Source organism: Imperialibacter sp. EC-SDR9, from assembly GCF_902498805.1.
Lineage (GTDB): Bacteria > Bacteroidota > Bacteroidia > Cytophagales > Cyclobacteriaceae > Imperialibacter.
Window position 1 is genome coordinate 1 of record NZ_LR701587.1, and the last position, 57,671, is coordinate 57,671.

Genomic DNA, 57,671 nt, shown 5'->3' on the forward strand with positions numbered 1-57,671 from the left:
ATACTAAACACACACCATATGAGACTTTGATAAGCCTCCTTGAGGCTTTGACCATTCTGTGCCCCGGGCCCCGAAAAATTCTTTTACCATTAGTCTCGTAATAATCAGTTTGAATGCGATTGCCCTGCTTAATCCGCCGTTTATCTAAACGTTGTGCTTCATGTGCTGCTCGTAGATATAAGAATGAACAATCAAAATATACGTAGGGATGTAGAAATACTGAAAGATGGTCCAATCTGCATGTACCACAACAATGGTATTCTGAACGAGGATTTTTCCTGGTTCAGCGATAACAACTTTGAGGTGTTTGACATGAATTGTCGAACATGGACGAAGAATAACCTGCACAAGAAGATTAAGGAGGTATTATTCTTCCCTGATTACTACGGAGAGAATCTTGACGCATTTCACGATTGCCTTGGTGATATGCTTAACACCAAATACAGAGGCCTAATTCTAATTTTCAGAAGCTTTGACGTCATAGTTGAACAACACCGACCGACGTCTGAGGGAATTCTTGCATCGATTGCACGAACGTCTAGAGAATGGCTAATTGACGGACATAAACTGATCTGCTTGATTCAGTCGAATGATCCTGATTTGAATTTCCCTGAACTTGGTGGGTTAAGCCCAGCCTGGAATGGGGCTGAATGGTTGGATGAAAACAGGCGGTAAAAACGAAAGCACAACACAGGGCTAAAAGTGAATGTGGGCTTCATTAGTTACCGGTCAATTGCTGCCTTGGAATCTCCGCCACAAAAGTTAATTTTATCTTCTGCGTGGCTAAGTACAAACGGTGGTGGAACCTCTTACCAATCCCCACTTGCTTAGCTAGCCGTTGTGAGGAATTCGGATGAAGACACTTGCTTTTATAGCCTTATTGACTCTTGGACTGGTGGACTGTTTCGCCCAAGAAGAGGAAGTCAACATTCCATGGACTCCATCATACAAACTTAAATGGGAGGATTTCCAAGGCCCAAAAAACGGGCCTAGCTGGGCTCTAGCAACGACCTGCGCCAGCATAGAAGTCAAAAGTTCCTACGTGGATGATAGCTTAACGTTCAGAGTAACTAACAATTTTATCACCAAACTTTCCTTTTTTGACCATACAGCTATTGACCGATTCGGTGATAGTCTTTCAGATTTACTAAGCCACGAACAATTGCATTTTGACATAGCTGAATTACATACCCGAATTATGAGGAAATCTTTATTGGAAGTCACTTCATGGGATATGTTTGACTTGGAGCTATATGAGGCCAGAATTGAATCTGTCTACGATCTAAGAAATAAGATGGACAGCTTGTATGACAGGGAGACTGCCAACGGACTACTCAAGACTAACCAGGATGAATGGGGAAATAAGCTTCAATCCTTGCTGCTTGAACTGGAAACGTTTTATGAGTCAAACGAAATAGCTGCTCCCAAGCAATGACCTCCGTTGCATTTGGATGAAATTGGAAACGTCGGCTAATAAAGTCCTCACAACACAAAGACACCATGGGGTTTCAGCTGCAAGGAAATCGCAGTGGAGATTGCAGACCCCGCCACTTTGTGTATTTCATCACCGGCCTACCTTCGCTAAAGCTTCGGTAGGCAAAGCGTGGCTAAGCACAAACGGCGGCGGTAACTCTTACCAATCCCCACGCTGCATAGCCGTTAAGCTCCGTTACGGATGCGCACTCACCCACTCCTCACCCCCCTCAAAAATCTCTTTTTTCCAGATGGGAACAGTTTGTTTCAGGGTGTCAATAATGAATTCGCAGGCCTGGAAGGAGGCCTTGCGGTGGGGGGTTGAAACGGCAATCACTACGGCTGCCTCTCCAATTTCCAAATGCCCTTTGCGATGCACCACCACCGCTTTGATCACGGGCCATTTGGCTTTGGCCTGATCCACAATCTTCTGGATTTCTTTTTCAGCCATGGGGTCGTAGGCTTCGAAGTCGAGGGACAGCACCTGCTTTTCCTGGGTTTTGTTGCGCACTGTGCCAATGAATACGTTCACTGCACCGGCGCCTTCTGCCTGGGCTGCCTCAATGGCTTCGTTGATATTGATGGGTTGGTCTGTAAGTTTGATCATAGTTGAAGAAGTTGGAAGACCGGAGACAGAAGATGGAAGAAAGGAGGAGGAAGTTGGGAGACGGAAGACGGAAGACGGAAGACCGAAGACCGAAGACCGGAGACAGGAGACCGGAGGTGGAAGTAACCAGCAATTTCAAAATCTTCAATTCTGCCATCCTTAAATCTTCAAATCAACAAATTCTCCAAATCATCAGTTGCTCATCCTCCGCTAACCGGTGGCACGAGCACTATCGTATCAGCCGGGCTGAGTACTGCTTCCTTTTCTGCATACTCTTCATTCAGCGCTACCGCCAGCGACGTCAGCTTTTGAAACGCCGGGTACTCTTTGTTCAGCAGCGCCAGCAAATCAGCTACCGTAGCTCCATCATTCATGCTCAGCATGGTCTTCCTGTCGCCAAGTATATCCTTCGCTATGCCAAATGCCTGAATCGTTAATTCCATACAGTAAAGTAAATCAATTTGCGACCTCTTCTCAACACAACAACCAATTATGGGGAATAATCCCCTCTTTCCACCAAACAATTTCTAAATCAGCTTAAACTTTACCAACTTGAATTCGTGTTGTAACACTAACTATGCAGGGAAAACAGTTTTTTGATAATCACGGGAGGCCCATAGAGTATGTGCGGCTGGCTGTTACCGACAGGTGCAACCTGCGCTGCTTTTACTGTATGCCGGAAGAAGGCATCAGGTACCTGCCCAAAAAGGAGCTGCTCACCTACGAAGAAATGCTGCGCCTTGTAGGGATCATGGCCGGGTTTGGGGTGAAAAAGGTGAGGCTTACCGGCGGCGAGCCTTTTGTGCGGAAAGACCTGATGTACTTTATTAAAAAGCTCAATGAAATTCCGGGCATAGAAGGCATTCATATCACTACCAACGGCGTTCTGACACTGCCTCATATTGAAGAGTTCAAGGCGGCGGGTATTAAGTCGGTTAATTTGAGCCTGGATACGCTGGATCGTGAGCGCTTTCACTCTATTACCCGCCGGGACGAGCTGCCAGCAGTGATGGAGACTTTTCATGCGCTGCTCGACCAGGGAATTGAAACCAAGATCAATGTCGTGGTGATGGACGGACAGAACACGGACGATATTGTGCCGCTGGCCATGCTGGCAAAAGCACACAAAGTGGACGTGAGATTCATAGAAGAAATGCCTTTCAACGGCGAGGGCTCGCATTACCCTGTGCTGGTGTGGACGCATGCGAAGATTCACCAGGAGCTGGTCAGGGCATTCCCATCGCTCAGTCGAAGAGTAGACGAAGCCGCCTCAACGTCAGCAACGTATGGCATAGATGGGTTCAAAGGCTCTGTAGGGATCATTGCAGCTTTTACGAGGAGCTTTTGCGGCACCTGCAACCGAATCAGGATGACCGCTCAGGGCACGCTGAAAACCTGCCTGTACGATGACGGTGTGCTTGATTTGAGAGCTTTGCTAAGAAATGGCGCCAATGACGCAGAAATTAGCGCCGCTTTGCTGAAGGCATTTGGGCAAAGAGCAAAAGACGGGTTTGAAGCGGAGGCAAGAAGAGCAAAAGGACATGCCGTGTCGGAAAGCATGTCAACCATAGGTGGTTAAGCCGCCATTTTTGGTGTTATTGCCTGCTAGTACCCGGGGAAGTTTTGGAAAGCTAGTTGGAAGTAAAGGTTGGTTGTAGATTTTTTCAGGAAGAATTGAGTTGGGTGATGGTAAATAGAGATATAGCTACAAGAATACATATTACTATTTTTTTGATGCTGCTGTGCTGCTCAATGATGGCGCAGTCGATAAAAGTGGCAGTGGCCTCCAATCTTTTGCTACCAATGCAGGCCATTGAAAAGAAATTTGAGAGCAAGTACCCCTACGAAGTGGAACTCATTCCAGGAGCTTCCGGCACTCTCACCTCGCAGATCATCAACGGCGCTCCATATGAGATTTTCGTTTCCGCCGACGATAAATACATTGATGAGGTAATTGACAAAGACAAGGCGCATGGTGGGCCACAAATTATTTGCTTTGGGACTGTGTATCTGTGGGTGAAAAGCGGCATTGCCGGAGACGATCCGGCGGCTATTCTCAAACAGGAGAAGGTGAAATCCATCGGTCTGGCACACCCTGACCTGGCGCCATACGGCAAGCTGTCCAGAGATTGGCTGGAAGTGAAGCAGCTGGGGGTGTTAGTGCACGACAAGATCGTGTATGGCACCAGTATCGGTCAGGTAAATCAGTACATTGCGGCCGGTTCTGTCGATGCGGCTTTTACGTCTAACTCTCTTAAGTTCAGTCAGAAGAAAGGCGAGGGCAAGTTTATTAAAATTGAGGAGATTTGGATGGATCCCATACCACAAACGATGCTTATTTTAAAGACTGACGGCCCCGGGCTTTTCGTTGCTACGCTTTTCAAGGATTTTCTTCTGGGCAAAGAGTCCCGCCGGATATTTCAAGATTTTGGTTACGAACTCCCTGTGGCAGAGTAACCATGGAGCAGTTCATGGCCCCCTTGTGGTTGAGCCTGAAATTGGCCGTGTTTACGACGCTAATTCTTGCGTTGGTCGGGGTCGTTTCCGGCTACGTGCTCCACATGTTTTCTTTCAGGGGAAAAAGCCTCATCAGGGCCATTATCGCCCTCCCTTTGGTGTTGCCCCCAACAGTTCTCGGCTACTACCTGCTGGTGGCCATGCAGCCCGATAGCTTCGCTGGCGGCGTATTTGAAAAGCTCTTTGGTGTTCGGATGGTATTTTCTTTCTACGGCATTTTGCTTGGCAGCATTGTTTTTAGCCTTCCGTTCATGGTAAGTCCCATTTTATCGGGGTTAGACGCACTGCCAAAATCGTTAAGGGAGGCGTCGTTTACCCTCGGAAAAACAAGGCTTCAGACCTTTTTTAAGGTGCTTGTTCCCAATATCAAATCGTCGTTGTTCGCAGCGTTCATCATGACCTTTGCCCATACTATTGGCGAATTTGGTGTGGTGCTGATGATTGGCGGCAACATACCCGGCCAAACGAGGGTGGCATCGATTGCTATCTTTCACGAAATGGAGGCCATGAACTACGATGTCGCCAACCAGTACGCCCTGGTGCTGCTGGTTTTTTCACTTGTAATCATTTTCCTTGTTCAGTGGCTTCAAAAGCGGATAGCACTATGGTAGAAGCAGCTTATTCACTGGATTGTACAAAGAAGTACGCCGACAGGGGCCGATCCTTTTCGCTGGAAGCGGAGCTGACACTCAGCAAGGGTTCTTTCACGGCACTGATGGGCCCGAGTGGTGCCGGAAAAACCACCCTGCTGCGGCTGCTGGCCGGTTTAGAAAAGCCAGATAGCGGCGTCATTAGTGCATCGGAATTTGTGTGGTCATCGCCTTCAGCTTTTGTTGCTCCCCATCTCAGGCATATAGGCTACGTATTTCAGGACTATGCGCTATTCCCTCACCTGAATGTGAAAGCGAACATCCAATACGGATTCAGGGAAGAAGTGGACAATACCTGGTTGGAGCAATTGCTGACAGTGTTCAAAATACAAGACCTGATCAACGACCGGCCCGCCTCACTCTCTGGTGGGCAACAACAGCGGGTGGCTTTGGCGAGGGCTTTGGCGGCAAAGCCAGCACTGCTGCTGCTCGATGAACCCATGGCGGCGCTCGACTTCAGCCTTCGGAACGAGATAAGGGGTGAGCTCAAGCAAATGCTTGGCCTGCTCAACACCACAGCAGTGATGGCCACGCACGACCTGCTGGAGGCGACCATTTTGGCCGATCATGTGGTATGGTTGGAAGATGGGAAAGTGGTGAGAGAAGGAGCGCCCAGAGAGGTGCTGAAAGCTGAACTGCTCAGGTTAAAAGAACAAACCAGGGATATCTGATACTTTATCCGCCAATCGACACCGGTTTCGTTTTATTTCTGATTTCGTAAGGTTAACTTTCTGGTGTCATCTTACAAAAATCCGATCATGAACACTCGCCGCAGTTTCCTCAAAAAATCATTTCTAGGCAGTCAGGCATTGGTTTGGGGCGTGCCGGTAGTCTACGGCAGCGTGGCGCCGGAAAAGTACCCGTTTGTCGGCAAATGGCTGGCCGATCCGGAGATGCTTCCGGGTAAAAACGCTGGTTTGAAGGTGCTTGGCGAAAGACCCTGGAATATTGAAACGCCGCCACACCTGCTCGACGACAAGGTGACACCTGCCGATAAAATGTTTGTGCGTAACAATGGCCTGATGCCTGAGGCTATCGACGTGGCGAACTGGTCGCTAACGATCAACGGAGAGTCTGCCAAAACGACGAAATCCTATTCTATCGCTGAGCTTAAAAGCAAATTTAAAACTTACACCTACCAGCTTACTATTGAGTGCGGCGGTAATGGCAGGGCGGAGTTCAACCCACCAGCCAAAGGCAATCAGTGGGAAGTTGGTGCGGTTTCGTGCGCCAAATGGACAGGCGTGAGGCTGAAAGACATTTTGATGGATGTGGGCATAAAAGATGATGCAGTGTATATCGGCTACTACGGCAAGGATGTGCACCTGAGCAAAGATCCTAAGAAAGTAGTGATATCGAGAGGAGTGCCCATTAGCAAAGCACTCGAAGACGAAACCCTTGTGGCCTGGGCGATGAATGGCGAGGATATTCCTTTGGCCAACGGACATCCTTTAAGACTTGTGATGGGTGGCTGGCCCGGTTCGGTTTCGGGCAAGTGGCTTAGCACTATTGCCGTGAGAAACGTGGTGCATGATGGCGAGAAGATGGGGGGCGATAGCTATCGTGTTCCTTGCGAAGCAGTAGCCCCCGGCGAGGTGGTACCCGATGAAAACATGTGCATCATTGAAGGCATGCCTGTGAAGTCGATCATTAGCTATCCGAAGACAGGGGCTCTGATAAAAGTCGGCCAAACGCTGCCCGTGCGGGGTCACGCCTGGGCAGGTGACAAGAGCGTGAAGGAAGTGCACGTATCTGCTGATTTTGGAGCTACCTGGCAAAAAGCAGACCTTGAAGGCCCGGCGAACAGACTGGCCTGGCAGCACTTTAGCGCTGAGTTAGAGCTACCTGCAACAGGCTACTACGAAATATGGGCCAAGGCAACAGATAGTGACGGAAAGAGCCAGCCCATGGTGGTGCCCGGGTGGAACCCCAAGGGCTACCTGAATAATGCGTGCCATAGAATCGCCGTGAAAGTAAGATGATGGAGAAGAAAAATGATTTACTGGAGGTGCTGCAAAAAGCCACTGGTGCTTTAATAGGGATATTAAGCCTGGCCTTAATTCTTTCTTTGGGCGCTGCTTACCTGTTCTTTTTCTACAAGCCATCTCCAAAGCCAATACTTGCTAAGCAAGAAACAGCAACGCCTGTCGCCAAAGTTGAGGCCGTTGCCCCAAATGCCGAAAACGGCACCGTAGATGAAGAGACCGGCTTTATCATCGACACGGGCTGGGAGTTGGCCAAAGCCAACTGCACCAACTGCCATGCGGCCACTCTGGTGACCCAAAACAGGGCTACGAGAGAGGGCTGGGAAGGCATGATACGATGGATGCAGCGGACACAGAAACTGTGGGACTTGGGCGAGAACGAGGCCGCCATTCTTGACTACCTGGCTAAAAACTATGCGCCTGAGAACAAAGGCAGAAGACCCAACCTGACAGACGTGGAATGGTATGAGCTGGAAGGGACTAAATAGCAGACTACAAAAGTTTCGGAGCAGACGTTGCTATGCGACGTCAGAGGTGGTCGGAATGAGCACACATCCTTCTTCCCGCCGCTAAACTTTTGTAGTCTGGCCAATCAACTATGCATTCAGTGTGTGTTCAACGGAAATAGCAGCAGTCAATGATTTAGAGATGGGGCAGTTTTTTTCCGCATCTTTCACGCACTCCGCAAATTTTGAGTCGCTTATTCCTTTCACCTTTGCTTTGAGCGTAAGGTGGGATTTGGTAATGGCTCCATCTTCTAGTGTCACCTGGCATTTAACATCCAGCGTGTCTGGCACAAAACCTGCCTCAGTTAGACTGAAACTCAGCTTCATAGCGAAGCAACCCGAATGAGCCGCAGCTATCAGCTCTTCCGGATTGGTGCCAACTCCCTCTTCAAACCTCGACGAAAAGGAGTACTGAGTTTTATTAAGTACCGTACTTTGTGTGGTGAGGTGCCCTTTGCCTTCTTTTCCACTTCCTTGCCAAACGGCTGTTGCTGATCTTTTCATATGAATGGGATTTTTTGATTGAAAAATGATATTTGTGAGCTAAATCGATGATGAAATGCTCGCATCCAAGTTAGTATTTATTAACTTGACTAGTAACTAAGCCTCGTATTAAGTTAATGAGAAAGCACTTTTTATCGTCAGCGGGTATGCTGCTTATTTTCTGGATGCTCTTTGCTGCGTGTACCAAAGAGCAGGAAACGATTTATAGCGTTCCCGACGAGTTGCAGTCTTTTGTTGACACGCTTGTGTCAGAGGCCGCCCAGCGTGGTGTCAAGCTTGACCTGTCGAACAACCTGATCATTGAATACGGCCTGAACACTGAGGGCATTTTGTGCGGCTCCTGTGTGTTTGTTGGCAAACAGCTGAAGATTGAGATCAATCAGGAAAACAAATGCTGGAGCGATAAGATTACACAGGAAGCTTTGATGTTGCACATGCTGGGCCACTGCGCTTTGCGAAGAATTGATCACGATGATGCCCTGCTACCCAATGGAGATGCGAAAAGCCTGATGAATGGGGAGGTGATTGACCAGTATGCCTGTATTTTTGACCTGAGTGGTGAGAATAATTGCAACAATCTGTACAAGAGAGATTATTATTTGGACGAGTTGTTCAACCAGGATACTCCAGCGCCAGATTGGGGGAAATAGCCGGAATTGAAATGCAGGGAGCAATAAGGCAGCCGCTATTTAGTCATCACCACTCATTCGAACTGATAAACCCGCACATAGTCCACCTCCATCGTCGATGGGAAAATGTTGTCATCCACTCCTTGTAAACCTCCCCAATTGCCACCAACAGCGATGTTCAGCAAAAAGAAGAACGGCTTGTCAAATGGCCAGTTGTCCTGCGTGGGCACGGTGGGTTTGTTGAATGTCAGCTTTATGTTGTCGATATCGTCGAGATAGAATTTGACGTATCGCTCCGTCCAAAGAATACCATAGTTGTGGAACTCCTCTTCAATGGTTTCCAGCTTCATGGGACCAGTGGTAATTTGGGTTCCCTGCACATGGTTATTGGCCTTGCTGTGGATAGTGAAGTGGACTTCATTGGGAGCATAGCTCACATATTCCATGATGTCGATTTCGCCGCAGTCGGGCCAGCCAACCTGACTGATATTGTCGCCCAGCATCCAGATCGCAGGCCAAACGCCCTTGCCTTTCCATTCGGGTATTTTGGCCCTCACCTCCATGCGTCCGTAGGTGAACGTCTCCTTACTCAGCATGCGTGACGATGTATAGTCGCCCACTTTCTGACCGGGTCCTGTCTTTTTGGTGGTAATCTTCAGCAACCCGTCTGAGACAGTAGAGTTTGGGCCGTTGGTATAGTTTTGCCATTCATTGTTGCCCCAGCCATTGGCCCCGGTTTCGAACTTCCATTTCTCCGTGTCCACCGCTTCCCCGTCAAATTCGTCAGACCAGGCCAGGGTGGCTTCGTCCCAGTCGACTTCCGCTACCGGTTCGCCGGGCTCAGGCACCTCTGGTTTTTGCTGTTCATCTTTGCTTTGTTCCTTGCAAGACAGCAGTAGGAAGAGCGCAAAAAATATGGATAGAGATATCTTCATGGCTTTGTATGGTTAGCTGGAAAGAATGGCTTTGGCCTGATATAAAATTAGGCAACTTTGCGGTAAAACTGACGTCAAATACAGCCTTTGTAAAATACTGTGGCCGGTTGCACCTCCAGCTTGTAGGTTTTTTCGTCCACCGACACATCGGGTGCAAACAATTTCTTTGCTTCCTCGAGGCTTTTGGCCTTGAACAAAATGATGCTTTTGTCGGCGATCTTTATACCGGCCGTAATCACTCCCGATTGTTTCAACCGGAACAGGAAAGCAGAATGATCCATAAAGTAGGGCTGCTCCGCCGGAGTTTTGCCAGCCTCCCATTTTTCACCGTTGGAATAGACAGCCGCAAATTCCAAAAGTGGCTCCGGGTCTGAGCTGTTTTGTGCTAACAGACTTTGCGACAGCGCCAGGAGTAGAATAGCAATTAGGAAGCTTGATGTTTTTGTCATACAGAGGGTTTTACAAATGCGTTTCTTTTTGGCTAATTTTTAATGGTTCATTTTTTCAAATGTAGGAAATTTACCTTTTCAATAGTGCGTTGTTATTCATGTAAAGCTGGCCAAGTAAAATTTGCCAGGCACTTTTACAGCACGCACTTTCACTTTACCTTCACGTTTCAAAAAAAATCAGGTTTTGCAGCGACACGTCTCCTTTTCTTTTTCAGCTCCTTATTACACACTCAACAATGTAACGCCTGCTACCAAATACATCTGGGTGGTGTGTCATGGTTATGCGCAACTGGCAGAATTTTTTGTTCAAAAGTTCGATTTTTTGGATCCGAGCAAGCATTTTGTCATTGCACCGCAAGGGCTTAGTCGCCTGTACCTCGATCAGACCTATGGAAGGGTGGGGGCAAGCTGGATGACAAAGGAGGACAGGGAAACTGAGCTGGCCAATCAAAGGGCCTACTTCGATGCGGTTTTTGATCCTATTTTTGAAGACATCGACTTTGATCACTACAAATTGATTTTGTTCGGCTTTTCTCAGGGCGTATCAGCTGTGGCAAGGTTAGCTGCACACAAGAAGTGGCCCTTTCATAAGATGGTGCTGTGGGCAGGTGGGTTCCCAAAAGAACTGACGCCGGGAGATTTCGAATTTGCGTCACCAAAGGCAGAGGTGATTGGCTGCATTGGCCGGCAAGATATTTATTACAGCGAGCAGTTACTTGCTCAGGAAAAGGTAAGGCTCAGGGAGCTATTTGGGAAGAACACCCGAAGCCTGGTGTTTGAGGGGAAACATGAAGTGAACAGAGAGGAATTGATGCGGCTGGCATCAAAATTTTAAAGGGTGGATGCCCGGGGACACCCACCCTTAATTTTTATTGAAAGGCAAATCGCAACGACAGAGCGAATTCATCGCCCCAGAAGCCGCTGTAACCGACAATATTGAAGCCTGGTTTCCAGTCCAAACTCAGGTTGACTGGCGAGCCGGGGATGGTATATTCCATGCCCAGAATAAGGTCAACACCAATTACACTGTGATTGTCATTATCGTCAAACCAGGGGTTCTTATTGCCATCCCAAAAGCCGACGTGTCCACCTGCGCCATAGTACCAGCGAAGACCTGGCTCGTCAAAAGCAATGTCGTGTACTTCGTATAAACCTGTGATGTTAACACCGCCCCAGCGGGATGAAACGAGGCCTTCCAAAGCGCCTTTTTGACTAAGGAAATGCTTTACCGTGAGACCGGCCGATAATCCAGCCCTGAGACCTACGGCTGTTTTGTAATCTGTATTCTGTGCGTTGGCTGCCGAAGCAATAATTAAACTGGTTGTTACTAATAAAAACAGTTTTTTCATAAAATGACTTGTTGTTTTAGTTTGTTGTAACGTTAAAATATTCAATTAGTTATTCGATTAATTATATTTTACGTATCCATTTACCTTTTGATGCTTCATTTGCCCAAATATCAGAGGAGCATCAATCTGAGTGCAAAAATGAAAACAGTTGCGCACAAAATCACTATTGTATTGCTAATTATCTTCGCTGCCTGCGGACGGTGCTACATGCTGAAGTTAGGTTCCGGTAAAAGTGTTTCCAGCCAGCGAAAATTGGTTCTGTTGCATCAGGCTGTCAATGGCATCGCTAACCTCCTTTGAGGCTTCCTCCTGAACGAAATGGCCGACATCAAAAGTTCGGATAGTTGCCCCGGGTAGTGCTTCTTTCCATCTCTCCAGAAACGCCGGTTTAATAAATTGATCTTTTGTGCCCCAAAGGATCAAAACGGATTTACTCTCCAATTTATGTAGCTGCTCGAACTGCTCTTCGTACCAATCGGAAGACCCCAGAAGGGATTGTGCCAGCCATAAAAGCCCCCAACGGGACGCCCTGTTGGGAAACGGTCTGGTATAGTGAAGGTGTATAGCCTTTGTTAGTTTCGATTTGTTGCGGAAAGCTTTTTTCATCAGAATGGATGGGGAAAAATTTGTGTGCAGATAAATGAACTTACCCAGCCTGCTGTTCACCACCTTGTCAACCTTTTGCACATCGGGGTTATCGCTGGTTTTCCAGAGCCAGGTGTTTAGTATCACCAGGTTCCTCACCTTTTCGGGATGCGCCAGGGCAAAAGAAATACCGATAGGCCCGCCGAAGTCATGCACGACAAGGGTGATATTGGTGAGGCCAAGCTTTTCTACAAACAGGGCAAGGTTAGCTGAGTGGGCTTGAGGAGTGCCGTCAAATTTTTCCGGCTTGTCCGACAACCCGAAACCAATATGATCTACGGCAATGCATCGGTACTTTGTGCGCAGTGTTTTTATTTGCTCCCTGTAAAGGAATGACCATGCAGGCGTGCCATGCACAAACAAAAGTACGTCGCCCTGACCTTCATCCACATAGTGCATTGTGCCAGAGGGAAGGTCGATGTATCGGTGTGAAAAGGGGTAGAGGCTTTCGTCAAGCCAAAGAGGAGTTTGCTGCTTCATTGCTGTTTTATTTTCTAGCAAAGGAATCGAGCAGCAAAGGAATGACTCTTGGTATATACCAAGATTTCAGATTTTCACCCGGGCCAGCAGTTTGCTGAAGTTGGTGGCATTAATGCCGAGGTAGGAAGCCAGGTCTTTGTGAGGGATGAGGTTGAGCAATTTTGGACTTCGCTTGACGAAAGCCGTAAACCTTTCCTCAATATCAAAGGCCAGCAGTTCATGGTGGCGCTGGATCAGCCCTGCCAGCACGACTTCCGTGGCTTTTTGCATCATCCGCTCCAAATGGCGGTCTTCGCTTAGTAACGACTGGAGCTGATCGTAGGAAAGCCGCAGTAGTCTACTGGGTGTGATGGTGTCCAGAAAATATTTTGAGGGAGTTTGTGTAAGAAACGACTCAGGGATACCCGAAAAAGAGGGGGCATAAGTGAATGCAATGACGTGTTCATTTCCATCCTTGATATAGTAAGATTTCTGGATGCCCTCCTGAACAAAATAGAGGTACTTCTCAACATGTCCTTCCCAGGTAATTACCTCTTTTCTTTTGAACTCCACCGGCTTCAGGCAATCCTCAAGCTTTTGCATGCTCGCCGAAGGGAGGTCATAGATGGATTTGAGGAATTTCTGCACCTCACTCATATTCAAAGCAGATTAGTCTTAAGAAAGAGGCTTTATGTCCTAACTTCGCTTTCGAAAAAGGATTGATGGGTGTTAAAAGCTTGCGTAAATGAAGGTAACGGTAATTAGAAGCGTTTACAAATCACTGCAAATAATTGTTTTGACCGGGGCATTCAGCAGGCTGGCAGGAGCCGATTTGTGTGCGCAGGGCATTTCTTTCTCTTACCTGGTACCAAAAAATGGTTACGTGTCAGCTCCGGTTAGCCCGTTTTCCGTCAGGGGGCTGGGCTACTATTTTGGCCCTGTGGGAATTGAGACGGGGGGCTCCATCTATTCCATGTCAGGCCTGACGATGGACAACCTACCGTTTGAGGCAGACAAACCGCTGACAGGTCCGCACTTTTCTATGCTGGTGCCTGTGGAACTGGCTTTCAAGGTAGATACCAAAATTGTGACCTGGCGGATCAGGGGAGGAGCTGCTGGCATCTGGCACATCAACCCAAGGCTGAACGAAGGCAATTTCGACAGGGCACTAAGAGATTATGAAGGATGGGACGTTGCCAATACTGATGCCACAATTAAAACTAAGATTGGCCTGGGCTGGATAGCCGGCACCTCTTTTGAATGGCACATAGCCAAAGAATTTTCGGTATCAACCGAGGTCAGCTATTTGTCTGTGGCATCGGCTGCGACGCTCAATGGCAACTATATCGGTGGCGTGCAGGGTGGAAATCTTGAAACCAAAGCCATCAATTTTCCTGATGCCAGGGTGAATCTTGAAGGGTTCGAGATTTCCCTTGGAGTTACTTTGAGAAGGTAGCTCAACCCGGCTTCCTATTTCTCACCTTCTTAAAAGAACCTTCCCGTCAAACTTCCATGCTTTTTCATGCTCATTTGTCTAATATTGTTGACGAAGGAGTACGATATACGATGAAGCGAAAAAAATGGGTGATTGGGGCTGGTGCCATCATTTCTGTGGCCTGCCTGCTTGACGGATGCGTTGGAAATATTGATGAACCTGCTGCTACTTACAAAACTTATTGCGGTGGCTGCCACAACCTGCCAGACCCGGCGCAACTAACCAAAGGTGTGTGGGAAAGGCTTGTACTTCCTGAGATGGGCGCAAGGTTGGGTGTAAAGATAGAGGGATATGACCCTTACCGAAGGGTGGACATGAACGAGAAAATGCTTTTGCAGTCCAACAATGTCTATCCGGAAAAACCGATGATTTCTGACAGCGACTGGGAGGCCGTAACGAAATACATTTTGGAAAACGCCCCAGATTCTATGCCTGCCGACCTCGCCAGGGTTGAGAGAAGTAGTGCGCTGACCCAATTTTCCCCCACTTTTATTAAGACTGAGGACTTCAAAGGGTCGCTGGTGACTCATTTCAGGCATTTGGAAGATGAAAAGGGAGTGTATGGTGCCAATGCCAACGGGCAAATATGGAAGTGGGCACCGGGCGACTCCGCACGAATAGAAGAAACATTTAAAACCTCTGTCGTTTCATTTAGCAAGAGTAAGGGACGGGAATTTGTTGTTGAAATGGGGCAGATGCACCCGACGGAGCAGTCGTTGGGGACTTTGTGGGAAGTAACTCCGGATCAACCCCAAAGAAAGGTAGCTGAGTTTTTACAGCGGCCGGTGTTTAGCCTGGTCGAGGATTTTGATGGTGATGGCACCGACGAGATACTTGTCTGTGAGTTTGGCAACCTGATTGGCCAGTTGACTTTGATTTCCGACATAGACGGTCGGAGAGAAAAAACACAGTTGTTACCCTACGCCGGTTGCATTAAGGTAGAGGTGCACGACATGGACAACGATGGACTGAAGGATCTTGTGGTGCTTGTTTCGCAGGGCAATGAAGGCGCTTATATATTGTACCAGGGCAAAGGACTGACGTTCGCCGCAAGGCAGATTCTGCGCCTCAATCCGCTATACGGCTCCAGCGACCTTGAGCTTTTTGACTACGATGGCGATGGCGACATGGACATCGCCGTGGCTCATGGCGACAATGCCGACTATTCGCCCATATTGAAGCCCTACCATGGCATGAGGCTCTTCCTTAACGATGGTAAGAATAATTTCGAAGAGGCATTTTTCTTCCCAGCGTATGGTGCCACGCAGGTGGAAGCCGTCGACTTTGATCGGGATGGCGACGTGGACTTTGCCATTTCCTGCTTCTTTCCCGATTTCGAGAACAACCCCAAAGAATCATTTATCTATCTTGAGAATACATCTTCGGCCGACTTCAGCTTTCAACCACATACCCTGGCCAATGCTGACGACGGGCGATGGATCGTGATGGAGTCCGGTGATATTGACCTCGACGGTGATACAGATCTTATCCTGGGCTCATTCACCTATTCGCCGGCGTTTACGCCTAAGTCATTTACCGACAAATGGAATGCGTCGAACACTGACGTGCTTTACCTGGAGAATAAACTAAAGTAGGCATACTGGCATTGAGGAATTCTTAACGGGCGAAAAATAATTTGTACATTTTTTAGCATATTGATCAGGCTAACCAATACCTGATAAATTGAAAATAAGTGGTAAGAGAATCGGCCTTATTGTAGGTCTCCTCATTTTCTCTGCGTTAATCTTTTTACCAACGCCGGAGGGCCTTTCTCACCAGGCCATGAGGGCGGCGGCAGTAGCGCTGCTCATGACGTCACTCTGGGTTTCTGAAGCCATACCCATTGCAGCCACGGCGCTGCTCCCATTAGCCTTGTTTCCTTTGCTGGGCATTCTCGATGCTGAAACTACGGCCGCCAACTACGGTCACAACTATGTGCTGATGCTGCTGGCTGGCTTCATCATTTCCAAGGCCATTGAGGTTCATCATTTGCACCGACGTATCGCACTTTCCATTATGAACCTCATAGGAAGCAGCCGCCGGATGCTGCTGCTCAGCTTTATGGTGGCTTCGGCCCTCCTGTCGATGTGGATTGCCAACGTGGCAGTAGCGCTGCTTATGCTTCCCATTGCTATGGCCATTATTAACAGGGAAAATGAAGCCTCTGGGCACAACAAAGACTTTGGTATTGCGCTGATGCTGGCAATAGCTTACGCCTGCAGTATCGGCGGAACAGGCACCCTCATTGGCACCCCGCCTAATATGGTCTTTGCTGGCATGGTCCAGAAGCTTTACCCAGATGCCCCGGAAATCCCTTTCTTCCAATGGATGCTGCTGGGCGTGCCACTCATTGTCATCTTCCTTCCGCTGATTTGGTTTTACCTCGTCAGGTATTTTAAGATCGAAGGGAAGTTTGAAGGAGGTAAGGAGATTGTGGAGAAAGAACTGAAAGGACTCGGCACGATGAAACCGGCTGAGAAGATGGTACTTGGGATATTCATTTTCACGGCACTCGCCTGGGTTTTCCGCAGGGACATTGTAGTTGATGACTTTGTGCTCCCAGGGTGGGCCAGCCTGCTGGGCGTGTCCGACTGGGTGCATGATTCTACGGTGGCGGTTTTTTCTTGCCTGCTCCTGTTCTTTTTACCCGACAAGGCTGAATCTGGGAAGAGACTGATTACCTGGAAGCAAGCCGAGGCCATTCCCTGGGGCACGGTGATGATAGTTGGTGGAGGCTATGCCATCGCTGAGAGCTTCGGAACTACTGGCCTGGCGGCGTGGCTGGGTACAGAGCTTCAGTTTATAGCCAATTGGTCGCCACTACTGGTGCTGCTGAGTGTGATCACGCTGATGACTTTTCTGACGGAGATCAACTCCAATACGGCTACGGCCAATATCTTCCTGCCAGTGCTGGCCACCATGGCGGTGAGCAGTGGCACACATCCTTACATGCTGATGATACCAGCCACCATAGCCTGTTCATTTGCCTTTATGCTGCCGTCGGGCACGGGCACCAACACGGTGATCTTCGGTAGCGAACTTGTGACCATTCCACAAATGGCCCGGGCCGGATTTTGGCTGAACCTGATCAGTATTCTGTTGTTGACGATTGTTCTTTACCTCGTGGCTGTGCCGGTGTTTGATATGGGGGTGCCGGTACCAGGATGGGCTAAATGAGGTGGCTTGTGAGGACACAAGGCCACAACAACAATTGAGTTATGAAGATAGAAAACCACACACGATTTGTAGCTTTTGTTGTGGTTTAGTGTCTTCACAAACCATAGAAAAAGCGGTTTATGGAGACGCTTAGACCCTGAAGACGGTCGTTTTTGGCAAATAAAACCACAAATGAAAAAGTGGCGTGTGAAGACACAAGGTCACAACAAATGTCACGAGTGAAGAAGTGGCATGTGGAGACACAAGGCCACGACAACAACAACAACAACAAGCGAAGCAATGCCTGGTTGGGCGAAATAAAGTGGTTTTTGAGAATATTATCCCTTCTTTCTCGAGAGCAGGCTTACCCCAAACAACACAATGGCCGTACCTGCCCATTGCCAGAAGCCGATGATTTCGTGGAGGAATATCATGGACAGAATGATGGTGGAGATGGGGCCGATGTTTCCGGTAATGGCTACCTCGGAAGAGCCTATGCGCTTGATGGCTTCTGATATAAGGAAAGATGGAATAACTGTTGAAATGAGGGCAATCATCAAGGCCAGGGTGTAGATCTGCCAGGGGAAGTCAAGCAAGGCCAATTGCCCATTGGCGATGAGGTTGTGGAAGATGACAGCGATGCAGGCCACTATCATCGACAATGAGGTGAAGCGAACCGTGCCAAACTTGGGGATCAACCTTCCACTACCTATGAGATAAATGGCATAGGTAAGCGCACTCACAAAGATGAGACTGCCTCCGATGAGCGTTTCGTGCACGCCACCTATCTTGATTTTGTCAAAAAAAGCGAGCAGCATACCGGAGTAGGTAATGCCAATGGCCAGCACTTCCCACTTCGTTACTTTCTTTTTGGTGAAAATGGCAGACAATATCACCACCAGCGTTGGATAAATGAACAGGATAAGCCGCTCCATGCTGGCACTCACATATTCCAGCCCCCAGAAGTCGAAATAGCTGGCTATGTAGTAACCCATGATGCCGTAGAGAACAATGCGCCATACGTCCTTGCGGTTAATCACCATCGGTTCCTTCTTTCTATTGGTCCACCACAAAATGCCTGCGTAGAAAGGCAGGGCCATGAGCATTCGTAGCGACATAAGGTCGATGGACGAAATATCGAACTGATAGGCCAGCTTAATGAACACAGCTTTGGCACTGAACATAGTGGAACCAAGAGCAGCAAGGCCTAGTGCTGCCCATTTTTCTTTTCCGGTTAAAGTAATGGCTTGCATAGAGGGGCGAAGGTAGATGAAAAAGTAAAAGAGAGTTGGTTAATTTAACGTGAGTTCGATATCAGAATGTCGTCATTCCGGAAAATATTGGCCTAAAATCAAAATGGGCCAATATTTATCCGGAATCTCATATGTCTTGAGGCGGAGATTGCGCCGACGTGGAACGGATAATTTTCTTCAGATCAGAAAAATATCTGAAGAAAATTTCCGCAATGACGCCCCTCGGTGATGTTTTGTTACATTCTTATGTCGAACTCACATTAATATAGCTGTGAACTAGGTGAGGTAGGAATAAGCCAGGCCTGCAACGATAGCCAGGCCGAAGCTCAATAGTGTGCCTATGAGAATATACTCTGTTAGTTTCCGATCATGTGCGTCTTTCAAATCACCAAACCTGAACACCGATTTGGCGGCCAGCAGAAAGCCAATGGCTTCCCAATGATTGGTGACAATGAAACCAAAAACGAAAAGCCTCTCTAAAATGCCAATAAACCGGCCTGCTTTCTCTAAAGATGAATGATTGTCATTGTCGGTCACTGGTGCCCATTTTGAAATAGTCACTTTGATCAGTACTGCCGAAACATAGGTGACAAACACCAAAGAGGTCAGAAGAATGAGCAATGTTTCATTCATCAGGATACTCATGTCCATATTGAAGGGCTGATAGAAATGAGCCACTGCGAGCAGAATTAATATGTGTAAAATCTGGTCTGCGAAAAACAGCAGCTGTTTGTTGTCGTCTTTCTGTGCGTAAATTTTAAAAACGTCAATAATGAAATGGGTAAACACAATAGTTACAATGCCCAACCAATAATGGGAGTCGAAGCCCAGCACGGCAAGCAGGGCGGCCAGGTGAATGACCAGATGAATGTATAATTTGGTTGATTTGAGTTTGCGCTGCTCTTTGTCTTTTACCCAGGAGCCTGGCTGGAAACAGAAGTCTCCAATAAAGTGGGCTAGTAAAAACTTAAGAAAAAGTGCCATTTTTTTGCTATAAATTGCTTTTTATTAATTCTCTATAACGTAGATCAACATTGACGATCTGATCCCAGGCTGCTCTCTTGAGCCTTTCACTCACCCTCCCTTGCGTAATTTTTAGGTTTGCGGCAAGTTCCTGCTGTGTGGCGTCAGGCATTTCCAGCGACAACATAACTATTTCTGCCGAATGAGGGGTCCATTGATTCGTTATTTGGGTTACCAATGAAAGTAGTAGATTCATTTCACGATCAATTTCGGGCCAGGGTGACTTCATCATTAGGGTTTCTTTTTTCAGCTTATCGAAGGTTTTGCCTGAGTTAATGAAAGCCGAGCCATTGGATTGAGTGATTTTTGGCGACTCGTACGTTTTTTCACCAATTCCTATCGCCATTCGCACATCAAGGTCTTCGAACTGCTTTATGACTGCTTTGACACGAACGCAGGTTAGAAAAGCGTCTTCAATATTTTTGACTTCAAGTTGAAAACTATCACCCCGATAGATTTCCCAATCCTTGTGCTCCTTGCCCCCTTTATTTAGTGTTTTTGTTAAAGCACTCATCCATTTAGCAGTACTTGCGCTTTTGCTTGAGTTGATAATGTCGCCCGTGATGACGCTTGTCAGGTTCTTCTTCATTACTGCAAATATATCTGTCTATAAGCAGATAATCAAGTTTATCTGTTTTAAAGCAGATAAAATATATTATCTGTCTATGAGCAGATAATAGCTAGTCATTGGAAGCGGAACTAGAATAACACCTCGACAGCTACTTTTGAGCAATCAGGTAGCTCATTCTGTTGTGGACACCCTCGCTCACCACATTCAATCCGCTTTTCTCAATCATTGCGCTGACCATGTCGGAGGTTAGGCGGAGTTTGGTGTACGAACTCACTTGCTGCTGCCAAATGTCGCCTTGTTTTTCGTGTAGCAGGTCAGTCACCCTCACCGTATTGTCGAAGTATTCCAGCAGGCACGTGTGTATTCTGTTACTATCACTTTTAACAGGGATGAACCGCTGCGTGTCTTCCAGTGCCTGGCTATAGTCACGAAAGGAATAGATAAGCTTTCCTTCTCTGGTCAGCAGATTCGATAGTGTGAGCGTAAGGGTTTCGAGCTGTTCAAAGCTTTCCAAATGGCTGATGGTGTCGCCCATGCAAATAACAAGCTCCGGTTTGAGTGATCCGTGCCAGTGTGTGTCAGTTATATCGGCTTCGATAGTTGTGATGTCCAGGCGGCCTTTGCGCTCCTCAAGCTCTTTGAGTAGCACAGCGCTGAAGTCGATAGCAGTGACGCTGAAGCCCAGTCTCGCCAGCGGTATTGCCTGAAGCCCGTGGCCGGCACCAAGGTCAATGGCCAGACCGAACGACTCGGGAATGATGCCGTTTTTCTCAAAGAATGTTTGCTGCTCTGCCGCCTTCTGCTCGAAGTCGCCAACCATCCAGCTGTAAAAATGTGACAGGTGTTGGTCGTAGTGATTTTTCGTGTCCACAAGCAAGCAACACGTAGAAACCTGAGAGAATGTTCCGGCTTTTATTTCTTTGCAACGAAATTATAGTTTCCACTTCCCACCTCAAAAACAGCGTAGCCTTCTTCCATGCCTTTAAAATTGACGCTGGCAGAATTTTCGGCTTTTTCACCACCTTCGGTCACCACTTCTTTTTCACTCGCAGGAACATAGACGGTGGCAGTGCTTCCTACAGGAACGGTAATGTCCATTTGAAAGTCATTTGGTTGGTTTTTCCAGGTAATTCCAGCTTGCCCATATATGGTGTTGTTGGAATAAGTGACAAAGTCAAGCTCATCAACAGGCTGTGGTCTGAAGATGATATGCTTATAGCCAGGGTTGGCAATATCGGTTTGCATACCTGCCAGGTTCTTGTAAAGCCACACAAGGCCACCGCCAAACATCGGGTGGTTGAATGAACCATCTTCGCTCCAGTGCTCCCGGGTGGTGGTAGAGCCCAGCTCCAGCCAGTGCCCAAAGCTGGGTTCGTCAGTTTTGTTCAATGCCTCATACGCCAGGTCATTGAGTCCATTGCTGGCCAACACCTCAAAGAAGAATCTTGTGCCGAAAATGCCTGTGTCGAGATGTCCGTTATCCGCTTTTATGTCTGCTATCAAGGCGGCTTTCACCTGGTCGTATTGCCCGGGTGGCACGCCCATTCTCAGGGCCAGGATATTGCCGCCACCCTTGCCATAGCTTCCAGTTTCAGGGTTGTAGAATTTTTTCATAAAAGCCTGACGGGTCGTTTCTGCCAACGATTCATAGGCTTCGGCTTCTCCCTTTTTACCCAATATTCGGGCAGTTTTCGAGGCAATTTCAACACAGTGCCAGAAGTAGAAAGTGTGTACCATGTCATCAGGTATCAATTCACCCGGCGATACCCATTCGCCGAGGTTGAACCACTTAAGGATTTCGCCAGAGCCGTTTGTGCGCTGGGAGAACATGATGCCGTCCTCATTTACCCAGGTTTGCATGTAACGGATATAACCTTGCATGCCATCGTAGTTGTCTTCCAGCATATCCAGCGCTCCATATTGTGTGTAAAACTCCCATGGCATGATGCAGATGGCTGCCCCCCAGGCTACACCACCACCGCAACCTGGCTGCCAGGGCGCACCGTTAGGTACGTAGCCCGTTTCTACGTTTTGAGCTTCATACATGTCCTGTATCCACTTGTAGTAGAAGTTCTTTGTATCGAAGTTGTGCATGACCATGGAGCAGGCCACCTGGCCGTCGCCGGTGTATCCAGAACGCTCCCGGTGCGGGCAGTCGCTGGCAATGCCTCCGTGCATATTGTCCGTTTGGCTACGACGCCAGATCTTGTTGATGTCATTGAATAGCTGATTGGAGGTTTCAAAAACCGCCGATTCTTCCACGTAGGTATTGACTGCCTCTGCTGTGAGGTGTTCTTTTTTTAACTCTCCCGGCCAGTTTTTGATTTCGATACCGCTAAAAACAAACCAGTTGAACCTGGGAGCGTAGGAGATAGGGTCTTTCCCGTTGAAAATGTAGGTATTGTCGCCAGAGTAGAGGTTGCCATTGAAGGAAACGTCGATCTGATGTCCTTCGGGCCCTTCTACATTGTTGAAACGTACCCAGCCTGAAATTTCGATCCCAAAGTCGATTTTGTAGTTGCCGTTGTCCAGCTTCTCGATAGAAATAGGCTCCAGCCTTTCGGTCACCTTGTCAGGATAAGCAGTGTGTGCCACGAGTTCACCTTCCGGCGCTTTTCTCTTCGCTACCTGCTCCCAGGATGAGTCATCGAAACCTGCTGCATTCCAACCCGGTTGCTCTTTTCTGGCATCGTAGACTTCTCCATAGTAAACCATGTCCATGAGAATAGGGCTTTGTGAGGCTTTCCAGCTCTCATCACTTACGATCACCTCTTCCGTACCATCTTTGTAAGTGATATGCACTTGTCCAAGGAAGCGGGGCGAACCATAGCCCTCAGTCCAGAACTTGGCGGGGTTGTAAAAGCCATTCCCCAGCAAGCTGCCAATGGCATTCTTGCCCTGCTTTAAGTGCTCTTTGACATCATAGGCCAGGTACATCACTTTGTACCGTCTAAAATCGTCCTGCACGTTGATGTAAGAAGTATTCAAGCCGGGGCGTTTGCCATAGTTGGTTTGGTTAGGCACCAGCACATCGTCGCCTACTTTTTCGCCATTGGCATAGAATTCAAAGTAGCCAAGGCCAGTCACGTAAGCCACGGCCTTGTCAATTTCTTTTGTGATTTCAAACTCTTTCCGAAGCATAGGAGCCGGGCCAGCGAATTTCTTGGGTCTGCCATCCGGCCCTCCATCGGGTTTAGGCAGCGCCTCTTCGCCCTGCCAGGGTGCTCCGATCCACTGGGCTTTCCAGTCGGCTGCCTCAAGCAAACCCATTCTCCATTGCCCCGGCTCACTCCAGCCGGACGGGTTGCCGTCTTTGTCCCACACCCGCACCTGCCACCAACATTCGGTTCTGCTGGACAGAGTCGTTCCCTGATATTCGACCCTGTCTGTTTGTTCAGAGTCAACTTTCTTACTGTCCCATAAATCGGGGTTTTCAAGGCCTGCTTTTGAGCTGGCTACCCGCACCTGCCAGGCGGTTTGTTTTTGCCCTCTTTCATCGCCAATCGCTGTGTTAATCCAGGCTAGCCGGGGATGAACCACGTCGACTACTGAGGGGTTTTCCAGGTACTCGACCGTAAGTGCCGAAGGGCTGATGACGCCAATTTCGCTTTTTGACGAGCAGCTTGCCGTTAAAATAATCAGGGAAAGAAATAGTAGTCTCATAGGTGTTGGGTAAAATAAAATTTTGGTGGCAGTATTTTTCTGAAGCTCCAATTTTCACACTTAGCCGGCAAAAATAGATCGGAGATACTACCTGTGATAGCTTGAAGTTAATACTTAAAGACATAAAGCCCCATACTGTAGTGTCCTGCCCAATCTCAGTCTATCGTTTTGCTTCCCCACCAGTCCGCATCGGGCGACCAGCCAGGGGTAAGCATAGCCTTTCTCTGTTGTTCGAGTCGTGGCCATAGGTTATTCAAAATGTCTCCGTGACGCTGAATTGTTTTTGCTGTGTCATATTCGGGGTCAGGTACTGGCAGCTTGGCATTGACCTCTTTCAGCCAGCCCAGTAGTTGGTTGCTAAGCTTTTCTTTTGTCTCTATTTCCTTCGAAGCTAAGTTGTTTCTTTCAGCCTCATCGTTTTTCAGGTTGTAGAGTTCCTCTCTGCCATCCTCCCAATAGCGGATGAGCTTCCAATCGCCAAGTCTGATCACAGAGGAGGGTTCGCCACCCTGATTGCCGTAGTGAGGGTAGTGCCAGTAAAGAGGCCTTTCGGCGATTGATTTTCCTTCCAACAGTGGAACCAGGCTTACGCCGTCGATATGCTCGCTGGGCTTCAACGGTATTTTGGCCAGCTCCAGTAAGGTAGGATAGAAGTCGGTATTGATAACAGGTACATTGCTTTTGGCGCCGTTGCTGTGCAGCCAGGGTACTTTGATGAAGAAGGGTTCTCTCGTGCCGCCTTCCCATTGGTAGCCTTTGCCGCCTCTCAGCGGCAGGTTGGAAGTGGAAAAGTTGTCGCCGGAGGAAACCCCGCCGTTATCGGAAGTGAATACCACTATCGTGTTTTCGTCCAGGCCAAGTGCTTTGAGTTTGTCGAGCACAATGCCGACGGCCTCATCCATGGTTTCAACAAGTCCGGCATACACAGGATTGTCCTGCGTTATCCGAATAGGAAGCACGCTTTCCATTTCAAAGCCATTTTCAGCAATTCCCATTTGCTCAGCTTTGCTGCGGTACTTTGCCCATTTTTCCTCTTCCGTTTGAATAGGGGCATGGACGGCGTAGAAGGACAGAAAGGCAAGGAAAGTTGAGTCTTTGTGGCTCTCGATAAAATGGGCTGTTTCCTGCGCCAAACGGATCGACAGGTTTTCACCGTTAGGGCCATCTGAAACCTTCGGGTTTTCGTAAGGAGAGAAATAGCCGCCCATCGGGCTGCCCTTGTCCCAGCCTGCTATGTTGATGTCGAACCCGTGGTTTTCAGGATACGACCCCCTGTCGCCAAGGTGCCACTTGCCGGCAAAGAAGGTTTTGTATCCGTTTTCCTTTAAGGTTTCCGGCAGGGTTACGTATTCATGTGGAAGGTAGTGCGTGTAGTCGGCTGGCAGCAGTTTGTCGAACCTGTTGAGTGTGCGCCAGTCTTCGCCGTATTTGGCCCCGATCCAGTCGGTGATACCATGCCGTGCCGTAAATCGTCCCGAAATGATACTGGCCCTTGACGGACTACACACCCGGCTGGCTGCGTACCCCTGAGTGAACGCCATACCCTCAGCGGCTATCTTGTCGATATTGGGCGTTTCGTAAAACTGGCTGCCCGTGGAGCTTAGGTCTTTGTGCCCAAGGTCATCGACGAGAATGAATAAGATATTGGGCTTCTTTTTAGCTTTTTGTTCACAGCTCAAGCACAGGATGCATAGTAGCAGAGAAGCGGTCAGATACTTTTTCATGTTATTCTGATATAGGGTTGCCCTGCTCGTCAAAGTTCTTCTTTAGGTGTGCTTCAACAACAGGAATCGTTGTCAGCAGAAGGACGACCAATACGCCACTTGACCAACCAACATAGGCCTCGAAGGCCATGCCGACCGAGTAGAAAATGCCCTGAGCCAGGCAAGTCGCAAAACCAACACCTACCATCAGGTTGGCACTTAGCTTGTTAGCTGCTTGCCACGCAGTGTCTGATTTCATCGACCGCCTGGTGCGGTAGCCGTAGAGGTAATTGATGCTCCTGGGAGGGAATATTTTGAAAAGAAAAGCAATACCAAGAAAGAAGGCGCCAAGAATAAAATGCATCCAAAACAGGTTCTCCATAGGTAGTTTTTTGCCACTCAGTTTACAAAATTCCCAATAGACAAACCAGTATTTCGGAAGGTTTAGAAGAAGGCTGGCCTCTGAATTTTATCTGCGATCATTTCCATATGGTAGAGGTCGAAACCTTTGGCCCAAAAATCTTTTTCCACCCGATGTACATTGAAACCAAACTTGGCGTAGAACTGATAGGATTGCTGGGAAGTCCACACTTCCAGTCGCTTCACATGTTTTTTGCTTCGGATTTCATCGAGTGAGTGGTTGATCAGTTTGCGGCCCCAGCCTTTGCCTTGTACTTCGGGTCGGAAGAAGTCCCACGACAGCCGACCGACGCCAGGCAGTGGATAATGATGGCCACCGGCCCCAATTATTTCTCCTTTTACTTCAATCACATAGTAGCTCTCACCGTGTTCTTTCAGGTAGTCCGTTAAGTCAGCTTCTTCTTTACTGGCAAAAAACTGAGGTACATTCAGTCTGAACACTTCCATTACTTTGGCGTAGTCGTCGGGTAGGTAGTTTCTTATCATCTAAAAAAAGTCTGCTCCTGATGTTTAAACAATCGACTCCCATTGTCCCATTAATTTACTGCAAAATGTGAAATAAAAAACAACATGAAATAGCCATAAGGAAAGCCATACCCAGCGGAATGAATAAATCGGTCACGAGACTAAATATCCATTCCTCAATGGTAGAGGCTATTCCATCTGGCCGCTAAAAATTAAGTTTTATACAGATGAAATGTGTTTTCTTGACACACAACGGCTTTGCCTAAATCAACTTGTTTCCTCTAAGGAAGTCCATAGCAGCCTTCAGGTCATTGAAGAGCTTGTCGGCATGTTGCAGCCGGTGATGCTCCCGTACATCGTGCTGCACGGCATAGCAGGTGAGACCAGCATTCTTTGCAGACAGTGCACCGTTGGGCGTGTCTTCAAACACGAGGTAGTCTGCCTTGGGAAAACCGAGGAAGTCGACACACTTTTGGTAGCTTTCCGGGTCGGGCTTGCTGATTTTTACATCGTCCCGGGTGATGGTGTTTTTGAAATACTTGGCCAAATCCATTCGCTCCATCAGCAGGTCGACGTCGGGCCGGGGACTGCCTGTGGCAAGGGCCATTGGATAGCCTTTTGCAAGAAAGAAATCTAGTGTTTCTCTGGCGTGAGGCATCATTTTGAAGTCGCCAGTTTTCATTCGCTCCAAGGCCAGGTTTTCTCTCTTCTCCAGTAATGCCTGCTGGGAAATAGATAAATTGTGTTTTTCGACCAGCATTTGTGCATTGACGGGAGTGGGTACACCGGCAAATTCATCGAGGTATTCCTCATAACTGACTACGATGTCGTATTCAGCAAGAATTTCGTTCCAGATATGAAAGTGGAAGGTTTCGGTGTCTAATAATGTGCCGTCGAAATCGAAGATAATAGCTTTGTATAGGGGCATGAAAGTTTTGTTGGTTGAATAGTGGCAAGGTAAAAAGAAATGTCAGTCTGGGCCTATAGAAGACGTCTTCGACAGACTCAGACTGACATTTGATCCGATTTAGGTTATTCTTTAAAAGGAGAAAAGTTAATGGCGCCGGCTTTTTCTTTGTAGGCTTTCCATTCGGTGTTAAAAAAAGCCTCGGTGTTTGCTACGCCTTCGTCGGTTGCTTCCTCTGCATGCGCAATTGCCCATTCCTGATTGGTGTTGGGACTGTTGTAAGGATTGCCCACCTGGTACATGGCCATGAACAGGCGACTAGATGCCACCGTTGGATCATCATAGATCCCCTGCACATCCTCTTTCGACTTCAGGCGTTCTTTTAACTCGGTGATCTTCTTTTCCAGTTCAGCGCCTTGCTTTTTGAGCGCCTCTTTGCCTTCTATGCTGCTGTCTTCCATAGCAGCATTTACTTTGGCAATGGTGGCTTTGGCGTCGTTGAGTTTGTCTACCGCCGCCGTAGCCTTTTCCATGATAGCGCTTACCCGGTCAAAACGTTCGCTCATTTGGGTAGCTACCGACTTATTGAATGTAAACCGTGGGTCGGCTTTTACTTCTACTTTGGTCGTCGCTTCTTCACCTGCATAAGTATACTTTACTGTGTAGGTGCCTGGCAATACGCTAAAGCCGCTTGGTTCGGCGGCGCCTGCTTTAGGCTTGGCACTCTCAGGGCTGCGCACACCTTTTTTGTCGAGGCCCCACACGATGCGTTGCAAACCAGGCTTTTCAACCACCTGAAACAGGTTGCGGATGACGGTGCCGCTGGCATCTGATATTTGCAGTTTCACCGTGTCCGACTTGATGGTAGTGTCCTGCTTCGAAATGGCTTTCACTGAGTAGGAGAGCAGCGCTCCGGGCTCCCTGTCATCACCTTTGAAAATAGCATCGCCATGGAAACGGGTACCTGCTGCTTCTTTGTAGGCAAAAAGGTAGGCGTCAGGTGAAGGAAATGCGTAAAGTGGCTGCACAATTATCTGAGCACCTTTGGTGGCCATTTCTCTTAGTGGTCGGATGTCGTCCATCACCCAAAGTGCACGTCCGAAAGTACCGATCACAAGGTCGTGTTCCCTTGGATGGATTTTCAGGTCGTAGGTAGAAACAGTTGGGTAATCGTTCGTCCATTTCGTCCAGGTTTGTCCGGCATCAATGGAAACATAAAGACCAAATTCTGTTCCGGTAAACATCAGTTTTGGCTCAACCTGATCCTGTACCATGGAAAGCACGTAGCCGTATACCTTCTGCTCACTAACAAGGTTCACCCATGTTTTACCGAAGTCTTTAGTTTGGTAGAGCATCGGTGCCCAGTTGCCCCGGCGGTAATCGTTCACTACCACAAAGGCTTCCCCTGCGTTGTAGGTGGAAGCATTGATTTGCGGTATCCAGGCGCCTTTAGGCAAGCCTTTTATGTTGGCCGAAAGGTTTGTCCATGTTTTGCCACCATCTTTGGTCAGCTGCACATTGCCGTCGTCGGTGCTAGCCCAGATCACATTTTTGTCTAGTGGGCTTGGCGCAATGGCGAGAATGGTACAGTGATTTTCGGCACCAGTGGCGTCGAAGGTAAGTCCGCCAGTTTCCAGCTTGGTTTTTTCAGGGTCATTGGTTGTAAGGTCGCCGGAGATCAGGCTCCAGTTTTGTCCCCGGTCGGTGCTTTTGTGAATGAACTGGCTACCGTAGTAGATGGTGTTGGCGTCAAATGGATCCTGGGCAATGCCAGCATTCCAGTTGAAACGAAGAAACACGTTGTCGGGGTGGTTAGGTTTGATGAACTGGCTGAAGCCGGTTTCAAAGTCGAGGTAAGAAAGGAACCCGCCCTGGGACATGCCGTAGCCATAGCGCAGATCGCCGGGAACGGGCACCACGTCAAAACCATCACCAAAAGCGATCTCTTCCCAGTAGCCATTGCGGATGCCACCGTTGTGCAGCGACTGGCTCGGGCCTCTCCAGCTGCCATTGTCCTGCATGCCACCCATCACGTTGTAGGGCGTATCCATGTCCACATTTACGTGGTAGAACTGGCCAACGGGCAGATTTTCTACAAAGCGCCAGGTCTTGCCCCTGTCACGGGAGATGTAGGCACCGCCGTCGTTTCCATCAAGCATCAGGGAGGCGTCAGTAGGCAGTACATAAAACATGTGGTGATCCACATGGACTTTGTCGCCACCGGCCAGTGTCTCGAAGGTTTTTCCACCGTCGATACTCACTTTTACAATACCATATACGTTGTAAAGTGTGTTTTCATTCTTAGGGTCAACACGAAGGTCCCAGTAGTAAAACGGCCTGTCACCCACATCCTGGTCTTGCACTTTGCTCCATTTTTTGCCGCCATCCATCGACTTGTAAAGGGCGTTTTTCTTGGTTTCCACAAGTGCGTAGACCACGTCAGGGTTGGAGGGAGCAATGGCAATAGCAGTTTTTCCCATCTCGCCTTCAGGAAGGCCATCCTCGGAGGTTCTCTTGGTCCAGTTTTCACCGCCATCGACTGATACATAAATACCTGACCCTTCGCCGCCCGACTTGAAGAACCAAGGCCAGCGGCGGTATTCCCACATGCCGGCGATCAGCTTGTTGGGGTTGGTTGGATCAATCGTCATATCGGCAATACCGGTACGGTTGTTCACAAACAATACTTTTTTCCATGTTTTGCCGCCGTCAGTGGTTTTGAATACACCTCTGTCGGCGCTATCGGCCCATGGGTTGCCTTGTGCACCTACCCACACCGTGTTGGGATCGTCGGGATGCACGAAAATGCGGTGGATGGTGCGGGTGTTTTCAAGGCCCATGTGCTGCCATGTTTGGCCGCCATCGAGAGAACGGTACACGCCATTGCCCATACTTTGGCTATTGCGGGGGTTGCCCTCGCCGGTACCTACCCAAATGATGTCGGGTGATTTTTGATAGATAGCAATGGAGCCAATGGAGGCTGCTTTTTCTTTGGTGAAAATGGGCGTCCAGCTAGTGCCACCGCCCGTCGACTTCCACAAGCCTCCGGATGCAGTGCCCAGATAGATGATATCGGGGTTGCTTTGCACCACGTCGGCGGCTGTTACCCGGCCGCTCATGCCTGCCGGGCCAATATTGCGTGGTTTAATGCCTTTGAGCAGCTCCATGTCGAGCACCTGGCCCATGGAAAGAAAGCTCGTGAAAAGGAGCAAGAAAGCCATGCTCCACAGTTTGTTGGGTAAATGTTGCATTGTCCTGATTAGTTTTTTTGGGAAGCTACGCAGGCGGCCAATTATATCAAACTGATATATCGCCTGCGAATAGAATTATCCTGCAAACAGGGGGATAGAGATGATAAGTGCTTTCACGAAATTGTAGGTGGACATTTTGAGGTATTCTGCTGCACTATTGAATATAATCCTGAGCGTATTGTGATCCGGCACTGAGACTGATGTCTCGCCGCTTTGTGCGTTGCCCGGGTCCGCCGTCACGCTTAACCATTTCTACTATTAAACTAGAGACACTGTGGAAGCCACTCCAAGACCTGCCTGTCGTGCGTTTTTCGTCGCACTTTTTTTGACCTTGCATGCCTGTACATCAGAGTTGGAGCCCGATCAGCCACCGATGCCGGATGACTATAAGGATGTTTCTCTGCGATCAGAAGCTTATATGACAGCCATGCCAGAGCTTGTTGGCCAGGTAGTTGATGCTGCGGTGAAGTGGGCTGTTGACGGGCCGGAACCGGAGGAGCCATGGCTGCAGGGCGCTATGGTAGCCCACGACAAAAAACATCAAATTATCAGTGTTGATTTTGGAAATGGAGGTGCCTGGGCGGGTGATGTGTGGCGAAGTGGGCTACTGCTGATTACCTACACTGACCTGCGACTGGTTGATGAAGCGACGTACAGTATTTCTTTTATTAATTTCAAAATAGATCATGTATTGCTAGAGGGCGATTTCTCATTCACCTACCGATCAAAGGGAGCCTCGACGGAAAGAAAATATGAAGTGAGATGGGAGCAGGGAAGATTTACCTGGCCTGATGGCACCTATGCCACACGTCAGTCGAATCACTATAGAACTGTTCACCCTGGTCACCTCCCGATGCATAACAAATATAGCTGGGAAGGAGTCGCTTCCGGCGTCAACCGGCATGGCTATGAATACTCCAGTGTTGTAACGGAGCAGCTAAGCTTCAGGCGAACCTGCCTGGTGGTAGGCAAGATTTTTCCTTCCTCAGGAAAGGTCGAAAGCACGATGAAAGGAGCTGGTTTAATTGTTGATTATGGCGAAGGAGAATGCGATAGCGATGTGAAGGCGACGATAAATGGGGAGATTTCGACGGTGCAACTGAGTAGTAGTTTTTAACCTATTCCAATATTTTTTAGAATTTTTTCAATCCCACATTAAACCTTTTCCTCCCGACCTCATCAAAGCAGCAAACAAACTTCTATTAGATATGAATTTGCTAAAGAGATTGATGATGATGACAATGGTGGGAGGAACCATGGTATGGTTGGCTTCCTGCAACAACGAAGAGGATGGTTTGAATGATGATGCTACTGCGTCGGCTTTCGAAGACGTGGCAGTAGACACTGAAGCATCGATGGATGTTGCTTTTGAGGATGTTGACAACGTGGTAGAAGCTGGCATTAATTATGACGAGGCCAGTGGTGGCAAGGTATTGCGTGATCCGCTGATAGAGTGTGCAGTAGTGACGCACGACCATGAAAACAACAGAGTGATTATTGACTACGGCGACGGCTGCGAAGGAGACGGTGGTAGAACAAGAAGTGGGAAGATTATTGTAACCTATAGTGATATCAGGTGGTTTGCCCCCGGAGCAACCAGAAGTGTCACCTTCGAAGATTTTTATATTGACAGTGTAAAGGTGGAAGGAGTTCGAACCATTACCAATATCACCGCCGATGAATCCAGCAAACCTCAGTTCAAGACGCAATTGGCAGGAGGTAAACTGACCTGGAACGACGGCACTTTTGCTACCCGGGATTCAGAGCACACCCGTACCTGGGCCAGGGCAGAGAACCCAGCTCAGGACGAATCGTTTGTAGAAGGGTCAGCTGAAGGAGTCAACAGGGACGGTGAGAATTATAACAGCACTATCACCGAACGTCTTGTCTTCAAAAGACGGTGTGGAGCTCAGGGCTATTTCTTCCCAGTGTCGGGTGTGATTGAAACCATTGCCCCTGACGCAACTATTGTCATCGACTATGGCGATGGAGAATGCGATAACCTGGCCGAGGTTACTATTAATGGAGAAACAAAGACGATAGAACTGGACGTACGAGCGAGAAGGGAAGTAGTCAGAAGAAGGTTGAGAGGCTAAGTGAGTGCGAAATTCAGTTTGAAGGGACTGGCCAATTGGTCAGTCCTTTTTTTGCTTTAGAATATATAAACTACAATACAGGTAAATATTTTTTAACCACCTCTTGCTCGCATTAAAAGTATTAACTACGTTTAAGGTAAATATAAATACAATGGGAAAATATCAACTAGGAGAATTCGAAGAAGTAGTGCTGCTTACTGTGGCCATACTCTACGGAGAGGCCTATGGCATAGCCATTATTGAAGAGATGGAGAAAAGGCTTAACCGGTCGGTAAGCATAGGATCTTTGCAGACAGTGCTCCGTCGCCTTGAGAAGAAAGGCTTTTTGACGTCTGAGTTTGGTGAAGCCACTCAGGTGAGGGGAGGCAAGCGTAAAAGGTTTTTCACTGTGACTCAATATGGGCGCAAAACCATGGAGGAGATCAAAGAGCAGCGGCTGGGTATGTGGAGTGCGATTCCGGAGGTGGCTTTTAAGTAGTCTTGAACGATGATTTATGATGATTTCAAATCATAGAGTCAGGCAACAGAAATGAATAACCATACTCCACCATCGCTGTTTCTCCGCTTTTTCCGCTGGTTCTGCCACCCGGATTACCGGGAGGATATTGAAGGGGATTTGCTGGAAAGGTTTGCTGAAAAGGTAGAGAAAAAAGGTGCAAGCAAGGCGGGATTGTTTTTCGCACTGGAGGTAGTAAAGCTTTTCAGGCCTTCGCTGATGAAGAATTTTACAGGTCAAACTCAAATAAACAATTACGGTATGTTTCGCAATTATCTAAAGATTGCTGTCAGGGTTTTCAGGAAGGAAAAGTCTTACAGCCTTATCAATACTTTTGGTCTGGTACTGGGTTTCCTCTGCTGCATGATGATTTACCTGTTCATCAGCGATGAGCTTAGCTATGACAAATTTCATGCTGATGGCGACCGCACTTACAGGGTAGCATCAGCCTATATGCGGGAGGGCCGGTGGGAGCCTTACGCCTCCAATTCCTGGCGGACGGCTGAGCTTATCGAAACCAATTTTGGAGAGGTAGAGGAGTTGGTGAGGATCATGACAAACAGGGACATCGTCGAGTATGGCGACAAGCGGATATATGAAGAAGCAATGGCTGTCGTCGACGAGAATTTTTTCAATGTATTCTCATTTCCCCTGGTTGCCGGAAACACTGCTTCAGCTTTGCGGGGAGCCAACAAAGTGGTGATTTCGGAAACGACGGCCAGACGGTATTTTGGGGATGAAGATCCCATGGGGAAAGTGTTTGAAGTGGATGACCGGGCTTTTCAACTACAGGTGTCGGGCGTCATGAAAGACATGCCTTCCAACTCGCATTTTCATTTCGATTTTCTTGTTTCCAGCGAATCGCTCAAACGCCTGGCACCCGAGGAACTGTTCACCAATATTGGTTGGGATTCGCAGCGGGTGTATGTCAAGCTCACCGAAGGCGTAGACCCTGCTGCTGTTGAGGAAAGGTTTCCCGAATTTATTAATGCCAACCTGGGCTTCTTTACCACGGCGAATTTCAAGCTCTTTTTGCAGCCTCTTGAGGACATCCACCTGACGTCCAACCTCGGGTTGGAGCTGGAAGACAATGGAAACATTACCCACATTTATATTTTTGCGGTAGTAGCGGCTTTCATCCTTTTTATCGCCTGTGTCAACTACATGAACCTGACCACGGCCCGGTCACTCCGGCGAGCCAGAGAGGTGGGTATGCGAAAAGTGCTTGGCGCAAAACGGGGTAACCTCATCACACAGTTTTTGTTTGAATCGTTTACCATGACGCTGCTGGCGCTGGTGCTGGCTTATGGATTTGCGCACCTGCTACTGTCGTCCTTCAACGAGTTCGCAGGTAAGGCGATCAGCAGGAGCGTATTGTTTGACGGCACGGTGCTGTTCACGCTATTTGTGTCTTTTCTGATCATTGGCGTGATAGCCGGGGCTTATCCATCATTCGTACTTTCTGCTTTCCGGCCCATCAATACCATCAAGGGGGGACGATCGAATGACCGGAAGAGCCATTTGTTGCGCAAAGGGCTTGTAGTAGTTCAGTTCGTCATTTCCATTGGCCTGATAGCCGCTACGGCGGTGGTATTTAAGCAGTTGAAGTTCATGCAAACCAAAGAATTGGGCATCAACGAAGACCTGCTGGTGGCGGTGCCCCTACAAACCATGGACCGCAGTCAGCTAAACGCCTATAAAAATGAACTGCTGGCGGATGCTTCTATCAGTGGAGCAGGCTATGCTAACATGAGGTTGCCGGGATGGATTTCTAATAGTGCACCCTATCGGGCTCAAAATGTGGAGGCTGACGAAGAAGAAGGAAAAACCCTCAAGATCATCAGGGTCGATGCGGATTTTCTTGACCTCGTGGATGCGGAAATGCTGGAGGGGAGGGGGTTTTCTAAAGACTTTCCCTCAGACGTTACCGCATCGGTGGTGCTGAATGAGGCCGCCGCCGCACAGCTGGGATGGGACGACCCGATAGGGAAATGGATAGAGGTGAACGACAATAGGTATACCTGCATAGGCCTGGTGAAAGACTTCCATTTCGAGTCGCTGCACAGGAGGATACCGCCTACCATCTTCGTGATGTCGCCGGTGTACTACGCATGGTCATACATCAAAATTGACGGAAACAATATTCCCGCAACGCTGGCACACCTGGAAACTACATATTCCAAATTTGTGACCAACAGAGACTTCAGCTATTCTTTCGTTGACGAGGACGTACGGCGACAATATGAAGGAGAGGCGAAGTTTACGCAGATTTTCGAAATGTTCACCGTGCTGGCCATTGTCATTGCTGGGCTGGGCACTTTTGGGCTCATCTCCTTCACAGCCGAGCGAAAATCAAAAGAGATTGGGATCAGAAAAGTGCTGGGGGCGTCTATTGGCAGTGTCACCTTCCTGCTAACGAGGGAATTCATCGTTCTGCTTTTGATTGCCAGCTTCATCGCCTGGCCTGTGACCTATTACTTTATCAGCGGTTGGATTGACGGCTTCGTTTATCGGACCTCCATCGGCGCAGAGCCATTTGTACTGGCCACAGCCCTTGCTATTGTTATTGCCATGCTGACTACCGTTTTCCGGTCGATGAAGGCAGCGATGGTCAACCCTGTAGAAGCCTTGAGAGATGAATAACCACCCACCCCAACTCCTCCTCCGCTTCTTCCGCTGGTTCTGCCATCCGGATTGTCAGGAAGATATTGAAGGTGACCTAACAGAGCGATTTGAAAAAAGGGTGGAGGAGAAGGGAGCATTTGCTGCCAAAGTCTTTTTTGTGCTGGAGGTTTTGAAACTATTAAGGCCTGACATTGTACGGCCAATGGAAGGGGCACAACGACTAAACCATTATGGAATACTGAAGAACCATATCAAGATTACGCTGAGGTACCTGAAAAGCCATAAGGCATTTACATTTATCAACCTTATAGGGCTAACTACGGGTATTCTGGTCTGCTTTTTTGCGCTGCTGTTTGTGGAGTTTGAGTTGAGTTATGATAAGTACCATGAAAATAGTGAGCAGATATACAGGCTGGTGACGGATGTGCAAACGCCGAACGGCCCCAGGCTTGAAAGTTCATCGCTCCCCATGGCGCCGGCAGTAGCGGCCAACTTTCCCGAGGTGGCAGATTACTCCAGGGTGTTTCTGGACTACATGATCGTGCAATCCGACCCGGAAACTTTCATGCGGGAAGACCTGGCTTATGCCGATGCATCTGTTTTTTCAGTATTCACACTGCCACTGGTAGCCAGTAATTCAGCAACGGTACTCGACGCACCTTACGACGCTGTGCTTTCGGAAACTGCTGCAACCAAGTACTTCGGTACCACCGACTGCCTGGGCAAGCAGCTTACGCTTGATGGGAGCACGAATGTGTATGTGGTAGGTGTGATGAAAGACATGCCTTACAACTCCCATTTCCGGACTGACATATTCCTTTCGATGAAGCTGCTAACAGAGGTTTGGAACCCGGGAATGAAAGACAACTGGAATGCTTTCGGTACCTATACTTATTTGCTCCTCAAAAACAAGCCACCCATTGCCAGCTTTAACCAGGAGCTTACCGATTTTGTGGCAGGTAAGGTTGATAAAGAGCAGGCCACTTTCCACATGTCTGTTGAGCCTCTGACCGACCTGTATTTACGTGCTGAGGCTCGGGGATTCAGGACAGGATCATCTGTTACCGGCAGCATCAACAATGTTTATATTCTGGCGATAGTGGCGCTGCTGGTGTTGTCTATCGCAGGCTTCAATTTTGTGAACCTGTCGACGGCACTTTCGCTCAACCGTGCCAAAGAAATCAGCGTGAGAAAAGTGTTGGGTGCTGCCAAGCGCCAACTGTTGTTTCAGTTTCTTGCAGATGCTGTCTTTCTTTCTCTTGTGGCTTTCACACTTGCCCTGGCGCTGTTTGTGCTGTTTTCCCCTTTCTTCAACCAACTGGTGGGCAAGCCTATCAGCACCAACATATTTAACCACCTCGGCTTTGTTGGCAGCCTGCTCGCCTTGACAGTGGGCGTGGGCCTTCTAGCAGGTATTTACCCTGCATTTTTTCTGTCTGGCTTCGACCCGGTCAGTGGACTGAAGGGCAAAGTGAAATCAGGGAGCAATGGTCATGCCATCAGAAAATCGCTGGTTGTTTCCCAGTTCTTCTTTTCGGTGATGTTGATCGCCTCTACGCTGGGTGTTTACCGGCAGCTTCACTTTATGCAAAACAAGGAGCTTGGCTACTCGAAGGAACAGAAGCTGGTGCTTGATTTTTACATGGACAAAAACATTAAGGAAAATGAGAAGATGGTCAAGCAGGAAATACTGGCTATACCTGGTGTTACCGCCGTCAGTATGTCGTCGTGCGTGCCTGGAAGCACCTGTCGCAGATACAACTTCTTAGTGCCTGGGGCAGATGGTACAATAACCAGTTTTGTTTCCGATCTGTACCGGATAGACTATGATTTTATCGATCAGTACAAGATGCAAATAGTGGCTGGCAGGGCTTTTCAGCAAGAGCTACAGTCAGATATTAGAAAGGCCATTGTTCTCAATGAGACTGCTGTGAGAACCCTTGGCTATGCCGATCCTGCGGAGGTGATCGGTAAGCCTTTTGACCAAAAAAACTGGTGGAAAGGGACGATCATTGGGGTGGTAAAAGATTTCCATTTCAAGTCGCTGAAAGAGAAAATAGAACCTCTTGCCCTGCAGATAGATCCTTCAAGATTCATGTTCCTTACCCTGGATGTTTCGGGCAGCAATATGCACGACATTGTCGACAAGTTGGAAGAAAAGTGGGGCGACTTTGGCCCTAAGCGGCCCTTTAGTTATTCATTTGCTGACCAGGCTTATCAGGCTCAATATCAATCAGAGGATCGCTTTGGTAAACTCGTGCTGATTTTTGCGTCCATTGCTTTGATGCTGTCAGTACTTGGGTTGCTCGGTTTGTCGGCGCTTGATACGCAACAGAGAGCCAAAGAAATAGGCATCAGAAAAATTCTGGGTGCTTCACCTTCCAGCTTGCTGGGGCTTTTGTCGAAGGATTTTCTCCTTCTTGTGCTGGTCGCTTCGGCGCTGGCGGTACCAGTCACGTTCTTTGGGCTGAGCAGCTGGCTCGAAGGGTTCGCCTACCGGATCGATGTGGCCTGGTGGCTTTTTGCTATTGCTATCTCCGTGGTGGTTATTTTATCTATTGTGATCATCGCTAGCCAGGTGCTGAAAGCGGCACTTGCGAACCCTATCCATGCGCTGAGAGATGAATAGGCACCACCCACCAAAACTCCCCCTCCGCTTCTTCCAATGGTTCTGCCACCCGGATTACCGGGAGGATATTGAGGGTGATTTGGTGGAGCGGTTTGAGAAGAGGGTGGAGGAGAAAGGAAAAAGGCAAGCCAGGTGGCTTTTTGTGTGGGATGTCTTGCAATTATTAAAACCAACGCTCATGAAACCAATATCAGGAATGCAGCAGATTTATGACGGAATGTTTTCTAACCATTTGAAACTCGCCTTCAGAGGCATGAAAAAGAACAAAGCTTTCTCAACGCTGAGCGTGCTGGGGCTAGGACTGGGGCTCGCCTGCACTCTTGGTATTTTTCTTTGGGTGGCCAATGAGTTGAGCTTTGACAGGTTTCATGCTAAGGCCGACAGGATATTCCAGGTCGAGCTTATCCTTCGGCAGTATGAGAAAAGCGTGGTGACGCCCGGACTACTGGCCGAAGCATTAAAACAGGAATATTCGGAAGTAGTGAACGCCTCCCGATATACTTTCCGCAGTGAGCCGGAAGCTATTAAAGCAGGAGAGAAACAACTCAATGGGAGAGGAGCAAAAACAGACGCTGCTTTTTTTAGCATGTTTGATTTCCCATTTGCATATGGTAATAGCTCAGGGTTTTCTGGCAATTCTGTGATTTTGACGCAAGCCCTGGCAGACAAATTATTCGACGGTGCTGAGGCCATCGGAGAGTTGGTGACGGTTGGAAACTCAGATACCTACCAGGTATCAGCGGTCTTAGCCGATCTGCCACAAAATTCATCTTTTCAATTCGATTTTATCCTTCCGTTTGAGCAAGTCGCCAGTCAGGATGAGAGCAGGGCCTGGGGTGCCTGGTTTTGTGCCACTTTTATTGAGCTTGATGGCCAAGCCACTGCATCGTCCCTGCTTTCGAAATCAAACGGACTCAAAACGCTCTACGACAAGATCGAAAAGCCGCATTGGTCAAGTGAGCTTATCGCACTACCCGATATCTACTTTCACGACAGGATGACTCCCTTTTTTCCCAGAAGCGGCGACATTCGGTATGTTTGGATATTTTCTATTGCAGGGCTGCTCATCTTTACTCTCACCTGCGTGAACTACATAAGTCTCACCACCTCCCGGTTTATCTCGCAGTTTCGGCAGGCAGGGTTAGAAAGAATACTCGGCGCCAATCCATGGCACACCATGCACAGGTATTTTGTCGAGGGACTTTTGAACATGATCCTTGGGAGCGTTGTGGCCATTATTTTACTGAGCCTGTTGGGAAGCTATTTTGGCATACCAATCTCAATTGTGGGATCCGTCATTAGCCACCAGGAAGTAGTCGCACTCATGGTGGCATTTATTGTAACCCTGCTTCTTATCATCTCGACTGTTCCTGCCTTGCTGATCAACTCGTCGAAGCCACTGGCAATGATCAAGAAAAAAGGGAGCGAGAGCTCAGGCGGATTTTCAGTGAGAAAATCGTTGGTGGTGTTTCAATTCTGCGTTAGCATCGCCATGGTCACCGGCACACTGATCTTCCAAAACCAGCTGACTTTTATTCGTGAAAGGGATCCCGGCTACACAAAAGAAAACCTGGTGACTGTAAAGATCGATGATCAAGACAGAGACAATGTTGAAGCCCTGAAAAATGAATTGGATCAGTCTCCCGACATAACCGCTATGTCTCGTTCGACATTTGAATATATCTATTTTGATATGCAAATAGGCGACTGGGAGGGAAAAGAGGTGGAAGGCACCCTAACCGTCAGACCAATGACTGCTGACAGTGAGTTTGTTGAGACGTTTGGTATAGCAATGGCCGATGGGAGGTTTTATGAAGAGGGTTATGCCGATGAGCAGTCGGTAGTGATCAATCAGGAGGCGGCAGAAAAAATGGGACTGACTTCGCCAATTGGTAAAACTGTGAAATTGCCCAGAGGTCAGGAAGTGAAGATCATAGGTGTAGTGAAGAACTTCAATTACTGGGGCCTCACCAAAGCCATTGAGCCTCTGTTCATCTTCAACGGAAACTCAGGTGATCTCTACATCAGACTAACTGGTAACGATAATACCCGGGCTTTGGCTTTCATCGGAGAATCATTCGAGCGATTAAACCCAGCGAGCTTGTTCAACTACGAGTTTTTAACCGATAGGTACGCAACGCAACATGCTGCTCATGCCAGGACGGGGGAGGTTTTTGCCGGCTTTGGGGTGATAGCTCTCGTGATGTCGTGCTTTGGTCTGCTGGCCATTATAACATTCACTATTGAGCGAAAAACGAAGGAGATTGGTATCAGAAAAGTGCATGGTGCGGCACCCCGGCACATCATTGGCTTGCTAATGAAAGACCTCGCTGTTTACGTGTTTATTGCCTTTTTGGTAGCTGCCCCGCTGACCTGGCTGGGCATGGACCAGTGGCTTCAGATCTTTTCGTACAGGATTACCCTTTCTGTTTGGCAGCTCCTGCCCGGAGGTGTTCTGGTGGCCGTGATAGCGACACTTGCCATTACTTATCAGGCGGTGGCTGCAGCTTTTAGAAATCCAATTGATGCTTTGAGAGATGAATGAGCACCACCCACCGAAACTCCCCTTTCGCTTCTTACGCTGGTTCTGCCACCCGGATTACCTGGAAGATATTGAGGGTGATTTGGTGGAAAGGTTTGAGAAGAGGGTGGAGGAGCTAGGGATAACCAAAGCGAATTGGATTTTCACATTAGAGGTACTCAGGCTGTGCAGGCCAGGTATTTTCAGGCCATTCAAGCCGACTAACAAATTAAGTAAACAAGCTATGCTCTATCATTACTCGAAAGTCACCTACCGGAATTTTCTACGTAACAAGGCTTTTTCGGCCGTTAACTTATCAGGCCTTGCCATTGGCATGGTGGCGGCTTTGATACTCGCCAAGTATGTGGGCTTTTCCTTCAGGTATGATCAATTTCATCAAAACAAGGATATCATAGTTGAGATTGATCAAACGGAAACAAAAAATGGCATTGCCACGAGTTATCAACACAGCACCTACTGGGAAACTGCAGCCATGGCGAAGGAGCAATACCCCGAAGTGAGGATGGCGACCCTCTACAGCAGAGACGTTGAGAAGCAGGTAACCGTAGCAGATGAAAGCGGATCATTGGTGAAGTTTAATGAGCGAAATATGTTCTCGGCCGACCCTGATTTTACCCAAATGTTCTCTTTTCAATTTATTGAAGGAGATCCCACAACCGCTTTATCGCAACCCAATTCCGTTGTGATTACCAGGTCGGTTGCGAAAAAATATTTTGGCGATGCGAAGGCATTCGGAAAGGCAATGAAGACGACCACAGCCTGGGGTGCGGAGAATACGCTACATGTTACCGCCGTCATTGAAGACGTGCCTGTCTATTCCAGGTTCAGGTTTGATTTTCTGAAATCTACCATCGGTTTCAATAATTATGATCAATGGGGTTTTGCAAATTATCCGACTTATCTTCTCCTCACTGAGGAGGCCAACCCAACAGAATTGGCGTCCAAAATAGCAACGGACATAAACGATGTGGAACAAATAAAGGCCGATGGAAGGCAGGTTAAACTCGCATTGATTCCATTGAGTGACGTTCGACTTTCCGAAATGGAAATCATGCTGTCGCTGGTAGGTTTTTTTATTCTTTTGATCACCTGGATCAATTTTATTAACCTAACAAGTGCCCAATCTATGAGTCGGTACAAAGAAACGGGTATTAGAAAGGTGCTGGGTTCTGAGAAACGTGAGATTGTTCGTCAGTTTATTTTTGAGGGCATGACCATCAACTTGCTGGCATTGGCCGCTGCCGTGCTAATCGTTTGGCTGCTCTATCCATTCATTCAGACTTATACTAATGGGAAACTGTTGCCCCTTTTCGGTGACCCCACGCCCATTAACTGGTTGTTCCTTTTATTATTCCTTTTTGGAGCGTTAGTTGCCTCTTCCTATCCAGCACTTATTTTATCCAGTCTTGATCCGATACGGTCTATCAAAGGACGGGTGCTTAATAACACAAAAGGCGTTGGCTTTCGGAAAGTGCTGGTCGTGGTGCAATTCAGTATTTCGATTATTCTCATCACCGGAATATTTGTGATTTCAGATCAGATGCGTTTCCTGAAAAATCAACCGCTGGGGATCACCCTTGATCAAACCTTGATTGTGAAGTCGGCGAAAGACGGAGCGGATGACAAAGTGAAAAGACATCAGGCATTCAAGGAAGGTGTGGCTAACCTTTCTTTTACCCGTGGTGTGACGTCTTCCACACAAGTGCCCGGACAGGGAAATGGGCAGGATATCTACTTCAACATAGAAGGAAAGAACATCACTGTTAGTGCAAACCTCATTGGCGTTGACGCCAGCTACATGGCTTACTATGGGGCAAAAATCATCGCTGGGGAAGACTTTTCAAAAGCCAAGTTTTGGGCCAATAGGCGAAGTATACTTATCAACCGGTCAACGGCCCTGGCGATGGGATGCTCAAGTCCTGAGGAGGCTATCGGACAAACGATCATTATACCCGAAAACGAAGACAGGACACTCAAAGTACTCGGTGTAGTGGAAGACTTTCATCAAAATTCGATCAAGGAGAAGATTCAGCCCATGACCTTCGAATTTAATCCATTCCGGGGGAACGCTTCCATTAGGATAGACTCTGCCTCCTACTCCAATTATCAGGAATTGGCTGCGTGCCTGGCGCAAATCGAGCGCATTTGGGACGAGGTGCACCCCGACCAGGTGTTCGAATACTACTTTCTTGATGAACAATTCAATAGCAACTATCAAGAGGATATTAGGTTCAGCCAGCTATTTAGCGCTTTTACCGCCATCTCCGTTTTCGTAGCCTCCCTCGGGCTTTTCGGTATGTCTATGTTCGTTGTGAGAAAAAAGAAAAGAGAAGTGGGCATCAGGAAAGTATTTGGCGCATCTGTGGCCAGCATTGTTAACCTCTTTTGCAGGGGCTATGTAGGGCAGCTTTCCGTTGCTGTTCTAACAGGATCGCCGGTGGCCTATCTGCTCATGCACAAGTGGCTTGAAGGCTATATTTTGAGAACGTCGGTCAGTCTCACTGCTATCGTAGCACCTGTCGCCCTGTTATTGGTCATCTCTTTTGTGAGTATCAGTACGCAGGTAATGAAGGCGGCCACAGCCAATCCAATCAATGCTTTGAGAGATGAATAGGCACCATCCACCCAAACTGCCCCTCCGTTTTTTTCGCTGGTTCTGCCATCCGGATTACCAGGAGGATATTGAAGGCGATTTGCTGGAACGATTTGACGCCAGGATTATTGGTAATGGCCCGACAAAAGCCAGGTGGCTTTTTACTCTTGATGTGATCAGACTTTTCAGACCAGCAATTATTAAACCCATTGGAGGCAGTTATCGCATGAATCAGTTCGGTATGTTCAAAAACTATGTGAAAGTGGGCTGGCGCAGTATGCTGCGCCAAAAGCTCTATACCGCCATTAATGTTGGCGGATTGGCGCTTAGCCTCACCACCTTTATTCTAATTTTTTTGTATGTCAGGCACGAGCTGTCGTTTGACAGGTTTTATCCTGACTCAAAAAGAATATACCGGACTTATCAACAACAAACATTCAACCCTTTTATGGGTAGCGATTACTTTGCCGTAATGCCAGCTGGGTTCGCTGAAACACTCATGAGTGATTTTCCGGAGGTGGAAGCGGCTACTTCGCTACAGGCACCAACCCGAATTATCACAATGGGAGAGGTAAGCTATCTGGAAAAGGGAATCTCTGCGGATCCTCAATTTTTTAAGGTGTTTGGCTTCAATTTTTTAAGAGGGGATGCGGAGAGCGCACTCTTGATTCCAGAAAGCATAGTGCTGACCGAGTCGCTGGCCCAAAAGCTTTTTGGAAGCGATGACGTTATGGGAACGTCGTTAACTTTGGATGGCCGAAAGGTTCAGGTGACCGCTATTATTCAGGATCCGCCTCTCAACTCCACGCTGCAGTTTACGCATGTTTGGAGCCTTGAGGCAGATCAGTACTATCTGGACGATAAAGCAAAGGAAAAGTGGGAGGGAAATGCATTTTACTCTTTTCTGAAGGTGAAAGAAGGTGCCGATGCTGTTGGACTACAGGCCAAGATGCCGGAGCTTCTGAAACAACGATGGGCCTACGACGACTACCCGACTTACTTGATCCAGCCAATCACGGAATGGCATTTGCAAACGGCGGTCAATTTCGATCTTGGCCCAAGAGGAAACCCTGCGCAGCTGGCACTTTTTTCAATGATAGCTGCATTGATTCTGATACTTGCGTGCGTCAACTACATGAATTTGGCCATTGCCCGATCTATTGGCAGAGCAAAGGAAGTCGGGTTGCGGAAGGTAATTGGCGCTCACAAATGGCAGCTGGTGATGCAATTCCTAGGTGAGTCGGTATTTGTTACTCTCGCTGCGTTGGCAGTGGCTGCACTATTGCTACCGGCCTTTTTGCCATACTTCGGGCAGATGGTCGACAGGACGCTGGTGTTCAACATGGGTGACTTTATTATGCTAGCCCCCGGTTTGTTGCTGTTGGTTATTATTGTAGGTATACTATCCGGCAGTTACCCCGCCTTGTTTATGTCGTCGCTTGTGCCAGTAAAGGTGCTGAAAGGGAAAATGAATGCGTCTGATTCTGGAATTCGTCTGCAAAAAGGTTTGATCATCGGGCAGTATGCTATTTCTGTTGCCATGATTATCTGTAGCCTTGTGGCTTATGCTCAGTTTAAGTTTATTAGCGAAAAGGAACTTGGATTTGAAAAAGAGAATGTTTTTACCATCAGGTCTTATGATGGTAATGTAAGAGACAGCTTTGAGGCCATAAAAGCAGACTGGCTGGCAAATCCGAAAGTGGTGGCTGTCACTGTTTCTCAGAACCTTCCGACTAATGTAGAGCAGAGTAACGTGGTTAGCCTGAAGGAGGAAGGGAAAGAGACTGATTATGATCATACCATTTATCAGCTGAGAACCGACGAAAACTACCTGAAAGTATTTGGCATGGAGCTGATTGCAGGAAGGACATTGTCACCTGAGTATGCGCTTGATCAATCCTCCAAAAATATTGTTGTGAACGAAGCGGCCTGCCGGGAGTTTGGGTGGTCTGTTGACGAAGCGGTGGGAAAGACCTTTACATCTGGCTGGGAGGGTGACAAGACCATTGTGGGGGTGATCAAAGATTTTCACATGCATTCAATGCACATGACGATTGCTCCACTACTGGTAGAACTGAGGGAGAATTTCCGCTACATTTCTGTAAAGGTTATGCCAGGAGACCTTCCTGCAACTGTGGTTTCTCTGGAGGAAACATTTCGTAAATACTCTTCCCTTCCCTTCGACTACGAATTCCTGGACGATAATTTTGATAAACTTTATAAGGCAGATATTCGACAGGGCGAAATATTTGGCTTTTTCACCGTAATAGCGCTTTTGATAGCCTGCCTCGGTCTGTTTGGCCTTGCGGCCTTTAGTACGCAGCAACGTGCCAAAGAGGTGGGCATACGTAAAGTTCTGGGAGCCAGTACGGCCCATATTGTTTCGCTGTTTGCTTTCAGGTTCATCAAGATGGTGACGATCGGCTACCTGATAGCTTTACCGTTCGGTTGGTGGTTAGTTGACCAATGGCTGCAAGGTTTTGCCTATCGGATTAGTGTGCATTGGTGGATGCTCGTGCTTCCCGGTCTGGCGGCGTTGGCAGTGGCTTTTTTGACCATTAGTTCTCAGTCGGTAAAAGCAGCTTGGACCAACCCGGTAGATGCTTTGAGAACCGAGTAACCTTACCCCCCCTTTATCAGCATCCTGTCCAAATAGGCAGGCTCCTGCATCTCAGGGTTTTTGAAGAAGGTAAGTAAGATGTGGCGCAGCAGGTCGGTGCCGAAGCTGACGACGTCAATTTTCTTTTTGGGATAAAAGCTGATCTTTCGCTCCTTGCCGTTGAGGTGACTGCTGCCTTTTAGTATGCTAAGCTTGTATTTGTACAGGGCTTCCACCACCTTAAAAATATCGTTGGCCTCTTTTCGGGAGAACGGGGCTATTTGCAGCAAAGAGCCCAGCCGCATGGATAGTTTGTACACGGGATCACCATGCACTTCGTCCAGCAGCAGTGCTTCCAGCGCTGTCAGTATGTCGATCATGCTCTCCGGCGACTGGTCGTTCAGGTAGATGCTGTTAAGCTTCTGCACACCAACTTCCAGGCTTTTTCGGCCACCTTTCGAGAGCGACTTGTAAATATCCGCTATGTCCTGAATGTCTTTTTCTTTGACTTTAGGTGGCGTTTGCTTCCATTTTTGGTTGAGGAAAGAGGCCGGAAAATCGTGCTGTTCGATAGGGAAGCAGGGCAGCAAATCGGCGGCCCATTGGTCGGACCAACACGCTGGAAACACCAGGAGCTGTCCATAGCCGGTGTCCTCTCCGGTCACCACTCTAAGCGAACCCATGAGGTAATCCAGGTGGTCAATGATATCAGAAAAGGCATTGGGGTCGTTCAGGAAGTCGTTTCTGGCCTCAAGGGAAGTATTGTCTACCACCCAGTCTTCAAAAACCAGCGCATGGGTGGCTGAGGCAAAAACCTGCTGTAGCTTGGAGTTGAGGTGCCTGCCAAAATAAGCCTTGCTCAGCTGACGTGCATCGTCGATTTGTCGCAGTGCAAGCCCCGGGCCCAGCTCCACCTCCCCAACCGGAAAGTGAAGAAACAAGACGGGCACCCACACATCTACCTTTAGCTCACTTTTCGACCAGGCACCATACCACGATTGGAATACCGGCTCAAACGCTTTTTCATGGTACTCCAGCTTTCCATACACATGCGCATAATGATCGATGAGGTCAGCGATGAAAAAGTAGGTGTGGTAGTTTCTGGCCACTTCCTCTTCGGCGGTCAGGCCATAGAAGGTCACATAGTCCTTGTTGTTGAGCAGCCCTTGCTGCAAAGTCTTCCACGACTGTATATCGTTGTATCGGTTGCCTCTCAGAAAAAGGTTGCTGTACTTGATTTTGGCCACGGAAGAGTAGCTAAAGTCCGGCAGTCCGTTTTTTGACCACTGTAAAAAGGGAAACTGCTCGTAGAAAGAGAACGGGTCAGCAATCTCCTCCTGTTCTACCCGCTCCTCCTGATAGCGGAGGATGGACAGCCCATCGTCGACGGCCTTTTTTACCAGCTCTTTGATCTCTTTCTCACTCATGATCCCACACTCATTTCTTTTCGCATCGACTCGTATTTTCTAATGCGTTCGAGCCAAATTTCTGCACATGATAAATTTAGGCTTGCCAGAAGACAAAACCAACGCAGACAGCGCTGATATTGAAATTTAATGAATTATTGATCGTCTGAAGATGTTTATTGAATACGGAATATCTAACTTTTCGCACTAATTTTTAGCCCATGATAAGAGAACTGCTTTTGCCATTCGATTTTTCTGACAACTCTAAAACAGCGTTGCATTTCGCCATGTCTCTTCAGCAGAAACTGAAGGCGCATATGAGTCTCATTCACACGCTGGAGGTACCCTATGATTTTGCTTCCCGACAGGAAGAAAACAAAAAGGCAATGGAAAAGCAGGCCCGAGCGCAACTCAAAGCCCTCGTTGAAGAGCTTTATCAGACTACTACCTCTGCCGATGAGTTGAATCTCGACATGCATATTCTGGAGGGTGAGGTATCGGAAGGCATATTGAGAGCAACCAGGCAGTATGCTGCCGACCTGGTGCTCATGCCTACCATGGGAGCCAGTGGCCTTAGACGATTTTTCCTGGGCAGCCGTACAGCTGATGTGATACACAAGTCGGTGAAGCCTGTTTTGGTGATTCCGCCGAAAGCTGACTTTGGAAAGCTGAAGAACCTGGTTTTTGCTACAAGCCTGAAAGACAAGGATATTGCCCTGCTGGAAAGCGTGGACGACCTGGCTGGCAAGCTGGGGTTGGGCATTGTGATTGCGCACATCAAAGAGGAGGAGACAAAGGACTTTGAGCTGAAATGGAGAGGCATGAAGGACTTTGCAGAGGAAAAAATCTTTCAGGCCGATGTCAGTTACTATTCTAGTAATTACGACGACTATTTCGAAGGCATTGAGCACTACCTTGGCAAAAACCCCGGGAGCCTGCTCGTGATGCGCAGAAGTGCAAGATCAACCATAAAGGACCTGTTCAGAAAGAGTCATACGGAAGATGTGGCGTATCACGCCAATGTGCCGATGTTGGTGTATTGAAAGTAATATTTTTTCTCCATCCGGTCAGTTTCGGCTAATGTGGATTACTAGCGCTGGTTGAAGTAAAATTTCTGATGAGGTTTCTACGTGGGTTTTTCATTGCCCTTCTGCGGCTAATAACACTTGCTGTAGATTTTTTAGTACAGACGTAACGAGACTTTTTAAAAATTGATTGAGACTTTTTAATCGTCTATTTTTGTCAACGATATTGCTAGTAACTACTGATAGATATGACGGTAGTGAAAGACATATCGCACATATTTTGGTTAAAGTGCCATTTATTGCAACTTTACCCAAAAGAAAAAAGGCCTGTTTATTCAAAATAGTTGATGATTCGTTAGGGGATAATGATACACAAAGAGCTTACAGCTCTTAATTCTTACAGAATATGAAAGTGTTACTGGAAATAAAAGATAATAAATCTGCTTTCTTCATGGAGGTGCTCAAAAACTTCTCTTTCGTAAAGGCTACCACCCTTACAGAGTCTAAAGCTGAGTTTCTGCAGGAGTTTAAAGAAGCGATTGACGAGGTAAAACTGACCAAGGAAGGTAAATTGAAGCTACAATCTGCGAAAGATTTCCTCAATGAACTTGAAGATTGAGCTTACCTCCAAATTCAAGCGCAAGGCCAAAGCTTTACTAAAAAAATATCCTTCCTTAAAGCAAGAGCTTCACGACCTGATTTTTGCTTTGGAAGCTGATCCTACTCTTGGGACTTCCATCAAGCATAACTGCTACAAAATACGCCTCTCTATAAAGTCTAAAGGAAAAGGTAAATCTGGTGGTTCCAGAGTGATTACCCACCTTCATGTCACTGATACTACTGTCTATCTGATTTACATCTATGACAAATCTGAGCAGGATAATATCTCCGAAAAAGAACTATTAGAGCTCATTAAAGCTCTGGATTGAGAAACCGACTTTGAGGAGTCCATGCTGGTGATGCGCAGGAATACAAGGTCGACAATAAAGGACCTTTTCAGAAAGAGCCACACGGAAGACATGGCCTATCACGCCAACGTGCCGTTGCTGGTGTTTTAACATATTGTTTTGCGTTTTGACGCAGGGTAGCCAATAGTTGGGAGGAATTTGTAAATTCAAACCCAAACTTTATATCCTATGCGCCTTCTGATTCTCTTTTTCCTCGGCCTGAGTGTCCAGGCTTACGGTCAGGTCAAACAACTCCCGTTAAAAGTATCCGACAGCCAGCGATTTCTGGTCTATTCTGATGGAAGCCCCTTCTTTTACCTGGGCGACACCGCCTGGGAGCTATTTCACAGGCTCAATCGTGAAGACACTGACTATTACCTGCAAAAAAGGAAGGAGCAGGGGTATACGGTGATCCAGGCCGTGGTGCTGGCTGAGCTGGATGGACTGAACACGCCCAATGCGCAAGGCAACAAACCGTTGGTTGACAATGATCCCACCAAGCCCAACGAGGCTTACTTCAAAGATGTGGATTGGGTGATCCAAAAAGCGGCTGAAATGGGACTATTTATCGGACTGTTACCAACCTGGGGCGACAAGCTTTTTAAGAATAACTGGGGGACAGGGCCCGAGATATTTAACGAGAAGAATGCCGCCATTTACGGCGAATACATTGGCAAGCGGTACAAAGACCAATGGAACATCATCTGGATATTGGGTGGCGATAGGAACCCCAGAAACGAAGCAGATGTAGCCGTGTGGAATGCCATGGCGGAGGGTGTTGCAAAAGGTGTGGGAGGGTACGACAAAGGTCTGATGACCTACCATCCGCAGCCGCACCAAAACGGCGGTTCGTCTACCTGGTTTCACCGGGAGCAGTGGCTCGACTTTAACATGCACCAAACCGGTCACTGCTACGAAAACAACCGCCACGAGAAAATCACATGGGATTACAACCTGACACCCACGAAGCCGACGCTAGACGGAGAGCCGCTTTACGAGGAGCACCCTCTCTGCTTCAATATAAAAGAGCACGGCGTGTCCAATGCCGACAACGTGCGCAAGCTGGCTTACTGGCAGGTATTTGCAGGAGCGGCAGGGCATACCTATGGGAGTCACGCTGTGTGGCAGATGTATGATGAAAGCCGGGAGCCTGTGAACTCGCCGCAACACACCTGGAAAGAGTCGCTGGAGCTAACGGGAGGCAGGCAAATGGGCTATGTGCGCAAACTGGTGGAGTCCCGGCCCATGCTGGAGCGAATTCCTGATCAGTCGATGGTGCTGGGAGAGAATGACCCGATGCAAGGCTACTACATCAGCGCCAACCGATCGTCGAAAGGTGCCTTTGCTTTTGTTTACACGCCATTTGGTAGAGTGCTTAACCTCAATACCACCAGCCTGAAAGGAGCCTCATTGAATGTTTCGTGGTTCAATCCCCGCACGGGTGAAATGACCACTGCCGTGAAAATGGAGAAACAGCCCGAAATGGCGTTTATGCCTCCCTCCAAAGGAGAGGGGATGGACTGGGTGCTGGTGCTGGATGCGGTGGGGTAGCGTGATTGCGTGGTAGCCTCGCCGCAAAAGCCTCCACAACGCCATCATTTCGAATGGATCGATAGCGCAATGAGAAATCCCCCGAATCTACCGCCGAGCAGACCATGTGTTTTGCTGTGTGAATCCGTTTCAGCGTCGGGTTCCACCTCGGCTCATTCCTGTTTCTGAAACGCCCACACTTTGTCTTAGCATTAACAAAATAACTTGCCATCGAGATGATGTTGTTGTGGTAACTGCTAGCGCATTAGGGATTTGAACCTATTTCTTATGTTACCAAAAGTTAAGAGAATCAGATGCAGGCAGACAATATAAAGTGTGATGCAGGTTCGCCATCTCTAATTTTACTATCGGGGAATGATGAATGCCGGTTAGAGTGGTTGATTTCTGTATTTTAATATATGACTAAATAATTGTTATTAGGTAAATATATTTGATCAGTTGTGTATATTGGTTCGTTTTAAGAAACTGCTGATTTAATTTGAAGGAAGAAATCTTCGATGTTGTGTTTCTCGGAAGAGAGAAAATTCAATTAATACAGTCACAAGATATTTTTTATGATAAAATATTCAACTACAAAACTTTTAGGGCTATTCATCTTTATAAGCGCTATTACTGGATGTAGCGGCGATGATTCCGGGCAACCTCATGGTGTTGGAGAAATTAGTTTCAGTCCTAAATTTGGCAACAAGTCGGGAAGCGGAAGATTACTGGACTTGAACGATGCCGCTTTTATTTTGATTACAATCAAAAAGGACGATGGCTCATCGACTCCGTATTCAACGTCTAAAATAGAGCTATACCAATTAAACGGTGAATTTATCAGCCAAAAAATAAGCCTTCCGGTCGGCAGTTATTCCTTAACTGAATTCTTAGTGTTGGATGTCGATAGCAATATAATATATGCGACCCCCGAAGAGGGCTCTCTTCAGGCGCAAAATGTAGGTGATCCATTGCCGATTGAGTTTGTGATAAGCCGGGACGAAATTCTCGACTTGCAGGTGGAAGTAGTGTCAACCGAAGATTTGGAACTTGAAGACTTTGGCCTGGTAGGGTTTGATTTGTCTTTGGTGAACCTGTTCAGATTTTATATTAATGTGTCTGAGAAGGGCAAACTTGAGGAGCTTTTAAGTGCAGAATTAACAGTAGAGAGCGACACTTTCGTATTCCATCAGCACATAGAAGCAATTGCCAATAATTCAGTAGTAATCAGAGATGGATACCCTGCTTATGAACTGACAATTGAACGTGAAGGATATGCCACCTTCAATTACACTTTTACCAGAGACAGTTTGGCGCATTACGAATCAAGTCCGTTAACTGTTGAGTTGGTGTCGGATAAGCCTTCCGACCTACCTTCAGGGTTCTTTATCGATAGTGGACAGGCGTTAGGTAGTTCGCAAAGCCAAAATGTGGCGCTGGGAGATTTGGATGGGGATGGCGACCTGGATGCCTTCGTAGTAAATGTAGGGCAACCCAACAAGATCTGGGTTAATAATGGTGATGGATCGTTCACCGACAGTGGTCAGTTATTAGGAACTTCGAACAGTTATGCCGTAGCCTTAGGTGACCTGGATTCAGACGGAGATTTAGATGCCTTTGAGGTAAACAGCACCCAACCGAACAAAATATGGACGAATGACGGTAGTGGCAACTTCACCGACAGCGGCCAGGAACTGGGAATTGAAAAGAGTTTGGGTGTTGCACTTGGAGACCTGGATGGAGACGGGGATTTGGATGCATTTGTAGCAAACGATCTTCACCCCACATTTAGTACAAAAAGTAACAAAGTGTGGATCAATGACGGATTTGGCTCATTCACCGACAGCGGTCAATCTTTAGGAGATTCGAGAAGCAACGATGTTTCACTAGGCGATTTGGACGGTGATGGCGACTTGGATGCTTTTGTTGTTAATTATCAGGAACCTGATAGAGTCTGGCTTAATGATGGAAACGGCGCATTCACAAATAGCGGCCAATCATTAGGAAACGCTTATAGCTTTGACGTTTCGTTAGGCGATTTAGATATGGATGGCGACCTTGATGCTTATGTGGTTAATAATTCCCAACCTGATAAGGTGTGGTTCAATAACGGACATGGAACCTTAACAGAAAGCAGCCAGTCATTGGGTGGCTTAACTAGCCAAAATGTATCTCTCGGTGACCTGAATGGCGATGGAGACCTCGATATTTTTGTGACAAATTACTTTAACAGTGTGGTATGGTTCAATGATGGAAATGGGTTCTTCACCGATACGGAGCAGTCTTTGGGTGGCTCGGCCATTGTCGGGGGCTCCCTGGGTGATTTAGATGGAGATGGAGATTTAGACGCTTTTGTTGTGCATGCAAACAATCTGCCTAATAAAGTCTGGATCAATCACTGATCTTATGAGGCATCTCTTATAATTTGAATGGCCATTAAGATCAGAATGGAGGAAATGTAGGCAAAGCAAAAAAACATCGTGGGTGTTATTGGGTGAAAAAGCAGGTTATCCGAAATTCTCAACAAAAGAAAAAAGTTAACGATTGAGATGGTGAGAATCCTTGCGGAGCGGCTCAACCTCTCCGCTCAACTTCTTATCAGTGACTACAATTTGATAAAATAATGGCTCTGGCAATCGAATTAGGAGCCAGCCCTCACACTTTCCTCACCCCAATCGGTAACTCATACACCCTCGTCCCACTCGCCCGATACACCGCATTGGCTATGGCGGCTCCCGAAGGAGGCATGGACACCTCGCCACCGCCTTCGGCAGGTAAGTCGGGGCGGTCGATGAGGGCTACTTCTACTTCAGGAATATCAGGGTAGCGGAAAATAGGGTAGGTGTTCCAGTCAGCGCTGGTGATTTCTTTGTCTTTGAACCTTACTTCTTCCATGAGCGTCCAGCTGGCTGCCTGTATCATGCCGCCTTCGAGCTGGTTAGTGAGGCCATCCACATTGATCACCTCGCCTACATCTACTGCCGCCCACATCTTTTTTACAGCCACCTTGCCTGTGGCTTTGTCTACCGCCACCCTGGCTGCTACTGCTGCATAGGCCGCTGTATTCTTATACCGGCTAAAGGCATAGCCGAGTCCTTCTCCGTCAGCCAGCGTTACCTGGGCTGTCATTTCCCTGAGCTTTTGGATCACCGCCACTGCCCGTTCATCGGTCAAATGGGCGATGCGAAAATCGAGTGGGTCCTTGCCTGCTTTTTCTGCGAGCTCATCCATCAGGCATTCAATGGCAAAAATGGTGGTATAAGCCCCCAGGCTCCTCAAGGAAGATACCCGCAACGGCCCATCGAAGAAGTGCGCATTCACCTGCATATTGGGAATGGCGTAGTACGGATCGGCATTGCGGTGGCCCCCGGCCAGGTAGCCCCTCGACTTCATTTGCACGGGGTTGGTGATGTACCGGGCATCGAGCAATGTGCCGGCATCACCGTTGGGTCGGCAACTATGGCTGTCGGTCCATACGTCCGACTTCCAGCCGGTGATCTTGCCATCTGCATCCAGGCTGGCTTCCACCTCCATGATCATGGCCGAGCCGTAAGGGTCCCATGTATGCTCATCCGTCCGTGACCACTGTACCCGCACATGCTTTCCGGGAAGCTCCATGGCTAGCAAGGCGGCATCCGCAGCGGCATCATCGGCCGTACTGTGCCCATAACAGCCTGCCCCGGGAACACCCACGATATGGATTTTATCGACCTCCATACCCAGCATAGCTGATATGGCATTTCGCATAGGGTAAATGCCCTGGCTGTGAGACCAAATATGCAGCACGTCGCCATCATACATGGCCACGCCGCATGCCGGGCCCATGGAAGCGTGTTTGAGGTAAGGCTTTCGGAAGGTGGCTTTAACAGTTGAGTTGCCTTGGAAGGCTGCCGTTACATCGCCTTCATTTTTGACATTACTGGAGGGTTCTGCAATGCTTCGGATATGGTTGTACAACTCCTTTTGCTCAGGAAACGAAGTGTTGTCCTCCCATTCCGTATGTTCCCTCAGGTAACGCTCGGCTTTCACCGCCTGGTATTCCTTTTCGGTGATTACCCCAACAAAGCTGCCATTCACTACAGTCTTGATCACTCCTGATACTGTTGTGGCAAGCCCTGCTTCATCCACTTTTACCAATTGGGACTTGTAACCGGGTGGCCGCAATACCCTGGCGTGTACCATGCCCGGAAACCGCAGATCCTGCACATACACTTGTTCGCCCCTCACCATTTTTTCAATGTCGGTGCGGGGCACTGCTTTGCCCACATACCTGTGCTCCGTTTTGCTCTTGATTTTTACCGGGGTGGTGACCTCCATATCGATCTGAGCGCCGTTCAATACTTCGGCAAAAGTCAGTGAGTCACCACTTTTTTTGGCTTTGATGGATCCGTTGAAAAGGATCAGGTCGTCAAATGAGGTCTTTAGTTTTTCTCCTGCCAGCTCCAGTAGTTTCTGTCTGGCTGTGGCTGCAGCGTAGCGCACCGACATGGCACTGTTGGGTACTGATCCACTGCCGGCGGTGTATCCTTCATCAGGTGTCAATCCTGTTTCTGCCAGTTGCACTTCCACCATGTCCAGTTCCATGTCCAGCTCTTCAGCGGCTACCTGCCGAATTGCCGTGCGGATACCCTGGCCCAGCTCCACTTTGCCCGAAAGCACCCTGATGCTGCCGTCTTCCAGTACCTGCAGCCAGGCATTCACGGTTTTTGCACCCCGCATGCTTCCCGGAAGGCTTCCTTCGTAGTCGACCCGGGTGGCGATCACAGGGTCTGGCTCGCCGATGCACGAGGTGAGCAGGGGAAACCCCACACTGATGTATCCAATCTGTTGAAGGAATTTCCGTCTTGATGTACTGGTTGCTTCGATCATGGCCGTTGGGTTAATGAGTTTTTGCTGCACGCTTTACCGCTTTGACGACACGGGCATGTGTGCCGCAACGGCACAGGTTAAATTGTAACGCCTCCCGAATCGCTGCGTCATCCGGCCTGGGGTTTTTGTTCAGCAAATCCACCGCTGCCATCACCATCCCGTTCAGACAGTAGCCACACTGGGCGGCTTGTTCCTTCACAAATGCCTCCTGCACCACGTGAAGCTTTGCGTTGTCGTCTACCAGTCCTTCCAATGTAGTAATTTCAGTATTGCCGATCGAAGAAACTGACAGCATACAGCTTGTAGTAGCACGTCCGTCCAACAGCACCATGCAAGCTCCACACTGCGAAAGGCCACAGCCGAATTTTGGGCCGTTGATTGCCAGGTCGTTACGAAGGACATACAGCAGCGGGGTGTCGGGCTCCGTCTCGACAGTTTTTTGAGCGCCATTGATATCAAGGGTGAATTCAGGCATTGTGTCTCTGGTTTGATTTCTAAGATAGGGAAATGGTGGCTTAATCGCTGGCGGAGGTAGAAAAACATTGTATTTCTGTTTCATTCGATGATTGATAACCTGCTAGACATGATGCAAGATGACTCGTGCATATTGGATAACGGGTTTGTTGCGGCGCCAGGGTGGAGTTTGCTGGCCATAACGCTCTATCGTCATTCATCACTATTCTCTGGTGTCTGGCAGGTATTTTTCGTAGCTTTTTCCCACAAGGATTTAAGCACTCTACCTACTATCCCCATGGACAGAAGATATTTTATCAAGACTACCTCAGCGGGCATCGCCGCTAGCGCTGCATTTTCAGCCATGCCACTGATGGGCATTGCCAGGCAACAAGCTACTTACAAAGTCGCACTCATCGGCTCCGGCTGGTGGGGTATGAACATCCTGGGGGAGGCCATGGCTTCTGGCAGGAGCAAAGTGGTGGCCATGGCCGACGTGGATAAAAACCAGTTGATGCCTGCTCTTGAAAAGGTTGAAAAGCTGACTGGCAATAAGCCGAAGCCTTATACCAACTACAAGGAAATGCTCCAGAAGGAGAAGCCGGAGATTGTGATTGTGGCCACGCCTGATCATTGGCATGCCCTGGCTGCGATTGACGCTTTGAAAAGCGGTGCCCATGTGTATTGTGAAAAGCCCATTTGCCATACGATCAACGAAGGCAAGGCCATGGTGAAGGCGGCGCAGTCGACCGGGAAAGTGGTGCAGATAGGTCTGCACCGCCGGGCGTCCCCTCATAATATTTCAGCCAATGAGTTTCTGCGGTCAGGGAAGGCAGGCAAGATTGGTAGCGTGAAGTGTTTTATCAATTATGGAGGAGGGCCGGGCAGCATCACACCTAATTCAGAAGCCCCGGAAGGTATGGATTGGGATATGTATTGTGGGCCGGCACAGTTGGTTCCTTTCAACAAGACAATTCACCCCAGAGGGTTCCGCCAGCACCTTAACTTTGCCAATGGCACCATCAGCGACTGGGGTGTGCACTGGTTCGACCAGGTGCTGTGGTGGACAGAGGAAAAAGCGCCAAAAAGGATTTATTCGAGCGCTACCCGCCGAATCAGGGAAGATAGCACCGATGCTGCTGATACCCAGCTAGCTGTCTTCGAATTTGAGTCGTTCACCATGCACTGGGAAAACCGCAATTACGCAGGCAATCGCCAGGAGGGCCCTGCCGTGGGTTGCTATTTC

General features: G+C 48.2%; 49 protein-coding genes (1 of these 49 running past the window's edge). 27 read left to right on the forward strand and 22 right to left on the reverse strand.

The features are described 5' to 3' along the window. Nucleotides 1-183: 183 nt before the first annotated feature. Together GC130_RS15190 and GC130_RS15195 are read left to right on the forward strand one after the other, a co-directional pair. Nucleotides 184-675: a barstar family protein gene (locus GC130_RS15190; protein ID WP_151999189.1), complete on the forward strand. Its 492-nt coding sequence runs from the start codon at nucleotides 184-186 to the stop codon at nucleotides 673-675. A gap of 523 nt (nucleotides 676-1,198) precedes the next feature. Beyond that, complete coding sequence (locus tag GC130_RS15195) at nucleotides 1,199-1,435, forward strand: hypothetical protein (RefSeq protein ID WP_151999190.1); 237 nt, start codon at nucleotides 1,199-1,201, stop codon at nucleotides 1,433-1,435. 234 nt (nucleotides 1,436-1,669) lie between these two features. Here the strand turns inward: GC130_RS15195 and GC130_RS15200 are convergent, their stop codons facing one another. Beyond that, on the reverse strand, nucleotides 1,670-2,080 hold the full coding sequence (locus GC130_RS15200; protein ID WP_151999191.1) for a molybdenum cofactor biosynthesis protein MoaE: 411 nt from the start codon (nucleotides 2,078-2,080) through the stop codon (nucleotides 1,670-1,672). A 200-nt stretch (nucleotides 2,081-2,280) separates the two neighbouring features. Continuing rightward, complete coding sequence (locus GC130_RS15210) at nucleotides 2,281-2,523, reverse strand: MoaD/ThiS family protein (protein ID WP_151999193.1); 243 nt, start codon at nucleotides 2,521-2,523, stop codon at nucleotides 2,281-2,283. Nucleotides 2,524-2,657: 134 nt separating this feature from the next. On the opposite strand from GC130_RS15210, the gene moaA reads away from it, so the two are divergent. From moaA to GC130_RS15240, 6 genes are all read left to right on the forward strand, one after another. Next, complete coding sequence (gene moaA / locus GC130_RS15215) at nucleotides 2,658-3,659, forward strand: GTP 3',8-cyclase MoaA (RefSeq protein ID WP_151999194.1); 1,002 nt, start codon at nucleotides 2,658-2,660, stop codon at nucleotides 3,657-3,659. A gap of 107 nt (nucleotides 3,660-3,766) precedes the next feature. Beyond that, nucleotides 3,767-4,537: a molybdate ABC transporter substrate-binding protein gene (modA, locus tag GC130_RS15220; RefSeq protein WP_151999195.1), complete on the forward strand. Its 771-nt coding sequence runs from the start codon at nucleotides 3,767-3,769 to the stop codon at nucleotides 4,535-4,537. A 2-nt stretch (nucleotides 4,538-4,539) separates the two neighbouring features. After that, nucleotides 4,540-5,208, forward strand: coding sequence for a molybdate ABC transporter permease subunit (modB, locus tag GC130_RS15225; RefSeq protein WP_151999196.1), 669 nt, complete (start codon nucleotides 4,540-4,542; stop codon nucleotides 5,206-5,208). Next, a complete protein-coding gene (locus tag GC130_RS15230) occupies nucleotides 5,202-5,918 on the forward strand; it encodes an ABC transporter ATP-binding protein (protein WP_151999197.1) in 717 nt (238 codons plus the stop codon). The genes modB and GC130_RS15230 overlap by 7 nt, the downstream gene beginning before the upstream one ends. 87 nt (nucleotides 5,919-6,005) lie before the next feature. Next, the gene (locus tag GC130_RS15235; RefSeq protein WP_151999198.1) at nucleotides 6,006-7,229 is read left to right on the forward strand and encodes a sulfite oxidase; all 1,224 of its coding nucleotides are present in this window, start codon (nucleotides 6,006-6,008) and stop codon (nucleotides 7,227-7,229) included. Then, nucleotides 7,226-7,720, forward strand: a complete 495-nt coding sequence (locus GC130_RS15240) for a cytochrome C (RefSeq protein ID WP_226940506.1) — start codon at nucleotides 7,226-7,228, stop codon at nucleotides 7,718-7,720. The genes GC130_RS15235 and GC130_RS15240 overlap by 4 nt, the downstream gene beginning before the upstream one ends. A 108-nt stretch (nucleotides 7,721-7,828) precedes the next feature. On the opposite strand, the gene GC130_RS15245 is transcribed toward GC130_RS15240, so the two are convergent. Continuing rightward, complete coding sequence (locus GC130_RS15245; RefSeq protein WP_151999199.1) at nucleotides 7,829-8,242, reverse strand: OsmC family protein; 414 nt, start codon at nucleotides 8,240-8,242, stop codon at nucleotides 7,829-7,831. Nucleotides 8,243-8,358: 116 nt separating this feature from the next. On the opposite strand from GC130_RS15245, the gene GC130_RS15250 reads away from it, so the two are divergent. After that, nucleotides 8,359-8,892 carry a hypothetical protein gene (locus GC130_RS15250; protein ID WP_151999200.1) on the forward strand — a complete coding sequence of 178 codons (534 nt, stop codon included), beginning with the start codon at nucleotides 8,359-8,361 and terminating at the stop codon, nucleotides 8,890-8,892. 53 nt (nucleotides 8,893-8,945) lie between these two features. Here GC130_RS15250 and GC130_RS15255 read toward each other — a convergent pair whose 3' ends face one another. Continuing rightward, entirely contained in the window at nucleotides 8,946-9,806 is an 861-nt protein-coding gene (locus GC130_RS15255; RefSeq protein WP_151999201.1) for a family 16 glycosylhydrolase, read from the reverse strand. 74 nt (nucleotides 9,807-9,880) lie between these two features. Next, nucleotides 9,881-10,255 (reverse strand): hypothetical protein, encoded by a 375-nt coding sequence (locus GC130_RS15260; RefSeq protein ID WP_151999202.1) that lies wholly within the window; start codon nucleotides 10,253-10,255, stop codon nucleotides 9,881-9,883. 184 nt (nucleotides 10,256-10,439) lie between these two features. Between GC130_RS15260 and GC130_RS15265 the strand changes: the two genes are divergently transcribed. Beyond that, nucleotides 10,440-11,090: an alpha/beta hydrolase gene (locus tag GC130_RS15265; RefSeq protein WP_193217872.1), complete on the forward strand. Its 651-nt coding sequence runs from the start codon at nucleotides 10,440-10,442 to the stop codon at nucleotides 11,088-11,090. Nucleotides 11,091-11,124: 34 nt separating this feature from the next. Here GC130_RS15265 and GC130_RS15270 read toward each other — a convergent pair whose 3' ends face one another. From GC130_RS15270 to GC130_RS15280, 3 genes are all read right to left on the reverse strand, one after another. Next, nucleotides 11,125-11,604, reverse strand: a complete 480-nt coding sequence (locus GC130_RS15270; RefSeq protein ID WP_151999204.1) for a hypothetical protein — start codon at nucleotides 11,602-11,604, stop codon at nucleotides 11,125-11,127. A gap of 216 nt (nucleotides 11,605-11,820) precedes the next feature. Continuing rightward, on the reverse strand, nucleotides 11,821-12,729 hold the full coding sequence (locus GC130_RS15275) for an alpha/beta fold hydrolase (protein ID WP_151999205.1): 909 nt from the start codon (nucleotides 12,727-12,729) through the stop codon (nucleotides 11,821-11,823). Between the two features lie 66 nt (nucleotides 12,730-12,795). After that, nucleotides 12,796-13,365 carry a Crp/Fnr family transcriptional regulator gene (locus GC130_RS15280; RefSeq protein ID WP_151999206.1) on the reverse strand — a complete coding sequence of 190 codons (570 nt, stop codon included), beginning with the start codon at nucleotides 13,363-13,365 and terminating at the stop codon, nucleotides 12,796-12,798. 88 nt (nucleotides 13,366-13,453) lie between these two features. On the opposite strand from GC130_RS15280, the gene GC130_RS15285 reads away from it, so the two are divergent. The 3 genes from GC130_RS15285 (at nucleotide 13,454) to GC130_RS15295 (ending at nucleotide 17,380) form a co-directional block, all read left to right on the forward strand. Further along, nucleotides 13,454-14,164, forward strand: a complete 711-nt coding sequence (locus GC130_RS15285) for a hypothetical protein (RefSeq protein WP_151999207.1) — start codon at nucleotides 13,454-13,456, stop codon at nucleotides 14,162-14,164. 110 nt (nucleotides 14,165-14,274) lie between these two features. Beyond that, nucleotides 14,275-15,798 (forward strand): VCBS repeat-containing protein, encoded by a 1,524-nt coding sequence (locus GC130_RS15290; RefSeq protein WP_193217873.1) that lies wholly within the window; start codon nucleotides 14,275-14,277, stop codon nucleotides 15,796-15,798. 88 nt (nucleotides 15,799-15,886) lie between these two features. Beyond that, the gene (locus GC130_RS15295; RefSeq protein WP_193217874.1) at nucleotides 15,887-17,380 is read left to right on the forward strand and encodes a DASS family sodium-coupled anion symporter; all 1,494 of its coding nucleotides are present in this window, start codon (nucleotides 15,887-15,889) and stop codon (nucleotides 17,378-17,380) included. Between the two features lie 317 nt (nucleotides 17,381-17,697). Here GC130_RS15295 and GC130_RS15300 read toward each other — a convergent pair whose 3' ends face one another. The 11 genes from GC130_RS15300 to GC130_RS28620 form a co-directional block, all read right to left on the reverse strand. Further along, the gene (locus GC130_RS15300; RefSeq protein WP_151999210.1) at nucleotides 17,698-18,612 is read right to left on the reverse strand and encodes a DMT family transporter; all 915 of its coding nucleotides are present in this window, start codon (nucleotides 18,610-18,612) and stop codon (nucleotides 17,698-17,700) included. 276 nt (nucleotides 18,613-18,888) lie between these two features. Then, on the reverse strand, nucleotides 18,889-19,596 hold the full coding sequence (locus GC130_RS15305; RefSeq protein ID WP_151999211.1) for a DUF3307 domain-containing protein: 708 nt from the start codon (nucleotides 19,594-19,596) through the stop codon (nucleotides 18,889-18,891). Nucleotides 19,597-19,603: 7 nt separating this feature from the next. Next, nucleotides 19,604-20,224: a SatD family protein gene (locus tag GC130_RS15310; protein ID WP_226940507.1), complete on the reverse strand. Its 621-nt coding sequence runs from the start codon at nucleotides 20,222-20,224 to the stop codon at nucleotides 19,604-19,606. Nucleotides 20,225-20,354: 130 nt separating this feature from the next. After that, a complete protein-coding gene (locus tag GC130_RS15315) occupies nucleotides 20,355-21,077 on the reverse strand; it encodes a bifunctional 2-polyprenyl-6-hydroxyphenol methylase/3-demethylubiquinol 3-O-methyltransferase UbiG (RefSeq protein ID WP_151999212.1) in 723 nt (240 codons plus the stop codon). A gap of 41 nt (nucleotides 21,078-21,118) precedes the next feature. Then, nucleotides 21,119-23,869 carry a family 78 glycoside hydrolase catalytic domain gene (locus GC130_RS15320; protein ID WP_151999213.1) on the reverse strand — a complete coding sequence of 917 codons (2,751 nt, stop codon included), beginning with the start codon at nucleotides 23,867-23,869 and terminating at the stop codon, nucleotides 21,119-21,121. 155 nt (nucleotides 23,870-24,024) lie between these two features. Further along, complete coding sequence (locus tag GC130_RS15325; protein WP_151999214.1) at nucleotides 24,025-25,593, reverse strand: sulfatase; 1,569 nt, start codon at nucleotides 25,591-25,593, stop codon at nucleotides 24,025-24,027. Nucleotide 25,594: 1 nt separating this feature from the next. Further along, nucleotides 25,595-25,954 (reverse strand): SdpI family protein, encoded by a 360-nt coding sequence (locus tag GC130_RS15330; RefSeq protein ID WP_151999215.1) that lies wholly within the window; start codon nucleotides 25,952-25,954, stop codon nucleotides 25,595-25,597. Between the two features lie 62 nt (nucleotides 25,955-26,016). Then, nucleotides 26,017-26,478 carry a GNAT family N-acetyltransferase gene (locus tag GC130_RS15335; protein WP_151999216.1) on the reverse strand — a complete coding sequence of 154 codons (462 nt, stop codon included), beginning with the start codon at nucleotides 26,476-26,478 and terminating at the stop codon, nucleotides 26,017-26,019. 241 nt (nucleotides 26,479-26,719) lie between these two features. Continuing rightward, complete coding sequence (locus GC130_RS15340) at nucleotides 26,720-27,385, reverse strand: HAD family phosphatase (protein ID WP_151999217.1); 666 nt, start codon at nucleotides 27,383-27,385, stop codon at nucleotides 26,720-26,722. Between the two features lie 104 nt (nucleotides 27,386-27,489). After that, nucleotides 27,490-30,585, reverse strand: coding sequence for a hypothetical protein (locus GC130_RS15345; RefSeq protein WP_226940509.1), 3,096 nt, complete (start codon nucleotides 30,583-30,585; stop codon nucleotides 27,490-27,492). 105 nt (nucleotides 30,586-30,690) lie between these two features. After that, on the reverse strand, nucleotides 30,691-30,855 hold the full coding sequence (locus GC130_RS28620; RefSeq protein WP_193217875.1) for a hypothetical protein: 165 nt from the start codon (nucleotides 30,853-30,855) through the stop codon (nucleotides 30,691-30,693). A gap of 34 nt (nucleotides 30,856-30,889) precedes the next feature. Here GC130_RS28620 and GC130_RS15350 point away from each other — a divergent pair, with 34 nt between their 5' ends. From GC130_RS15350 to GC130_RS15385, 8 genes are all read left to right on the forward strand, one after another. Continuing rightward, nucleotides 30,890-31,732: a hypothetical protein gene (locus GC130_RS15350; protein ID WP_151999218.1), complete on the forward strand. Its 843-nt coding sequence runs from the start codon at nucleotides 30,890-30,892 to the stop codon at nucleotides 31,730-31,732. A gap of 91 nt (nucleotides 31,733-31,823) precedes the next feature. Then, nucleotides 31,824-32,711 (forward strand): hypothetical protein, encoded by an 888-nt coding sequence (locus GC130_RS15355; RefSeq protein WP_151999219.1) that lies wholly within the window; start codon nucleotides 31,824-31,826, stop codon nucleotides 32,709-32,711. 151 nt (nucleotides 32,712-32,862) lie between these two features. Continuing rightward, nucleotides 32,863-33,189 (forward strand): PadR family transcriptional regulator, encoded by a 327-nt coding sequence (locus GC130_RS15360; protein ID WP_151999220.1) that lies wholly within the window; start codon nucleotides 32,863-32,865, stop codon nucleotides 33,187-33,189. A gap of 51 nt (nucleotides 33,190-33,240) precedes the next feature. Beyond that, a complete protein-coding gene (locus GC130_RS15365) occupies nucleotides 33,241-35,850 on the forward strand; it encodes an ABC transporter permease (RefSeq protein ID WP_151999221.1) in 2,610 nt (869 codons plus the stop codon). Continuing rightward, nucleotides 35,843-38,461 carry an ABC transporter permease gene (locus GC130_RS15370; RefSeq protein WP_151999222.1) on the forward strand — a complete coding sequence of 873 codons (2,619 nt, stop codon included), beginning with the start codon at nucleotides 35,843-35,845 and terminating at the stop codon, nucleotides 38,459-38,461. The genes GC130_RS15365 and GC130_RS15370 overlap by 8 nt, the downstream gene beginning before the upstream one ends. After that, nucleotides 38,454-41,006 carry an ABC transporter permease gene (locus tag GC130_RS15375; protein ID WP_151999223.1) on the forward strand — a complete coding sequence of 851 codons (2,553 nt, stop codon included), beginning with the start codon at nucleotides 38,454-38,456 and terminating at the stop codon, nucleotides 41,004-41,006. The genes GC130_RS15370 and GC130_RS15375 overlap by 8 nt, the downstream gene beginning before the upstream one ends. Continuing rightward, nucleotides 40,999-43,617 (forward strand): FtsX-like permease family protein, encoded by a 2,619-nt coding sequence (locus GC130_RS15380; RefSeq protein WP_151999224.1) that lies wholly within the window; start codon nucleotides 40,999-41,001, stop codon nucleotides 43,615-43,617. The genes GC130_RS15375 and GC130_RS15380 overlap by 8 nt, the downstream gene beginning before the upstream one ends. Continuing rightward, complete coding sequence (locus tag GC130_RS15385) at nucleotides 43,610-46,216, forward strand: ABC transporter permease (protein WP_151999225.1); 2,607 nt, start codon at nucleotides 43,610-43,612, stop codon at nucleotides 46,214-46,216. The genes GC130_RS15380 and GC130_RS15385 overlap by 8 nt, the downstream gene beginning before the upstream one ends. A gap of 2 nt (nucleotides 46,217-46,218) precedes the next feature. Here the strand turns inward: GC130_RS15385 and GC130_RS15390 are convergent, their stop codons facing one another. After that, nucleotides 46,219-47,622 carry a hypothetical protein gene (locus GC130_RS15390; protein ID WP_151999226.1) on the reverse strand — a complete coding sequence of 468 codons (1,404 nt, stop codon included), beginning with the start codon at nucleotides 47,620-47,622 and terminating at the stop codon, nucleotides 46,219-46,221. A 200-nt stretch (nucleotides 47,623-47,822) separates the two neighbouring features. Between GC130_RS15390 and GC130_RS15395 the strand changes: the two genes are divergently transcribed. From GC130_RS15395 to GC130_RS15415, 5 genes are all read left to right on the forward strand, one after another. Further along, entirely contained in the window at nucleotides 47,823-48,644 is an 822-nt protein-coding gene (locus tag GC130_RS15395; protein ID WP_151999227.1) for a universal stress protein, read from the forward strand. A 388-nt stretch (nucleotides 48,645-49,032) separates the two neighbouring features. Next, nucleotides 49,033-49,245, forward strand: a complete 213-nt coding sequence (locus GC130_RS15400) for a hypothetical protein (protein ID WP_151999228.1) — start codon at nucleotides 49,033-49,035, stop codon at nucleotides 49,243-49,245. Then, nucleotides 49,229-49,555 carry a type II toxin-antitoxin system RelE/ParE family toxin gene (locus tag GC130_RS15405; RefSeq protein ID WP_151999229.1) on the forward strand — a complete coding sequence of 109 codons (327 nt, stop codon included), beginning with the start codon at nucleotides 49,229-49,231 and terminating at the stop codon, nucleotides 49,553-49,555. The genes GC130_RS15400 and GC130_RS15405 overlap by 17 nt, the downstream gene beginning before the upstream one ends. Before the next feature lie 207 nt (nucleotides 49,556-49,762). Beyond that, entirely contained in the window at nucleotides 49,763-51,124 is a 1,362-nt protein-coding gene (locus GC130_RS15410; RefSeq protein WP_151999230.1) for a glycoside hydrolase family 140 protein, read from the forward strand. 554 nt (nucleotides 51,125-51,678) lie between these two features. Further along, a complete protein-coding gene (locus GC130_RS15415) occupies nucleotides 51,679-53,505 on the forward strand; it encodes a VCBS repeat-containing protein (RefSeq protein ID WP_151999231.1) in 1,827 nt (608 codons plus the stop codon). Nucleotides 53,506-53,758: 253 nt separating this feature from the next. Here GC130_RS15415 and GC130_RS15425 read toward each other — a convergent pair whose 3' ends face one another. After that, nucleotides 53,759-55,972, reverse strand: coding sequence for a molybdopterin cofactor-binding domain-containing protein (locus GC130_RS15425; protein ID WP_151999232.1), 2,214 nt, complete (start codon nucleotides 55,970-55,972; stop codon nucleotides 53,759-53,761). A 10-nt stretch (nucleotides 55,973-55,982) separates the two neighbouring features. After that, nucleotides 55,983-56,447: a (2Fe-2S)-binding protein gene (locus GC130_RS15430; protein WP_151999288.1), complete on the reverse strand. Its 465-nt coding sequence runs from the start codon at nucleotides 56,445-56,447 to the stop codon at nucleotides 55,983-55,985. Nucleotides 56,448-56,723: 276 nt separating this feature from the next. On the opposite strand from GC130_RS15430, the gene GC130_RS15435 reads away from it, so the two are divergent. After that, on the forward strand, nucleotides 56,724-57,671 hold the 5' portion of the coding sequence (locus GC130_RS15435; protein ID WP_151999289.1) for a Gfo/Idh/MocA family protein. The gene runs 351 nt beyond the window's last position; 948 of the gene's 1,299 nt are visible here — the first part of the coding sequence; its start codon is at nucleotides 56,724-56,726; the stop codon falls past the right edge of the window.

Coding starts and splice junctions, on each gene's coding strand:
- GC130_RS15190 (WP_151999189.1), top strand. CDS start 184: ATGAACAATCAAAATATACGTAGGGATGTAGAAATACTGAAAGATGGT.
- GC130_RS15195 (WP_151999190.1), top strand. CDS start 1,199: ATGAGGAAATCTTTATTGGAAGTCACTTCATGGGATATGTTTGACTTG.
- GC130_RS15200 (WP_151999191.1), bottom strand. CDS start 2,080: ATGATCAAACTTACAGACCAACCCATCAATATCAACGAAGCCATTGAG.
- GC130_RS15210 (WP_151999193.1), bottom strand. CDS start 2,523: ATGGAATTAACGATTCAGGCATTTGGCATAGCGAAGGATATACTTGGC.
- moaA (WP_151999194.1), top strand. CDS start 2,658: ATGCAGGGAAAACAGTTTTTTGATAATCACGGGAGGCCCATAGAGTAT.
- modA (WP_151999195.1), top strand. CDS start 3,767: ATGGTAAATAGAGATATAGCTACAAGAATACATATTACTATTTTTTTG.
- modB (WP_151999196.1), top strand. CDS start 4,540: ATGGAGCAGTTCATGGCCCCCTTGTGGTTGAGCCTGAAATTGGCCGTG.
- GC130_RS15230 (WP_151999197.1), top strand. CDS start 5,202: ATGGTAGAAGCAGCTTATTCACTGGATTGTACAAAGAAGTACGCCGAC.
- GC130_RS15235 (WP_151999198.1), top strand. CDS start 6,006: ATGAACACTCGCCGCAGTTTCCTCAAAAAATCATTTCTAGGCAGTCAG.
- GC130_RS15240 (WP_226940506.1), top strand. CDS start 7,226: ATGATGGAGAAGAAAAATGATTTACTGGAGGTGCTGCAAAAAGCCACT.
- GC130_RS15245 (WP_151999199.1), bottom strand. CDS start 8,242: ATGAAAAGATCAGCAACAGCCGTTTGGCAAGGAAGTGGAAAAGAAGGC.
- GC130_RS15250 (WP_151999200.1), top strand. CDS start 8,359: ATGAGAAAGCACTTTTTATCGTCAGCGGGTATGCTGCTTATTTTCTGG.
- GC130_RS15255 (WP_151999201.1), bottom strand. CDS start 9,806: ATGAAGATATCTCTATCCATATTTTTTGCGCTCTTCCTACTGCTGTCT.
- GC130_RS15260 (WP_151999202.1), bottom strand. CDS start 10,255: ATGACAAAAACATCAAGCTTCCTAATTGCTATTCTACTCCTGGCGCTG.
- GC130_RS15270 (WP_151999204.1), bottom strand. CDS start 11,604: ATGAAAAAACTGTTTTTATTAGTAACAACCAGTTTAATTATTGCTTCG.
- GC130_RS15275 (WP_151999205.1), bottom strand. CDS start 12,729: ATGAAGCAGCAAACTCCTCTTTGGCTTGACGAAAGCCTCTACCCCTTT.
- GC130_RS15280 (WP_151999206.1), bottom strand. CDS start 13,365: ATGAGTGAGGTGCAGAAATTCCTCAAATCCATCTATGACCTCCCTTCG.
- GC130_RS15285 (WP_151999207.1), top strand. CDS start 13,454: ATGAAGGTAACGGTAATTAGAAGCGTTTACAAATCACTGCAAATAATT.
- GC130_RS15290 (WP_193217873.1), top strand. CDS start 14,275: ATGAAGCGAAAAAAATGGGTGATTGGGGCTGGTGCCATCATTTCTGTG.
- GC130_RS15300 (WP_151999210.1), bottom strand. CDS start 18,612: ATGCAAGCCATTACTTTAACCGGAAAAGAAAAATGGGCAGCACTAGGC.
- GC130_RS15305 (WP_151999211.1), bottom strand. CDS start 19,596: ATGGCACTTTTTCTTAAGTTTTTACTAGCCCACTTTATTGGAGACTTC.
- GC130_RS15310 (WP_226940507.1), bottom strand. CDS start 20,224: ATGAAGAAGAACCTGACAAGCGTCATCACGGGCGACATTATCAACTCA.
- GC130_RS15320 (WP_151999213.1), bottom strand. CDS start 23,869: ATGAGACTACTATTTCTTTCCCTGATTATTTTAACGGCAAGCTGCTCG.
- GC130_RS15325 (WP_151999214.1), bottom strand. CDS start 25,593: ATGAAAAAGTATCTGACCGCTTCTCTGCTACTATGCATCCTGTGCTTG.
- GC130_RS15330 (WP_151999215.1), bottom strand. CDS start 25,954: ATGGAGAACCTGTTTTGGATGCATTTTATTCTTGGCGCCTTCTTTCTT.
- GC130_RS15335 (WP_151999216.1), bottom strand. CDS start 26,478: ATGATAAGAAACTACCTACCCGACGACTACGCCAAAGTAATGGAAGTG.
- GC130_RS15340 (WP_151999217.1), bottom strand. CDS start 27,385: ATGCCCCTATACAAAGCTATTATCTTCGATTTCGACGGCACATTATTA.
- GC130_RS15345 (WP_226940509.1), bottom strand. CDS start 30,585: ATGGCTTTCTTGCTCCTTTTCACGAGCTTTCTTTCCATGGGCCAGGTG.
- GC130_RS15355 (WP_151999219.1), top strand. CDS start 31,824: ATGAATTTGCTAAAGAGATTGATGATGATGACAATGGTGGGAGGAACC.
- GC130_RS15360 (WP_151999220.1), top strand. CDS start 32,863: ATGGGAAAATATCAACTAGGAGAATTCGAAGAAGTAGTGCTGCTTACT.
- GC130_RS15365 (WP_151999221.1), top strand. CDS start 33,241: ATGAATAACCATACTCCACCATCGCTGTTTCTCCGCTTTTTCCGCTGG.
- GC130_RS15370 (WP_151999222.1), top strand. CDS start 35,843: ATGAATAACCACCCACCCCAACTCCTCCTCCGCTTCTTCCGCTGGTTC.
- GC130_RS15375 (WP_151999223.1), top strand. CDS start 38,454: ATGAATAGGCACCACCCACCAAAACTCCCCCTCCGCTTCTTCCAATGG.
- GC130_RS15380 (WP_151999224.1), top strand. CDS start 40,999: ATGAATGAGCACCACCCACCGAAACTCCCCTTTCGCTTCTTACGCTGG.
- GC130_RS15385 (WP_151999225.1), top strand. CDS start 43,610: ATGAATAGGCACCATCCACCCAAACTGCCCCTCCGTTTTTTTCGCTGG.
- GC130_RS15390 (WP_151999226.1), bottom strand. CDS start 47,622: ATGAGTGAGAAAGAGATCAAAGAGCTGGTAAAAAAGGCCGTCGACGAT.
- GC130_RS15395 (WP_151999227.1), top strand. CDS start 47,823: ATGATAAGAGAACTGCTTTTGCCATTCGATTTTTCTGACAACTCTAAA.
- GC130_RS15400 (WP_151999228.1), top strand. CDS start 49,033: ATGAAAGTGTTACTGGAAATAAAAGATAATAAATCTGCTTTCTTCATG.
- GC130_RS15405 (WP_151999229.1), top strand. CDS start 49,229: ATGAACTTGAAGATTGAGCTTACCTCCAAATTCAAGCGCAAGGCCAAA.
- GC130_RS15410 (WP_151999230.1), top strand. CDS start 49,763: ATGCGCCTTCTGATTCTCTTTTTCCTCGGCCTGAGTGTCCAGGCTTAC.
- GC130_RS15415 (WP_151999231.1), top strand. CDS start 51,679: ATGATAAAATATTCAACTACAAAACTTTTAGGGCTATTCATCTTTATA.
- GC130_RS15425 (WP_151999232.1), bottom strand. CDS start 55,972: ATGATCGAAGCAACCAGTACATCAAGACGGAAATTCCTTCAACAGATT.
- GC130_RS15430 (WP_151999288.1), bottom strand. CDS start 56,447: ATGCCTGAATTCACCCTTGATATCAATGGCGCTCAAAAAACTGTCGAG.